The 54648-nt window shown below is 65.6% G+C and carries 62 protein-coding genes, 1 tRNA gene and 1 pseudogene (1 of these 64 only partly in view); 36 read left to right on the forward strand and 28 right to left on the reverse strand.

Annotated features, from left to right (window positions below; genetic code table 11):
* The coding region (locus C489_RS00825; protein WP_006429186.1) for an MBL fold metallo-hydrolase at window positions 1-963 on the forward strand (963 nt) is incomplete at its 5' end.
* Window positions 964-977: 14 nt separating this feature from the next.
* Here C489_RS00825 and C489_RS00830 read toward each other — a convergent pair.
* Window positions 978-1310, reverse strand: a complete 333-nt coding sequence (locus tag C489_RS00830) for a 2Fe-2S iron-sulfur cluster-binding protein (RefSeq protein ID WP_006429187.1) — start codon at window positions 1308-1310, stop codon at window positions 978-980.
* Between the two features lie 189 nt (window positions 1311-1499).
* Here C489_RS00830 and C489_RS00835 point away from each other — a divergent pair, with 189 nt between their 5' ends.
* Window positions 1500-2906, forward strand: coding sequence for a geranylgeranyl reductase family protein (locus C489_RS00835; RefSeq protein ID WP_006429188.1), 1407 nt, complete (start codon window positions 1500-1502; stop codon window positions 2904-2906).
* Window positions 2907-3177: 271 nt separating this feature from the next.
* Here C489_RS00835 and C489_RS00840 read toward each other — a convergent pair whose 3' ends face one another.
* Together C489_RS00840 and C489_RS00845 are read right to left on the reverse strand one after the other, a co-directional pair.
* Complete coding sequence (locus tag C489_RS00840; RefSeq protein WP_006429189.1) at window positions 3178-4461, reverse strand: amidohydrolase; 1284 nt, start codon at window positions 4459-4461, stop codon at window positions 3178-3180.
* Between the two features lie 95 nt (window positions 4462-4556).
* Window positions 4557-4892: an uS10/mL48 family ribosomal protein gene (locus C489_RS00845; RefSeq protein ID WP_006429190.1), complete on the reverse strand. Its 336-nt coding sequence runs from the start codon at window positions 4890-4892 to the stop codon at window positions 4557-4559.
* A gap of 187 nt (window positions 4893-5079) precedes the next feature.
* Here C489_RS00845 and C489_RS00850 point away from each other — a divergent pair, with 187 nt between their 5' ends.
* Together C489_RS00850 and C489_RS00855 are read left to right on the forward strand one after the other, a co-directional pair.
* Window positions 5080-5520 (forward strand): bis(5'-nucleosyl)-tetraphosphatase, encoded by a 441-nt coding sequence (locus C489_RS00850; RefSeq protein WP_006429191.1) that lies wholly within the window; start codon window positions 5080-5082, stop codon window positions 5518-5520.
* Between the two features lie 178 nt (window positions 5521-5698).
* Window positions 5699-6751 (forward strand): DUF5787 family protein, encoded by a 1053-nt coding sequence (locus C489_RS00855; RefSeq protein WP_049890477.1) that lies wholly within the window; start codon window positions 5699-5701, stop codon window positions 6749-6751.
* A 33-nt stretch (window positions 6752-6784) separates the two neighbouring features.
* On the opposite strand, the gene C489_RS00860 is transcribed toward C489_RS00855, so the two are convergent.
* The gene (locus C489_RS00860) at window positions 6785-7294 is read right to left on the reverse strand and encodes a DUF5797 family protein (protein WP_006429193.1); all 510 of its coding nucleotides are present in this window, start codon (window positions 7292-7294) and stop codon (window positions 6785-6787) included.
* Between the two features lie 159 nt (window positions 7295-7453).
* Window positions 7454-8743, reverse strand: coding sequence for an MFS transporter (locus C489_RS00865; protein WP_049890478.1), 1290 nt, complete (start codon window positions 8741-8743; stop codon window positions 7454-7456).
* A 115-nt stretch (window positions 8744-8858) separates the two neighbouring features.
* Between C489_RS00865 and C489_RS00870 the strand changes: the two genes are divergently transcribed.
* The 3 genes from C489_RS00870 to C489_RS00880 all read left to right on the forward strand — a co-directional run bounded on the left by C489_RS00870 (window position 8859) and on the right by C489_RS00880 (window position 9978).
* The gene (locus C489_RS00870; RefSeq protein ID WP_006429195.1) at window positions 8859-9113 is read left to right on the forward strand and encodes a DUF5789 family protein; all 255 of its coding nucleotides are present in this window, start codon (window positions 8859-8861) and stop codon (window positions 9111-9113) included.
* Window positions 9114-9197: 84 nt separating this feature from the next.
* The gene (locus tag C489_RS00875) at window positions 9198-9506 is read left to right on the forward strand and encodes a transcription factor S (protein ID WP_006429196.1); all 309 of its coding nucleotides are present in this window, start codon (window positions 9198-9200) and stop codon (window positions 9504-9506) included.
* Window positions 9507-9765: 259 nt separating this feature from the next.
* Window positions 9766-9978: a hypothetical protein gene (locus tag C489_RS00880; protein WP_006429197.1), complete on the forward strand. Its 213-nt coding sequence runs from the start codon at window positions 9766-9768 to the stop codon at window positions 9976-9978.
* A 322-nt stretch (window positions 9979-10300) separates the two neighbouring features.
* On the opposite strand, the gene C489_RS00890 is transcribed toward C489_RS00880, so the two are convergent.
* Window positions 10301-11092: a methyltransferase domain-containing protein gene (locus tag C489_RS00890; protein WP_006429199.1), complete on the reverse strand. Its 792-nt coding sequence runs from the start codon at window positions 11090-11092 to the stop codon at window positions 10301-10303.
* Window positions 11089-11484 carry a nascent polypeptide-associated complex protein gene (locus tag C489_RS00895; RefSeq protein WP_049890480.1) on the reverse strand — a complete coding sequence of 132 codons (396 nt, stop codon included), beginning with the start codon at window positions 11482-11484 and terminating at the stop codon, window positions 11089-11091. The genes C489_RS00890 and C489_RS00895 overlap by 4 nt, the downstream gene beginning before the upstream one ends.
* A gap of 132 nt (window positions 11485-11616) precedes the next feature.
* Here C489_RS00895 and C489_RS00900 point away from each other — a divergent pair, with 132 nt between their 5' ends.
* Window positions 11617-12255, forward strand: coding sequence for an HD domain-containing protein (locus C489_RS00900; protein WP_006429201.1), 639 nt, complete (start codon window positions 11617-11619; stop codon window positions 12253-12255).
* A 41-nt stretch (window positions 12256-12296) separates the two neighbouring features.
* On the opposite strand, the gene C489_RS00905 is transcribed toward C489_RS00900, so the two are convergent.
* Window positions 12297-12785, reverse strand: a complete 489-nt coding sequence (locus C489_RS00905) for a PUA domain-containing protein (protein ID WP_006429202.1) — start codon at window positions 12783-12785, stop codon at window positions 12297-12299.
* Window positions 12786-12975: 190 nt separating this feature from the next.
* Between C489_RS00905 and C489_RS22005 the strand changes: the two genes are divergently transcribed.
* On the forward strand, window positions 12976-13143 hold the full coding sequence (locus tag C489_RS22005; RefSeq protein WP_006429203.1) for a hypothetical protein: 168 nt from the start codon (window positions 12976-12978) through the stop codon (window positions 13141-13143).
* 68 nt (window positions 13144-13211) lie between these two features.
* Here the strand turns inward: C489_RS22005 and C489_RS00910 are convergent, their stop codons facing one another.
* Together C489_RS00910 and C489_RS00915 are read right to left on the reverse strand one after the other, a co-directional pair.
* Window positions 13212-13709 carry a LabA-like NYN domain-containing protein gene (locus C489_RS00910; RefSeq protein ID WP_006429204.1) on the reverse strand — a complete coding sequence of 166 codons (498 nt, stop codon included), beginning with the start codon at window positions 13707-13709 and terminating at the stop codon, window positions 13212-13214.
* A 69-nt stretch (window positions 13710-13778) separates the two neighbouring features.
* Window positions 13779-14603, reverse strand: a complete 825-nt coding sequence (locus C489_RS00915) for a M48 family metallopeptidase (protein WP_006429205.1) — start codon at window positions 14601-14603, stop codon at window positions 13779-13781.
* Between the two features lie 353 nt (window positions 14604-14956).
* Between C489_RS00915 and dapA the strand changes: the two genes are divergently transcribed.
* The 8 genes from dapA to C489_RS00955 all read left to right on the forward strand — a co-directional run bounded on the left by dapA (window position 14957) and on the right by C489_RS00955 (window position 21741).
* Entirely contained in the window at window positions 14957-15883 is a 927-nt protein-coding gene (dapA, locus tag C489_RS00920; RefSeq protein WP_049890481.1) for a 4-hydroxy-tetrahydrodipicolinate synthase, read from the forward strand.
* Window positions 15880-16647, forward strand: coding sequence for a 4-hydroxy-tetrahydrodipicolinate reductase (gene dapB, locus C489_RS00925; RefSeq protein ID WP_006429207.1), 768 nt, complete (start codon window positions 15880-15882; stop codon window positions 16645-16647). Before dapA ends, dapB begins: the two co-directional genes overlap by 4 nt.
* On the forward strand, window positions 16644-17480 hold the full coding sequence (locus C489_RS00930) for a 2,3,4,5-tetrahydropyridine-2,6-dicarboxylate N-succinyltransferase (RefSeq protein ID WP_006429208.1): 837 nt from the start codon (window positions 16644-16646) through the stop codon (window positions 17478-17480). Before dapB ends, C489_RS00930 begins: the two co-directional genes overlap by 4 nt.
* A 154-nt stretch (window positions 17481-17634) precedes the next feature.
* Window positions 17635-17886: an AbrB/MazE/SpoVT family DNA-binding domain-containing protein gene (locus C489_RS00935; protein WP_006429209.1), complete on the forward strand. Its 252-nt coding sequence runs from the start codon at window positions 17635-17637 to the stop codon at window positions 17884-17886.
* Between the two features lie 6 nt (window positions 17887-17892).
* Window positions 17893-18273: a type II toxin-antitoxin system VapC family toxin gene (locus C489_RS00940; protein ID WP_006429210.1), complete on the forward strand. Its 381-nt coding sequence runs from the start codon at window positions 17893-17895 to the stop codon at window positions 18271-18273.
* Between the two features lie 45 nt (window positions 18274-18318).
* Window positions 18319-19728: a diaminopimelate decarboxylase gene (gene lysA, locus C489_RS00945; RefSeq protein ID WP_006429211.1), complete on the forward strand. Its 1410-nt coding sequence runs from the start codon at window positions 18319-18321 to the stop codon at window positions 19726-19728.
* 4 nt (window positions 19729-19732) lie between these two features.
* Complete coding sequence (gene dapF / locus C489_RS00950) at window positions 19733-20563, forward strand: diaminopimelate epimerase (protein ID WP_006429212.1); 831 nt, start codon at window positions 19733-19735, stop codon at window positions 20561-20563.
* Window positions 20560-21741 carry a M20 family metallopeptidase gene (locus C489_RS00955; RefSeq protein WP_006429213.1) on the forward strand — a complete coding sequence of 394 codons (1182 nt, stop codon included), beginning with the start codon at window positions 20560-20562 and terminating at the stop codon, window positions 21739-21741. The genes dapF and C489_RS00955 overlap by 4 nt, the downstream gene beginning before the upstream one ends.
* 115 nt (window positions 21742-21856) lie before the next feature.
* Here C489_RS00955 and C489_RS00960 read toward each other — a convergent pair whose 3' ends face one another.
* The 3 genes from C489_RS00960 to purB all read right to left on the reverse strand — a co-directional run bounded on the left by C489_RS00960 (window position 21857) and on the right by purB (window position 24211).
* Complete coding sequence (locus C489_RS00960; RefSeq protein ID WP_006429214.1) at window positions 21857-22273, reverse strand: EamA family transporter; 417 nt, start codon at window positions 22271-22273, stop codon at window positions 21857-21859.
* On the reverse strand, window positions 22273-22695 hold the full coding sequence (locus tag C489_RS00965) for an EamA family transporter (protein ID WP_006429215.1): 423 nt from the start codon (window positions 22693-22695) through the stop codon (window positions 22273-22275). Before C489_RS00965 ends, C489_RS00960 begins: the two co-directional genes overlap by 1 nt.
* Window positions 22696-22825: 130 nt before the next feature.
* Window positions 22826-24211: an adenylosuccinate lyase gene (purB, locus tag C489_RS00970; protein ID WP_006429216.1), complete on the reverse strand. Its 1386-nt coding sequence runs from the start codon at window positions 24209-24211 to the stop codon at window positions 22826-22828.
* A 176-nt stretch (window positions 24212-24387) separates the two neighbouring features.
* Here purB and purH point away from each other — a divergent pair, with 176 nt between their 5' ends.
* Window positions 24388-26082, forward strand: a complete 1695-nt coding sequence (gene purH, locus C489_RS00975; RefSeq protein WP_006429217.1) for a bifunctional phosphoribosylaminoimidazolecarboxamide formyltransferase/IMP cyclohydrolase — start codon at window positions 24388-24390, stop codon at window positions 26080-26082.
* A 145-nt stretch (window positions 26083-26227) separates the two neighbouring features.
* Here purH and C489_RS00980 read toward each other — a convergent pair whose 3' ends face one another.
* Window positions 26228-27142 (reverse strand): hypothetical protein, encoded by a 915-nt coding sequence (locus C489_RS00980; protein WP_160163625.1) that lies wholly within the window; start codon window positions 27140-27142, stop codon window positions 26228-26230.
* Window positions 27143-27367: 225 nt separating this feature from the next.
* Between C489_RS00980 and C489_RS00985 the strand changes: the two genes are divergently transcribed.
* Window positions 27368-28711, forward strand: coding sequence for a glycerate kinase type-2 family protein (locus C489_RS00985; RefSeq protein WP_006429219.1), 1344 nt, complete (start codon window positions 27368-27370; stop codon window positions 28709-28711).
* Window positions 28712-28788: 77 nt separating this feature from the next.
* Here the strand turns inward: C489_RS00985 and C489_RS00990 are convergent, their stop codons facing one another.
* Together C489_RS00990 and C489_RS00995 are read right to left on the reverse strand one after the other, a co-directional pair.
* Window positions 28789-30150 carry a GntP family permease gene (locus C489_RS00990; protein WP_006429220.1) on the reverse strand — a complete coding sequence of 454 codons (1362 nt, stop codon included), beginning with the start codon at window positions 30148-30150 and terminating at the stop codon, window positions 28789-28791.
* A gap of 248 nt (window positions 30151-30398) precedes the next feature.
* Window positions 30399-31232 (reverse strand): amidohydrolase family protein, encoded by an 834-nt coding sequence (locus C489_RS00995; RefSeq protein ID WP_006429221.1) that lies wholly within the window; start codon window positions 31230-31232, stop codon window positions 30399-30401.
* A gap of 187 nt (window positions 31233-31419) precedes the next feature.
* Here C489_RS00995 and thsA point away from each other — a divergent pair, with 187 nt between their 5' ends.
* Together thsA and C489_RS01005 are read left to right on the forward strand one after the other, a co-directional pair.
* Window positions 31420-32964: a thermosome subunit alpha gene (gene thsA, locus C489_RS01000; protein WP_006429222.1), complete on the forward strand. Its 1545-nt coding sequence runs from the start codon at window positions 31420-31422 to the stop codon at window positions 32962-32964.
* Window positions 32965-33083: 119 nt separating this feature from the next.
* Window positions 33084-33460 (forward strand): annotated as a pseudogene (locus C489_RS01005) (HalOD1 output domain-containing protein).
* 37 nt (window positions 33461-33497) lie between these two features.
* On the opposite strand, the gene C489_RS01010 reads toward C489_RS01005, so the two are convergent.
* Window positions 33498-34349: an SAM hydrolase/SAM-dependent halogenase family protein gene (locus C489_RS01010; protein WP_006429224.1), complete on the reverse strand. Its 852-nt coding sequence runs from the start codon at window positions 34347-34349 to the stop codon at window positions 33498-33500.
* An 81-nt stretch (window positions 34350-34430) separates the two neighbouring features.
* A complete protein-coding gene (locus C489_RS01015) occupies window positions 34431-34949 on the reverse strand; it encodes a nicotinamide-nucleotide adenylyltransferase (RefSeq protein ID WP_006429225.1) in 519 nt (172 codons plus the stop codon).
* A 299-nt stretch (window positions 34950-35248) separates the two neighbouring features.
* Here C489_RS01015 and lonB point away from each other — a divergent pair, with 299 nt between their 5' ends.
* From lonB to C489_RS01030, 3 genes are read left to right on the forward strand one after another with little or no spacing between them, the layout of a single operon-like run.
* Window positions 35249-37411, forward strand: coding sequence for an ATP-dependent protease LonB (lonB, locus tag C489_RS01020; protein ID WP_006429226.1), 2163 nt, complete (start codon window positions 35249-35251; stop codon window positions 37409-37411).
* A complete protein-coding gene (locus C489_RS01025) occupies window positions 37412-38485 on the forward strand; it encodes a CPBP family intramembrane glutamic endopeptidase (protein WP_006429228.1) in 1074 nt (357 codons plus the stop codon).
* A gap of 24 nt (window positions 38486-38509) precedes the next feature.
* On the forward strand, window positions 38510-38857 hold the full coding sequence (locus C489_RS01030; protein WP_006429230.1) for a hypothetical protein: 348 nt from the start codon (window positions 38510-38512) through the stop codon (window positions 38855-38857).
* 8 nt (window positions 38858-38865) lie between these two features.
* Here C489_RS01030 and C489_RS01035 read toward each other — a convergent pair whose 3' ends face one another.
* From C489_RS01035 to C489_RS01045, 3 genes are all read right to left on the reverse strand, one after another.
* On the reverse strand, window positions 38866-39471 hold the full coding sequence (locus C489_RS01035) for a trimeric intracellular cation channel family protein (RefSeq protein ID WP_049890500.1): 606 nt from the start codon (window positions 39469-39471) through the stop codon (window positions 38866-38868).
* A gap of 104 nt (window positions 39472-39575) precedes the next feature.
* Window positions 39576-40247: a ribonuclease HII gene (rnhB, locus tag C489_RS01040; RefSeq protein WP_006429233.1), complete on the reverse strand. Its 672-nt coding sequence runs from the start codon at window positions 40245-40247 to the stop codon at window positions 39576-39578.
* A 51-nt stretch (window positions 40248-40298) separates the two neighbouring features.
* Complete coding sequence (locus C489_RS01045; protein WP_006429235.1) at window positions 40299-41678, reverse strand: tRNA pseudouridine(54/55) synthase Pus10; 1380 nt, start codon at window positions 41676-41678, stop codon at window positions 40299-40301.
* Between the two features lie 138 nt (window positions 41679-41816).
* On the opposite strand from C489_RS01045, the gene C489_RS01050 reads away from it, so the two are divergent.
* The 3 genes from C489_RS01050 to C489_RS01060 all read left to right on the forward strand — a co-directional run bounded on the left by C489_RS01050 (window position 41817) and on the right by C489_RS01060 (window position 43616).
* Window positions 41817-42926, forward strand: a complete 1110-nt coding sequence (locus C489_RS01050) for a S1C family serine protease (protein ID WP_006429236.1) — start codon at window positions 41817-41819, stop codon at window positions 42924-42926.
* 302 nt (window positions 42927-43228) lie between these two features.
* A complete protein-coding gene (locus C489_RS01055; protein WP_006429238.1) occupies window positions 43229-43420 on the forward strand; it encodes a DUF7511 domain-containing protein in 192 nt (63 codons plus the stop codon).
* 7 nt (window positions 43421-43427) lie between these two features.
* A complete protein-coding gene (locus C489_RS01060; protein WP_006429239.1) occupies window positions 43428-43616 on the forward strand; it encodes a hypothetical protein in 189 nt (62 codons plus the stop codon).
* A gap of 62 nt (window positions 43617-43678) precedes the next feature.
* Here the strand turns inward: C489_RS01060 and C489_RS01065 are convergent, their stop codons facing one another.
* Window positions 43679-43864, reverse strand: coding sequence for an HVO_A0556 family zinc finger protein (locus C489_RS01065; protein ID WP_006429240.1), 186 nt, complete (start codon window positions 43862-43864; stop codon window positions 43679-43681).
* Window positions 43865-43970: 106 nt separating this feature from the next.
* Between C489_RS01065 and C489_RS01070 the strand changes: the two genes are divergently transcribed.
* The 5 genes from C489_RS01070 to C489_RS01090 all read left to right on the forward strand — a co-directional run bounded on the left by C489_RS01070 (window position 43971) and on the right by C489_RS01090 (window position 46331).
* On the forward strand, window positions 43971-44528 hold the full coding sequence (locus tag C489_RS01070; protein WP_006429241.1) for a metal-dependent hydrolase: 558 nt from the start codon (window positions 43971-43973) through the stop codon (window positions 44526-44528).
* Between the two features lie 69 nt (window positions 44529-44597).
* On the forward strand, window positions 44598-45200 hold the full coding sequence (gene trmY / locus C489_RS01075; RefSeq protein ID WP_006429242.1) for a tRNA (pseudouridine(54)-N(1))-methyltransferase TrmY: 603 nt from the start codon (window positions 44598-44600) through the stop codon (window positions 45198-45200).
* Between the two features lie 102 nt (window positions 45201-45302).
* A tRNA-Pro gene (locus C489_RS01080) sits at window positions 45303-45375 on the forward strand.
* A gap of 195 nt (window positions 45376-45570) precedes the next feature.
* Window positions 45571-45798 carry a hypothetical protein gene (locus C489_RS01085; RefSeq protein WP_006429243.1) on the forward strand — a complete coding sequence of 76 codons (228 nt, stop codon included), beginning with the start codon at window positions 45571-45573 and terminating at the stop codon, window positions 45796-45798.
* A 50-nt stretch (window positions 45799-45848) separates the two neighbouring features.
* Complete coding sequence (locus C489_RS01090) at window positions 45849-46331, forward strand: hypothetical protein (protein ID WP_152423079.1); 483 nt, start codon at window positions 45849-45851, stop codon at window positions 46329-46331.
* Window positions 46332-46486: 155 nt separating this feature from the next.
* Here C489_RS01090 and C489_RS01095 read toward each other — a convergent pair whose 3' ends face one another.
* The 4 genes from C489_RS01095 to C489_RS01110 form a co-directional block, all read right to left on the reverse strand.
* Window positions 46487-46678: a hypothetical protein gene (locus C489_RS01095; RefSeq protein WP_006429245.1), complete on the reverse strand. Its 192-nt coding sequence runs from the start codon at window positions 46676-46678 to the stop codon at window positions 46487-46489.
* Window positions 46679-46810: 132 nt separating this feature from the next.
* Window positions 46811-48928: a hypothetical protein gene (locus tag C489_RS01100; protein ID WP_006429246.1), complete on the reverse strand. Its 2118-nt coding sequence runs from the start codon at window positions 48926-48928 to the stop codon at window positions 46811-46813.
* Between the two features lie 150 nt (window positions 48929-49078).
* Window positions 49079-50659, reverse strand: coding sequence for an acetolactate synthase large subunit (locus C489_RS01105; protein ID WP_049890483.1), 1581 nt, complete (start codon window positions 50657-50659; stop codon window positions 49079-49081).
* Between the two features lie 164 nt (window positions 50660-50823).
* On the reverse strand, window positions 50824-51213 hold the full coding sequence (locus C489_RS01110) for a PPOX class F420-dependent oxidoreductase (RefSeq protein WP_049890501.1): 390 nt from the start codon (window positions 51211-51213) through the stop codon (window positions 50824-50826).
* Window positions 51214-51393: 180 nt separating this feature from the next.
* Here C489_RS01110 and C489_RS01115 point away from each other — a divergent pair, with 180 nt between their 5' ends.
* The 3 genes from C489_RS01115 to C489_RS01125 all read left to right on the forward strand — a co-directional run bounded on the left by C489_RS01115 (window position 51394) and on the right by C489_RS01125 (window position 53093).
* Window positions 51394-51756, forward strand: coding sequence for a hypothetical protein (locus tag C489_RS01115; RefSeq protein ID WP_006429249.1), 363 nt, complete (start codon window positions 51394-51396; stop codon window positions 51754-51756).
* Window positions 51757-51829: 73 nt separating this feature from the next.
* On the forward strand, window positions 51830-52558 hold the full coding sequence (locus C489_RS01120; protein WP_006429250.1) for a hypothetical protein: 729 nt from the start codon (window positions 51830-51832) through the stop codon (window positions 52556-52558).
* Window positions 52559-52865: 307 nt separating this feature from the next.
* Window positions 52866-53093, forward strand: a complete 228-nt coding sequence (locus C489_RS01125; protein WP_006429251.1) for a DUF7511 domain-containing protein — start codon at window positions 52866-52868, stop codon at window positions 53091-53093.
* A gap of 94 nt (window positions 53094-53187) precedes the next feature.
* On the opposite strand, the gene C489_RS01130 is transcribed toward C489_RS01125, so the two are convergent.
* A complete protein-coding gene (locus C489_RS01130) occupies window positions 53188-53463 on the reverse strand; it encodes a PadR family transcriptional regulator (RefSeq protein WP_006429252.1) in 276 nt (91 codons plus the stop codon).
* Between the two features lie 196 nt (window positions 53464-53659).
* Between C489_RS01130 and C489_RS01135 the strand changes: the two genes are divergently transcribed.
* Complete coding sequence (locus tag C489_RS01135) at window positions 53660-54229, forward strand: NUDIX hydrolase (protein WP_006429253.1); 570 nt, start codon at window positions 53660-53662, stop codon at window positions 54227-54229.
* 184 nt (window positions 54230-54413) lie between these two features.
* On the opposite strand, the gene C489_RS01140 is transcribed toward C489_RS01135, so the two are convergent.
* Window positions 54414-54648, reverse strand: partial view of a hypothetical protein gene (locus C489_RS01140; RefSeq protein ID WP_006429254.1) — the 3' end only. The gene runs 896 nt beyond the window's last position; only the last 235 of its 1131 coding nucleotides appear in the window; the start codon falls outside the window, past its right edge; the stop codon is at window positions 54414-54416.

Below are 54648 nucleotides of genomic sequence, written 5' to 3' on the forward strand. Positions count from 1 at the left end.
CGCTCAGAGATGTGTATAAGAGACAGCCTCCGGGATGCGGGCATCGAGGCGCGCAACCTCGCCGGCGGCATGGACGCGTGGGCGGAGCTGTACACGGCCCGCGAACTCGAGCTCGACGCGCCCGCGACGGTCCTGCAGTACGACCGCCCCTCGAGCGGCTGTCTCGCCTCCCTGCTCGTCAGCGGCGGCGAGGCCGCGGTGATCGACCCACTGCGGGCGTTCGTAGACCGGTACGAAGCTGACGCTGCCGACCGGGATGCGACGATCGAGTACGCCATCGACACCCACGTCCACGCCGACCACGTCAGCGGCGTCCGCGACCTCGCGTCGCGGGCCGACGCCGAGGCGGTCGTCCCCGACGGTGCTCGCGAGCGCGGGCTCGCGTTCGACGCTACGACCGTCGGTGACGCCGCGGAACGCAGTTCCGCGAGCCCTGCTTCGCACGCTCAGCAGGACGGAGACGAAATCCGAATCGGCGACGCGACGCTGACCGTTCTGGCGACGCCGGGTCACACGACTGAATCCGTCTCGTTTCGCCTCGAGGGCGACGACGCCCAACTCCTGTTCACCGGCGACACACTGTTTCTCGAGGGCGTCGGCCGGCCGGACCTCGAGCGCGGTACCGAGGACGCGGCCGCAGCTGCGCGGCGACTGTACGAGACGCTTCAGCATCGAATTCTCGAGCAGTCGAGCGACACGATAATCGCGCCGGGCCACTACAGCGACGCCGCCGAGCCGCGAGCAGACGGGACCTATACCGCACGACTCGCGACCCTACGCGACCAGCTCGAAGCGCTCTCGATGGACGAAAAAGAGTTCGTCGAGTACGCCACGAGCGACCTCCCGCCGCGGCCGGCAAACGACGAGCGGATCGTGGCCGTCAACCTCGGACGCGAAGACATCGACGAGGAGACGGCCTTCGAACTCGAACTGGGACCGAACAACTGCGCGGTCGCTGACTGACAGCGGCGACCGTCTCAGTCGTCCGCGACCGCGCCGTCGTTCGTCCCGTCTGCGAGGTCGCCCTCGATGCTCGGCGGGTACTTGCCGCGGTCGAGTTTCAGATCGGATTGGGGTCGCGCCATACAGGTCAGCGCGTAGTTTTCGGCCTCCTGCTCGGTGAGTCCGCGCGCGGCGGGCTGGGTGACCTCGCCCTCGACGATCTCGGCGGAACACGCCAGACACATCCCGACTCGGCAGGAGTACTCCTGAGCGATTCCCTCCTCGAGACACCGACTCAGGATCGTCTCCTTGTCGGTACAGGTGATGGTCTCACCCGTCCCGACGAACTCGATGGTGTACGAAGTCATACGGCCCGATACGGACGACCTCACTAAAACTCTTTATCTAGCCGCGGGAAACCAGTTCGCTGGTTCCGCGAGACGGCGTCGCGGTTCGTCTGCCGACTTCTCGACCGGCCCCGGTATCTGATTTCACCCTTGACTGTCCGACGAATCGACTATAAAACGTTTTCTTACCGCGGTGTCCACAGTAGTGGTATGAGTACGCAGGAACAGTCGGCCGCCGCCACGACGACGGGAACGCAGTCGCCGGACGCAGTCGTCGTCGGAGCGGGCACCGCAGGGTGCTACGCCGCAGCGACCATCGCGCGGGAGGGGTATGACGTCGTCATCCTCGAGCGGAAAGACGAGGAGGAGGCGGGTCATATCGCCTGTGGCGACGCGCTGAAGGGTGCCGACGCCTTCCCCGAGGCGATCCCGAAGTCAAAACTCGAGCCGGCCTTTACCAACACGGGCGTCGACCACGGCCGTTTCGAGATCCCCCAGGAGGACACCGTCCTCGAGATTCCGGTCCCCGGCGAACTCGCCGTCATCGACCGCTGGGAGTACGGCCGGCGGATCATCGACGGCGCGGGCGACGCCGGCGTCGACTTCCACTACGATACCGTCGTGAAGAACGTCATCCAGAACGACGACGGCCGCGTCACGGGCGTCGAAGCCATCCGGAAGGGCGACCCCCTCGAGTACGAGGCCGATATCGTCATCGACGCGGCGGGCTCGCTGTCCGTGCTGCAGGACAACGTCGACTTCTCGGAGTCGACGTTCGACACCAACGTCGACTACAGCCACTTCTGTTCGGCATACCGCGAGATCGTCGAGGTCGAGGAGCCGGTCGAGTGGGACGACGCGCTCGTCTTCAAGCCGACCGAGCGCGCCGCGGGCTATCTGTGGTACTTCCCCCGGACCGACACCGAGATCAACGCCGGCTTGGGCTTCCAGATGACCGAGGAGCCGATGCAACTCGTCGACGACCTCAAACGCGACCTCGAGAACCGACCCGAGTTCGACGGTGCCGAGGTCGAGGACAAACTCGGCGCGGCACTGCCCACCCGGCGGCCCTACGATTCGGCCGTCCACCCGGGCTACATGGCCATCGGCGACGCCGCGGGCCACGTCAACCCCACCACCGGCGGCGGCATCGCCGGCGCTGCCTACGGCGGTAAGTACGCCGCCGAGCGAGCCATCGAGGCCCTCGAGACCGGCGACTTCAGCGAGGCCACCCTCTGGGAGTACAACGAGAAGGTGATGGACCACTTCGGCGCGCGCTACGCCGCCCTGGATGTCTACAACATCCTCTCCACGGCCGTCGACGTCGACGACCTGATGGGCCTGCTCGCCGCGATGCCCGGCGACAAACTCGCCGAAGCCCTCTACTCCGGCAGCGCCGACATCGGGCTCAAACTCAAACTCGAGTCCCTGATCAAGAGCCGCGGCCACTGGGGTACCATTTGGAACCTCTACCAGACCAAGCGCCGCGCCGACGAACTCCTCGCTCACTACGAGAACTACCCGACCAGCCCCGAGGGCCTCGCCGGCTGGCAGGCCCGCCGCGACGACCTCATGGAGAAGGTCTACGAGACGACTGGCGCGGACCCCAAATACTAGCAACGAAATTTTGCTCTGCGCTCTGGCGAGACGACGCCAGCATCGCTGGCGCACGTCTCGCCGACGCTCGGCAAAATTTCGATCAAAAGCACTCCTCATTCCTCTCTGCTCGTTTCACTCGCTTCGAGTCATTCGTCGGCCCGCTCGCTCTCTTCGGTCGCTCGCGGCGGATTTCGTGAACTGCCTGCCCTTCCCCGAGTCGCGGGCTCCTCGCGATGCTCGGAGCCCGCTCCCGGCCACTCCCGCTCGAGAGTAGCGTCGAAACTATCGATCAGGAGCGTTGACGGCTGATCTCCTCTATCGAGCCCGCGAGCACGTCGATTCCGTGGCCGATGCTGTCTTCGTCGACGTCGAACGTCGCGGTGTGGTGGCCGCCGGGGTGGTCGGTCCCGACGCCGACGTAGCAGGCGTGTCCGCCGTTTTCCTGCACCGCGCGCATGAGGAAGGTTGCATCCTCGCTACCCCCGAGTTCGTCGCGCTCGAGGACCCGCTCGACGCCCCCCGTGTTGCTTGCGATGTCGGCGACGATCGAGACGAGTGCCTCGTCGCTGGTCGCGCTCGGTGCCTCCGCGCCGGTTTCGATGTCGACCTCGCAATCGTGCATCCGCGCGGCGCTCCGGAGGACCTGCCGGGTTCGCCCCTTCATGTACTCCATGAGGTCGGTCGTCTCGCCGCGGACTTCGGCGACGATTCTGGCCTCGTCCGGAATGACGTTCGCGGCGCTGCCACCCTCGACGACGCCCGCGTTGACCCGTGTCTTGCCGTCGTTGTGCCGGGGAATGCCGTAGAGATTCTGGACAGCAGTCGCCATCGCTTGGACGGCGTTTCGCCCCTGTTCGGGGTGACCGCCCGCGTGTGCTGACTCGCCTGTGAACTCGGCCTCGAGGTGTGAGACTGCGAGAAAGCCGTCGATGCCGGCGACGATTTCCCCGGTCGGGTGATCGAGCCCGATGTGGACCGCGAGCAGGGCGTCGAGGTCCCGAACGTGCTCGCTTTCGGCCATCGACTTGCCGCCGCCGACGACCTCCTCGGCGGGTTGGAAGAATACCTTCAGCGTCCCAGAAAAGTCATCGCTGGCGGCGATCCGCTCCGCGACGCCGACGCCGATCGTCGCGTGGGCGTCGTGGCCGCAGGCGTGCATCGCGCCCTCGTGGTCGGAGCGAAAGCCCGCCGCGGCGGGCGTGTGGGTCGGGTCGTCGGACTCCCGTCGCGGGAGCGCGTCGATATCGACGCGCAGGCCGACGGTCGGCCCCTCGCCGCGCTCGAGGACGGCGACCGCACCCGTGTACCCGCCCTCGAGTCGCTCGAGCACGTCCGGGTCGACGCCGGCGTCCCGCGCCCGTTCGTACCAGTGGGTAAGCTGTGCGTCCTCGGGGACCGCCATCCGGTGGTCGCCCGCGATGGCCTCGGGGCCGACGTGGAGGGCGTCGAGGTTGTCGCCCAGTCGGGACTCGAGTTCGTCGACAATTCGCGCGGTGGTGTAGAATTCCCTCCACGCGGGCTCGGGCTTTCGGTGAAGATCTCGACGGAGTGAAACGAGGTCGTCCGCGGTCATATCCTGTCCTCGTCGGGAACGGTAAAAAGTGCTACCGACGCTCACACGTCGAGAGGAGAGGGACTCCGGCTGTGTCAGTAGGACTCGAGGCTCGTTTAGTTTCCGCGGCCCGCGCCGTGGATCTGTTCGACTTCGGCCTCGATGTGGACCGAATCCGGAAAGCTCTGTGAGGCGATGTTGCGCGCGAGGCTGTCGTGGCCGTGAATCTCGAGTTCGCGGGTGAAAACAGTGTACTCCCAGGTGGAGAACTGCCGATCGTCGTCGGCGTGGAGCCGACAGCGTTGCGGGACCGAGTGCTTCTCGGGCGGGTGGGAGTGGGGTCCTTTCAGCGCTGCGCCCTTCCGTTCCGCGTTGGCTTTGATGTCCTCGACGATACCATCGAGCGCGGCGCGATCGCCGCTCTGGAGGGTGAGACGGGTGACGAAGGTCATGGCTGGTACTGTCGCATACGTCGTCGGGCGGCGCGTAAAAACTTGCTGAGACGCACCGATCACCGGCGCGAACGGTGACCGACTGCAGTCGATCGGCCGCCGCCCGCGTGAAAATCGCGTCCGGAATCAGTGTCCGTTGGACGAACAGTCCGATATTCTCTTAACGTCCCACCTATTAGCTCACTTAATGGCAGTCGAAGCTACGAGCGCAGGCGCGATCCTCTTCCGCGATACGCGGGGCCGGCGCGAGTATCTTCTACTCAAGAGCCGCCCAGGCGATTGGGAGTTCCCCAAGGGCGGTGTCGAAGGAGATGAAGAGCTACAGCAGACGGCGATCCGCGAAGTAACGGAAGAGGCAGGTATCGAGCAGTTCCGACTACTCGACGGCTTTCGCAAGGACTACGACTACGTCTTCGAGGCGAACGGCAAGACGATCCACAAGACCGTCCACCTGTTCGTCGCGAAGTCCTTCGAAGCGAGTGCGGAACTATCAAACGAACATCGCGACCTCCAGTGGCGCGATTACGAACAGGCGATCAACACCGTCACGCAGGACGGCCCTCGAGAGATCCTCGAGGACGCCCACGAGTTTCTCGACGAACTCGAGGAGGAGGAGGACGAAGAGTAAGACACGCGACGGCCGTCGCCGCCGGTTGATTTCCACTGCGAGGAACCAACTACGTCTCGACAGACGGGACCGCGGTTCGTCCCGGACACCCGGCCAAGAGCGGTGCTGCCGTCGATCGCGAGCCGCGATCGCCGATCGATCGAGTAGCGCTTTTGCGCTCGTGGTTCAAACTCTCGGTGTGGCCTCTCACACTGCCGAGTTCGGGTTCGAGCTCCGGACCTGCCGCTGGGCCGAGCTCGCGTGGCCGCCGGGAGCGGAATCCGAAAGCGACGGCACCGCGATCGTCGTCGCCCGCCAACTCGGCACCAAGCGCCGACGCTGGGACACTATCGTCCTCGAGTGCGACCTCGAGGCCCTCCGGCAGCGAGCGAACTTCGGTCTCGACCGGCTCGATAGCGATTTACTCCACGTCGTCCGGAACGCCCCGGCGGAGTGGACGTACTATCGCGACGCGCTCCCCCATCCGGGCTACCCGTGGCGGTACGTCCGCGAGGCGATCCACCGCGCCGACGACCGCGGAATCCTCGAGACCAGAAAAAACGGCAACCGGATCGAGATCCGGCGCACGTGGGCCTATCCCGACTGGGTCGAGCGGATCGTCGCCATCGAGAACAAACCGGATCTCGACGCCAGCGCTGCCCGCGCGCTCGGCTCGCAACTCGAGTACGACGTCGCGATGGGGTTGGCCGACGAGGTCTGGGTCGCGACCGAGGAAACGGGCGAGCGCGTCGATCCCGCGCTCTTCGAGGATCTGCCGGTCGCTGCGGGGATCCTCGCGCTCGACCCAGAATCACTGACGGCCGACGTGTCGTGGTACCCGCGCTCGCTCGCGGTCGACGAGCCCGGCACCCGCATCCTCGAGCGGCCCGACGGCGGGCACCGAGACGACTCCGCCGCCCGGTTCGAGTACGTCGATCCGGCGACCAAAGCCGCAAAACGGCTCGCGATCGCCGAACGCGCCTACGAGCGCGGCTGGCGCTCGTTCGTCGACACGATGCGCCCCGACTGCCGGCACTTCGAACTGCGCGCTCGAGACCCACAGCAGGCGCTGCCGTACTGCGCCGCCAAGGGTCGCTGTCAGACGGCCGCCGAGTGTTCGGGTTCCTGTTCCGACTTCGAACCCGAGCCGCCGGTCTGGCGCACCCGCGGCTGGCCGATCGAGGGCGGGCCCGGAAAACGATCGCAGCGGATTCTCGAGGAGCGCCGCCGGCGACGGCGACCGGGGCTGTAGCTCGATCCTCGTGCTCGAGTCTCAGTGTCCGTCTCAGTCGGCGTCGGAGACGGAGACCTCGAGGTCGTCGCGCTCGACGGTCAGTCGGAACGTCGGCACGGTCCGGTACTCGACCTCAACGACGCCCTTGCGGCGCAGGCTCTGGAGGCCCGAGCGGACGTCCTCCGCCTCCGGATCGATATCGTATTCGTCCCGGAGACTGTGGAGCACCGACACCACGCTCTCGGAGCGCTCCTCGGGTCCGGCGAGCACCGCGACGATCCGGGCCTGTAACTCGGGGACGCGGATCTTCGACGGGACGCCGTCGTCCTCGGGGTCGCTTTCGATTCCCGGCTCGACGTCGACCAGATCGGCCGCCTCCGCGGTCGCTCGGATCAGGCTGTTGTCGTCCCGAAAGTAGTAGTCCCCGAGTTCGTTCTCGAGGTACTGGTGGACCTCGCTGCCGCTTTCCATCCCCCATCGGTCCTGCAGCTCGGAATTCTTCGTCGGCTGTAGCTCCACTACGTCCGCCAACCGGTCCGTGGCCTCCTCCGAGAGCGTCATCGTGGAACCGTATGCGTATCCGGTACTTTTGCGTTGCGTCCCGTCAGTTTCGTGGTCAGTCACGCCGAGCCGCCTGAACGCCTCCGATGAGCCGTCTCTCGCGGGACGACTCGGATGGCGAGCAAGGATCGAACGGACCGGCTGACCGATCAGTTCGAATCAATCGCTTCCGACGACCGGTACCGGGGCCGTCGCCTCGAGCGTCTCTTCGACCTGCGTATATACCAAAATCAGTCCGAGCGCCGCGAGCGCGCTCCCGAAGACGAAGGGTGCCTCGAAGCCGAATCTGATCAGCAGGCCCGAGGACAGCGGGCCGGCGGCGATCCCGTAGCCGAAGGCCATCGTGAGCACCGACAACTTCGAGCCGGATTCGCCCTCGCCGGCGAGGTCGCCCGCGAGCGCCAGCGACGGCGCGAACACCATCGCGGCCGCGACGCCCTGGAACAGCCGGGCGACGAACATCAGCACGGAGGAGAACAGAAAGCCCTGCGCGAGCGTCGTCGGGATCAGCAACACCATCCCGGTGACGATGAACGGCCGCCGGCCGTACCGGTCGCAGGCCCGCCCGATCGGCGTCTGGAGCACGACCTGCGCGATGATAAACGCCGCGAACTGCAGGCCGAACCAGGTCGCGCCCTGCTCGAGGCGGGCGTTGACCTGCGGCTGGATGGTCGAAAACAGCGCGATCGCGGTCGCCATGAAAAACGACGCGACACCGAGCGTGAAGATCGGATCGAGCAGGTTGGGCCCCGACCGATCGAGGATCGGAATCGAGAGGTCAGCGCCGGCGTTTGCGGCCGCCGAATCCGAATCGGAGACCAGGATGGTCACGAGCACGTAGCTGATCGTGGCAGTGATCGCCGCGGTGTAGAAGGCGGCATCGAATCCGGTGATCGTCACGCCGATCGGGAGCGCGTACGGGCCGAGACTGACGACCGCGCCGGCCAGCGCCGGGCCGGCACCGAAGCCGACCAGTCGGAACGTGTTGTAGACGCCCATGTTCCCGCCGCGATTGCCGGTCGTCGCGAGTTCGTTGACGAGCGCGATCGAGGCCGGAATGATGAAGGACACGCTGACGCCCTGTAGTCCGCGGATGACCAGCAGCGAGACGTACGTCTCCGCGAAGACGTACGCGAGGTTCGTCAGCGCGAGGCCGGCGAGGCCGACCAGAATGAACGGCTTTCGCCGACCCAACCGGTCGGACAGGCGGCCGGTGAACGGCTGAAAACTGCTGTTGAGAAAGCCAAAGAGCGAGAGGATCAGTCCGATGATCATCGACTCCCCGAGGCCGAACGCCGTTCCGCTCACCACGCCGCTGCTCACGTACAGCGGGATGACGATGATCAGAAACGAGTTCCCGATCCCGTCCGCCATCCGGGCCCCCGCCAGCGCGAGCACCCGTCGGTCCACGGCGAAGGGCGCGATAATCCGATCCACGAGTCTCCGCATCGACTTTTCCTGCGTGACCCCGTCCGATTATAGTTTCGAATCGAAATGTTACCATGCCTGAGCGTCCGCCTCAGCAGGGCGGAGCTACAAGCCCGTCGCCCGCGTTCGTTCGGCCATGGCCGATGTCAAACTCAGCCGGGTCGAGAACGTCTTCGCGAACCTCGAGTACCCCGTCACGAACGAGCAAGCTGCGACCGAATTCGAAGACACCACGCTCCTCCTCGCCGACGGCCAGCGTAACCTGGGCGCGCTCATCGAACAGAGCGGCAGCGACCGCTTCGAGTCGGCCGACGACCTCGAGTCGGAACTGCACAACGTCCTCCCGCGGGAGGCCGTCGGCGAGCCGTACCAGTCGGAGGGAGAGGGATAAGCGCCCCGCGACGGTCGGAGGGCGACCGATCAACGATCCTAAACGGGTCCCTTAAGTCGCTCGACCCCCGTAGCCCGGACAACGATGGAATTCTGCGACGAATGCGGTTCGATGATGAAAGCCGAGGACGGCATCTGGGAGTGCGGTAGCTGCGGGTACACGGAACCGAAAGGCGACGCCGACCAGTACGTCATCACCGACGACCAAGAAATCGGGGAGGTCATCGAGTCCTCCGGCGAAACGTCGCTGCCCGAAACCGACGCCCGCTGTCCCGAGTGCGGCAACGACCGCGCCCACTGGTACATGCAACAGATCCGCGCGGCCGACGAGTCCGAGACTCGCTTCTTCATCTGTACCGAATGCGAGCACAAGTGGCGCGAGGACGACAACTAACGAAATTTTGCTCTGCGGTCTATCGCGAGCGAGGCACTGAGCGCCTCGCTCGCGCTGTCCCTCGGCAAAATTTCGATCAAAAGCACTCCTCCTTCCCCGCCAGCCGCGCAACGCGCGGCTTCTGGGTCAGTCGTCGGCCCGCTCGCTCGGCCTCTGGCCTCGCTCGCGGTACACCGGGACGGACGTTCCACAGAGTGGGATCACAACAATGAGATGATAACCGTGGCAGTAATATAAACACTCTAATAATACTCATTCAATGGCGGACGACGGGCCAGTCGAGAACTGGACGGTAAGGGACAGAATAAGCCTCGTTACAAAGGTATTGACCGCTATCGGGGCCGTTCAGTACCTCGAAAACATCATTGGACAACTGCAGTTCTATCAACGTGCTACTCTCGTCGTCATCGCTGTCCTCGTTCTCGGGGAACTGCTGCAACGAACGCGACGAGTCATCGGTGCTGATGGTTGAGTCACACCGTCCCGGATACGGCGGCCGGAACGCACGGCGATATCTCGCTCGAGAATCGGATCGAACCCTACGGTGGGTGACTGACATGGGAACGACTGGTTACAGGGGCATCCGATGACGGCTGGAGAACCCCGGTTCGTTGACCGATTACGATCGCTGCTGGGTGCCCCGATCATCGCGCTGGTTCTCGTATATGTGGACTCGAGTCTCGTCGATCTCTCGTTGTTCCACATGGCCACGATTGCGCTCGTTCTCAGTGTCGGCATTCACGAGATCGCACCGCGGGTAGGAGAGATTTCGTAACCGAAACGACGCGTAGCCGCTACTCGTTGCGCGCGACCGTCAGATATCCCGTGTGACCAACGGGCGCAGTCGTCGGCCGCGAGCCCCGCTCGTCGAACTGCATCTCGCGCTGGATCGTCTCTCGAGTCGTCACGTCCGCCAAGCCCACTTCGCGGGCCGTCTCCGCGACTGCTCGAGTCGACTCGATGAACGGACTGTAGACCGCGACGAAGCCGCCGTCGACGAGCAGGTCGGGCGCGTGCTCGACCATCGCGGGCGCGTCGGCCGTATCGAGGGTGAGCACGTCGAACGACGAGGGCTCGAGGGCGTCGATCTCTTCGGTCACGTCGCCGGTTCGGATGTCGACGTTGTCCTCGACGCCGCCGAGCGCCATGTTCTCGCGGGCGACGTCGGCGAAGTCGGCGTCCTGCTCGTAGGTCACGACCGACGCGCCGGCCCGGGCCATCATCGCCGCGAGCACGCCCGTTCCGGTGCCGGCATCGAGCACGCGGTCGCCGCGGGCGATACCCGTCTCGCCGATCACGAGGCCGATATCGCGGGGCACCATCGGTGCGCCCGTCCGCTCGAAGTGATGAAAGAGGTCCGGGCCGCGCAGTCGGCGCACCTGAAACTCGTCGCCTAGATGCGTCTCGAGGGTGTCGCCCGACTCCACGTCTTCGGGGACCTCGAGGACGCCGAGGTCGGTCCCCTGTTCGCCGCCGGGTTGGACGAGGTACTCGCGGTCGCCGCGGACGAGCAGGACCGGCACGCCGTCGCTGTCGGCGTCGGCCGCGTCTTCGTCCGTGCCGTCTGAGCCGCTCACGCGGGTCACTCGAGGGTCTCGATCGCCGCGGCGAGGTCGCCGTCGTTGTCCTCGAGTGCCGCACGGGCATCGTCCTCGCTGACGCCGGCTCGCGTGGCGACGAGTTCGACATCGTCGTCGGGAATCGACGGGCCGGCATCGCTGCCGGCGTCGGCGTCGGAACCGCCGGCGCTTGCGCCGGCCGATCCCGATTCGACCTCTTCGGGCGAGCCGATGACCTGATAGGTCTCCTGCCCGCGGGCGTCCATCTTGGTGACCTCGGCGTCGTCGAACACGAGGTCGAACTCGTCGGTCCGAATGATGACTTCCTCGGCGTCGATGTCCTCGACGTCGATGCCCATCTGTTCCATCATCTGTTCCATCTTGCGCGGGTTGAGTCCGCCGCCGCCTCCTCCAAACATACTCGCCACGTCGCCACGGGCGACCTTTTACTTTGTTGTTCAGCCGAACCGGCGCGGGCTCCGGCACCCGAATTCGATCGCGGGAGCCGACGATCGACGTTTTCAATCGGCGCTGGCCCGTGGTGGTGCGTAATGACCGACGCAATCGACGCCCTGCTCGAGGCACTCGAGCTGAAAGACGAGCGCCGGACGGGGTGGGTGCTCCGCGGGATCGAGTCGCCGGAATCGGTCGCCGCCCACACGTGGGGGACGGCCACGCTGTGTCTGCTGTACGCCGACCGAGCCGAGGGGGACGTCGACCGCGACCGCGCGGTGTCGATGGCGCTCGTCCACGATCTCGGCGAAGCGCGCACGGGGGACATCGCGACGCGAGCGGACGACGACACACAACGGGTCTCCGGCGAGGAAAAGGTGGCCCTCGAGCGAGCGGCCGTCACCGACCTCTTTGCTCCGTTCGAAAGTGGGAACGGAGATCGGGACCGCGATCGCGACCTCGAGTCCCTCTGGGAGGAGTACGAGGCTCGCGAGACGCCAACCGCGCAGTTCGTCAAGGACATGGACCTGCTCGACAACTGCCTGCAGGCGCTCAAATACGAGCGCGGGGATCGGTACGACGAAACGGAACCGAACGACGCCTTCTCGCAGTACGAGAACCTCGACGAGTTCTTCGCGACGGCCGCACCGCGGGTCCGAACCGCGATCGGCGAAACCCTGTTCGCGGAAATCAAAGCGCGCTACGAACAGGAGATCGGCCGCGAGTGTCAGTTATAGCAGCCGCATTGGTCGCTTGCGACCGCCTTTGACGGTCTCTGTTAGTCGTCCGCGGGCGCGCCCTCGCGGACGCTCACCGCCATCCCCGTCTCGAAGTCCCGAATCGCGCCGGCGTCGAGCCGCGCCGTCCCGACCGCGAGCAACTCGCCGCGCTCGTGGACGACCAGCACCTCGTCGCCCGGCCGGATCTCGTCGCCCACCTCGAGGACGAACTTCGTGAAGACGTTCTTCTCGTCGCGGACGAACGGTTCGCTCTCGTCGTCGACGACGACGCGGTAGGCGGGCTCGGCGAGGGCCGCCTCGAGTCGGCGGCCGCCCTCGAGGCCGAGGGTGAACCGGCCGTCGACGCCGAAGGAGACGATGCGGCTCCCGTCGGCGTGGACCTGTTGGGGGCGTCCCGAGGAGGTGCGTTTGACCGTCAGCGACTCGTCGGACGGGAACAGCGCCGCGCCCGCGCCCGAACCGAACTGGTAGTCCGCGATCGTCCGGAGCTGGGGCAGGCCCGCGCTCCCGTCTGCTGGCTCGCTCATTGGCCGGGATTCGGCGGGGCGGGTCGAAAGCCCTTCGACCTGACCGCGTGTCGGTCGTCGCGGCTCTCCGCGACGCAAGGTGGTTCCGTCGGCGGGAAACGAACGTTGTGCTGCCCGCTCCCAACACTCAACAAACAGACCTGATCGAAATGGTGAACGTTATAATAATCGATTCGGTACTACCGCCAGCATGGACGTCACGCAAATCGGCCTCGGGGTCGCCCTGCTCGTCATCGGCACCCTGACGCTCGCCGGTCCGGCCGCGCTCGTTACGGGGCCGTTCGTCTATCTCTTGACCGGTTCAATCCTGCTCGTCTCGGGGTACGCGCTGTTGGTCGGACTCTGGCAGTGTCGCTAGTCGAACTACCGTCCCCCTCTCGTTTTCGCCCGCCGGACAGAACTTCCAGGGCTCCGAATCTCCCGCTCTCAGAGCAGGAACGTCTCGTGTCGATCGCCGAGATCGAGGAACGAGTCGGCCGCGGCGATCAACTCTTCGGCTGTCGAGGACTCGAAGGCCATCACTTCGACGCGAACTCCCTCGTGGCGCAGGTGAGAACAGAGCCGCGAGAAGTCGCCGTCGCCCGTACAGAGGACGACCGTGTCGACGTGGTTCGCCAGCGTCACCGCGTCGAGGCTCATCCCGACGTCCCAGTCGGCCTTTTTGGTGCCGTCGGAGAAGGTCTTGATATCCTTGATCTTCGGCTCGAAGCCGATGTCGATCAACGCCTCGAAGAAACTCTCCTCCTCGGGCGAATCCGCGCGGATGACGTACGCGATGGCGCGCGTGAGCTGGCGGTCTTGGACGGCCTTCTCGAGCAGCGCGGAATAGTCGATATTCCGGCTGTGAAGACTCTGTGCGGTATGGTACAGGTTCTGGGCGTCGACGAGAACGGCGACGCGCTGACCGGGATGAATCTCAGTCACGTGGTATACTGTCGCGGGCCAGCATAAAAATCGCGGCGTTCGGTCGTCGCGTCGACCCGTCGGTCGCTCTCAGTTTCGAAGCTTCTGAATGCGTTTTTCCGTCGGCGGGTGGGTCGCGAACAGCTTCGAGAGCAAACTCTTGTCGGCGTTGAAGATACACAGCGCGTTCACGCTGTCTTGGACCTGCGCCTCGCGTCCCTGCGAGCCCTGCGAGATCTTCTCGAGTGCGCGGGCGAGCGGGTCGCCGCTGCCGATGTACTGGCGGGCGTCCTCGTCGGCGACGTACTCGCGGTACCGCGAGATGGCCAGCACGAAGACCATGACGAGCATTTGTGCGATGTTCGAGATGATCATGCCGACGAAGATACTGCCGATGTTGCGCTCGCCGCCCATCATGTAGACCATGTAGGCGACCCAGCCGACCATCATCGAGATGGAACTCCCGAAGACCATCGCGAGGACGTCCCGGTTCTTGATGTGTGCGAGTTCGTGCGCGATCACGCCCTCGAGTTCGTCACGCTGGAGGAGTCGGATGAGTTCGGTCGAGACGACGACGACGCCCTTGCCCTTGCGACCGGTCGCGAAGGCGTTGGGGACGCCCATGTCCATGACCATCAGTTTGGGCTTTTTGATACCCATATCGCGGCACAGCGAGTCGGTCATGTGATGGATCTCCTGGTACTGCCCGTCTTCGGGCATCGGTTCGGCCTTTCTGGTCGCCGACCACGTCCCAATCTTGTACTGGATGGCCGGCAAGACGAGGAGCCCGACCAGAACGAGCGGCCACGCGCCCATCCCGAACATCGCCAGCCCGAAGGCTCCGACGAGCATGTAGAACGCGAACAGGATCGAGCCGACGATCGCCATTCGCACTTTCAGTCCGAAATCTGTCATAGATACCGGTAAGTAACGCTCGGGGATAAATTACGCGGAGTTGTATGTGAGATGCCGAACAGCACAGGGGTGCGGTCCGGTCAAAGACACAACGAATAAGTCGGATCAACCCCGTTGAGCGTATATGCGCCACGTCGCTCCATCGACCGACGGTCCCGTCGTGAGCGGCGTCTGCCCTCGTTTTATCAAACGTAAACGCGCGTGAGTGTGCTCGCGGCGGGCTGGCACCCCGTCCCGGGGACGTTTCGACCGCGCACGGACTTCCACCGACCACGACAGACAGCCGCCGATCGAAACCGATACACCCTACCGATCGGCGGCCGAGACACGACCCACGACACCACACCCAACACATGAGTTCACCTATCGACCTTTCGGGCGTCTTCCCGGCGATGTGTACGCCCTTCGACGAGGACGAACGGATCGATTTCGAAACGCTGCAGACCGACGCCCAGCGCCTCGAGGCCGCGGGCGTCGACGGGCTCGTCCCCGTCGGCTCGACCGGCGAATCGGCGACCCTGACCCACGACGAGCACGTCCGCGTCGTCGAGGCAGTCATCGAGGCCGTCGACGACGTGCCCGTCATCGCGGGCACCGGATCGAACAACACGCGCGAGGCGCTCGAGCTCTCCGAACGCGCCGCCGAAGCGGGCGCGGACGGCCTGTTGCTCATCTCGCCGTACTACAACAAGCCCGAACAGCGCGGGCTGATCGAACATTACCGGACGATCGCGGACGCCGTCGACCTCCCGCAAATCGTCTATAACGTCCCCTCGCGGACGGGTCGGAATATCGAACCCGACACCGTCGTCGAACTCGCGAGCCACGAGAACATTGCGGGGTTCAAGGCCGCAAGCGGCGACCTCGGACAGATCGGTGAGATCGCCGAGCGCACGACCGACGAGGACTTCGCCGTCCTCTCGGGCGATGACGCGCTCACCCTGCCGACCATCTCGGTCGGCGGCACCGGGACGATCAGCGTCGCCGCGAACATCGAACCCGAGCGGACCTGCGCGATGGTCGGCGCGGCACTCGACGGCGACTACGAGCGCGCACAGGACCTTCACCACGAACTCGGGCCACTGTTCCGCGGGCTCTTCGTCGAGACCAACCCGATTCCGGTCAAGGAAGCCATGCAGATCCGCGGCTATGGCCCCGCTCGCATGCGTTCGCCGCTCTCTCGGCTAGCCGACGAGTACCGCGACGACCTCGAGGCGGTGCTCGCCGACCTCGAGCGCGACACGACGGAAGTCGCCGACGCGGCGGAGGGCGATCGATGACGGTCCGGCTCGGCGTCACCGGCGCGACCGGCCGCATGGGCCGTGAGGTTCTGAGCGCCGCGACGGGCCGCGAGGACTGTGAGGTCGTCTTCGCCGTCAACCGCGAGCCCGACGGCGAGAGCGTCGAGGGCGTCGATGTCGAGTCCGCGGGCGAGTTCGAGTCGCTGGTCGCCGACCGCGAGCCGACCGCCGTGATCGACTTTACCGGCCCCGAGTCGGCCGCCGACTACGCGCGGGCCTGTGCCGCCGCCGGCGTCGCGTTCGTCACCGGGACGACCGGGTTCGACGACGACCAGTACGAGGCCCTCGAAGACGCCAGCGAGGACATCGCCGTCCTCCATGCACCGAACTTCGCGCGCGGCGTCCAGGCACTGGTCAACGTCGTCGGGGACGCAGTTCAGGACTTACCCGGCTACGACGTGGAACTCGTCGAGACCCACCACAACGGCAAGCGCGACGCCCCGAGCGGCACCGCGAATCGCCTGCTCGAGGAGATCGAAGCCAACGGCGAGTTCACCGAGCGCACGCACGGCCGCGAGGGCGAGGCCCCCCGCGAGGCGGGCGAGATCGGCGTTCACGCACTTCGGGCGGGCAACATCACCGGCGAACACGAAATCGTCCTCGCGGGTAACCACGAGGAAGTTCGACTCACCCACCGCGCGGAGGACCGCGGCGTGTTCGCCGCGGGCGCGGTCGACGCGGCGGTCTGGATCGCTGGACAAAAGGCAGGCTGGTACGACTTCGCAGACGTGATCAGCGAATGAGCGCACTCGAGAGCGAGATCGGCGAGCTGTGGGACCGCAAACAGAACGGCGACGTCAGCTCCGAGACCGCTGGCGAAGACGAATACGCGACCCTCGAGGCCTTTCTCGACGCGCTCGAGGACGGCGAGGTCCGCGCCGCCGAGAAACAGGGCGACGAGTGGGAGGCAAATGAGTGGGTCAAACAGGGCATCCTGCTCAACTTCGGGCTCCGCGAGATCCAGCAGTACGACCACGGCGGCACCACGTACAACGACGTGCTTCCGCTCGCGGACTCGAGCGCGTACGGCGACCGCGGGAGCCGCAACACGCCGGACGGCACGGTCGTCCGCCGCGGCGCGAACATCGGCTCGGACTGCATCCTGATGAGCCCCGCCTTCGTCAACATCGGCGCTCGGGTCGGCGACGGCACCCTCGTCGACTCCTGCGATACGGTGGGCTCCTGTGCACAGATCGGCGACAACGTCAAACTCGGCGCGAACACGCTCATCGGCGGCGTCTTAGAGCCCGTCGAGAACGCGCCAGTCATCGTCGAGGACAACGTCTCGCTGGGCGCTGGCTGCCGGGTCACCAGCGGCTTCGTCGTCGGCGAGAACAGCGTCGTCGGCGAGAATACGCTGCTGACGCCGCGCATTCCGGTTTACGACCTCGTCGAGGATGAAGTCCTCTACGGCGAACTGCCCGCTGACCGGCGCGCCTTTACCCGGTTCGTCGAGTCCTCGATCAGCGACCACGACCTCTTCGACGGCGGGGCCTACAAGCCCGCCGTCGTCGCGACGGATCTGGAGACGGAGACGCTCGAGGCGACCGAACGCGAAGACGCCCTTCGCGAATAGACGCTCTTTCGGACGACTTTCTTACGACGACAGTGGGACACACCACTCGACAGTGGCCGACACAGCCGCGGGTCCGTCTCCGAGCGATGTCCACTGGGGAAGAGAATACAGACCGTGGGAGGTTTTTTCACTGTTCCCCCGATAGAGAACTGTAATGAGCAAACGGGCAGAGGCCGACGACCGGGGTCGAATCGTTATTCCCCACGAGATCCGTGAGCGACACGGCGACCGGTACCGGGTCGTCGAACTCGACGATCGGGTCGAACTGATCCCGCTGAACGACGATCCGATCGAGGGGCTTCGTGATGCCGTCGGCGATGCCTTCGATGGCACGTCGATCGACGAGATCAAACGAGAGGCACGCGAGGGCGCTCGAGACGACGCGATGGACGACACGAGCACGTAGGTTCCGATGATCTACGCCGACACCGACTTCTTCATCGCATTAGTGAAAGACGACGACTGGCTGCAGGATCGGGCGGTCGAGATCGCACTCGAGAACGAGGGAGAGATCTACACGTCACGTGCCACGTTGCTTGAACTGCTCGTGATCTCCGATCGGTTCGAGTTCGATCGAATGGAAGCACTCACCTACGCGCTCGAGATCGCGTCGGTCCCCGAAGACGAAACCGTCCTGTTTCAGGCGGCGGACTACATGGAGCAGGCGGGACTCACTGCCTTCGATGCGTACCACGTCGCCTACGCCGACGAGGACCCGATCGTTTCGTCGGACAAATCGATCGGCGAGGTGACGGCCGATCGGATCGCGATCGAAGAACGGGAATCGGAGTAGCGGAGAACCCAAACCTTGAATTCTCACGGTCACGTGGACCTGACAATGACTGACGCTGCGGATTCGCTGCCCGTTCGCCGCCTCTCCGACTGGGACGCGGCCGAACTCCAGGGACTCGCTGAGGAGTACGGTTCGCCGCTGTACGTCCTCGATCTCGAGCGCGTCCGACAGAATTACCGGCGGCTCGAGGCCGCCTTTCCCGAGGCCGACATCCTCTATGCGGTGAAGGCGAACGCGCTGGGCGACGTGCTCTCGACGCTTCGCGAGGCGGGCGCGGGCCTCGAGTGTGCCTCCGCGGGGGAAGTACAGCGGGCGCTCGAGGCGGGCGCGTCCGGGTCCGAAATTCACTACACGGCGGTCAACCCGCCCGCTCGCGATCTCGACTGGATCGTCGACGCGTGGGCCGAGCACCCGGACCTGACGGTCACCGCCGGCTCCGAGGACACGATCGAGCGGCTGGCTGACCGCGGCTACGATGGGCGACTCTGTCTGCGCGTGAATCCGGGGATCGGTGCCGGCCACCACGAGAAGGTCAAGACCGGCGCAGCCGCGAAGTTCGGCGTCCCGGCCGAGCGCGCCGTCGACGTACTCACTGATGCCGCCGCCCGCGGTTTCGATGTCGTCGGGATCCACGCCCACGTCGGCTCCGGCGTCTCGAGCGACCAACTCGACGCCCACCGGGAGTTCGTCGCGCGGATGGGGGATCTTGCTCGAGAGGTGAGCGAGGCGCTCCGCGCCTCGGATGGCCAAACGGGGAGCGAAGCGACCCGTGCGGCGGCCGATGCCGTCGGCGGCCTCGAGTTCGTCGACGTCGGCGGCGGCTTCGGGGTACCGTACCGCGAGGACGAGGAGCCCCTTGACCTCGAGTCGGTCGCGGACGCCACGCGCGACGCGCTGGGCGAGATCGACGCCGAACTGACGATCGAACCCGGCCGCTACTTCGTCGCGGACGCGGGCGTGCTGCTGACCGAAGTGAACACCGTCAAGGACGCCCGCGAGACGACCGTCGCCGGCGTCGACGCGGGGATGACGACGCTGATCCGGCCCGCGATGTACGACGCCTCTCACCCGATTCGAAACCTGACCGCTGACGCGGCGGCAACGGTCTCGAGCGGCGGCGACGACGGCCGTGAGACGGTTCCCCAGACCGTCGCCGGCCCGATCTGCGAGAGCGGCGACGTTTTCTGTACCGACCGTGAACTACCAGTAAGCAAACGTGGGGATATCCTCGCGATCGGCAACGCGGGGGCCTACGGCTACGAGATGGCGAACCAGTACAACTCTCGACCCCGACCCGCGTCCGTCGTCCTCGCGGACGGCGACGTTCGGCTCGCCCGTCGCCGCGAGACTGTCGACGACGTGACGCGGCCGGAGCGCGAGGCGCGGCGGGCCTCAAACGTAGACCGAAAGAACGACCACGAGCGAGCGAGCGACACCGACAACGATCAACGATAGCACGATGACTGTCCCATTCCAGAAGTACCACGGCACCGGCAACGACTTTCTCATCATCCACGCGGACGAACACGTCCCCGATCGGGGGGCACTCGCCGAACGCGAGTGCGACCGGACCGACGGCGTCGGTGCCGACGGGGTCCTCTTTCTCGCCCTCGAGGACAAATTCGATCCGCCACGCGTCGTGATGACGCTGTTCCAGCCCGACGGCGCGACGGCACCCATGTGCGGCAACGGCGCTCGATGTGCCGCCGAGTGGGCGATGGCTCGGACCGGCACCGACAGCGTGATGATCGATACGCAGGCGGGCACCCTGCGCGCCGAACGCGACGGCGACGAGGTCGTCATCGAGATGACCGACCTGACGTTCGACCCCGACGAGGTCCCCGTCGACGCCGACGCACCCGTCCTGAACGAGGAGATCGAGGGCCTCGAGGTCTCGATGGTCAACACCGGCGTCCCCCACGCCGTGAGCTTCGTCGACGATGTCGATGATGTCGACCTCGAGGAAGTAGCCCCGCCAGTACGCTACGCCGACGCCTTCCCGAACGGGACGAACGTCTGCGTGGCCAGCCCCGACGGGAACGGCGGCTTCCGCCAGCGAACCTACGAGCGCGGCGTTGAGGGCGAAACCGACTCCTGTGGCACCGGCGCGGTCGCCATCGCCGTCGCGGCCCGCCGCCTCGGCCTCACCGACGCCGATCCGGTTGATGTCCACCCGCCGGGTGGCCATCTCCGGATCAGCTTTAACGAGCGCGGCCGCCCGACCCTCGCCGGCCCCGTCGAACACGAGTTTGACGGCGAGGTAGCCGTCAAGTCGCCGGTCGAGCCGTGACGGACACCGATTCCGCCGGCGGGGCCGCGAGCGACGCTTCGTTCGACCCGATCGCGTTCCTCGAGACCGCTGTCCAGCACCCGTCCCACGAGGACGTTGGTCCGATGCGGGAGTTCCTCTGTGAGACGCTCGAGGCCCGCGGCCTCGAGCCCCGGGTCGACGACGCCGGGAACGTGCTGGCGAGTCGCGGGCTTCCGGCGAGCGATGCCGAGACCCACGTCGTCTTGAACACGCACATCGACACCGTCTCGCCGCACGTCCCATACGAGCGCGACGACGGTTGTGGCGATGCGGCTGACGCCGTCGATTCCGACAGCGGCGTCATCCGCGGCCGCGGTTCCTGCGACGCCAAAGGACCGCTCGCGGCTCTGCTCTCGGCCTTTTTCGCGGTCGAACCGACCGACAGCCGGGTCACGCTCGCGATCACCCCCGACGAGGAGGTGCTCTCGACGGGTGCCTACGCGCTGGTCGAGGGCGACGACTCGCCCACGCGCGACGCGGACGCGGTGATCGTCGGCGAACCCACCGATCTGGACGTCTGTACGGCCGCGAAGGGGCGGTTTCAGGGAATGATCCACCTCTCCGGTGCCAACGCCCACGCCGCCGAGCCCGAGACCGGAACCAACGCGGTCGCCGCCCTCGAGTCCGCCCTCAAGGCGGTCCGGACCTTCGGCGAGCGTGCGGACACGCCGCCGACCCACCCGCAACTCGGCGCGGCGACGCTCACCCCGACCGTCGTCGAGGGCGGCGAGGCGACCAATCAGGTGCCGGCCGACTGTGCACTGACGGTCGACCGCCGCAGTGTCCCGCCGGAGACGGCCGACGAGTTCCACGAGGCGCTAACCGCCCATCTGCGGGCCGCACTCCCCGAGGACGTGGGCCTCGAGTTCCGCTTTACCGACCGGCCGACGCCGTTTCTCGAGGCGTGGGACACCGATCCCGATGCGGCAGTTGCCCAGACGCTCGCGACCGCCAGTGGCGGCGAGATCCGTCCCTTTACCGCGGCGACCGAGGCCTCTTACTTCGCGGCCGATTCCCCGACGGTCGTCTTCGGCCCCGGCGTGCTCGCCGACGACGAGGGGGCCGTCGCGCACGCGCCGCGGGAGTACGTGCGGGTCGACGCTGTCCGCGAGGCCGCTCGAGCGCTCGAGGCGACGCTCACAAAACTAGTCGGATAACGCTAACTCGGAAGGGTTTCGACGTGCTCGACTGCACGATCGTTCGAATTTGTTGATAGCTGACCGCTACGTCACGAGAGAGGTTCGAAGACTGAGAGCGACGAACGACGGCGGGTCAAATCGACATGAGGACGATCGCCAGCACGCTCAACAGGATCGCGGCGATCTTGCGAGGAGTGACGGTTTCGTCGAAGGCCACGATGCCGGCCAGCGAACTGATGACGATAAAGAGGCCGTAGATCGGCACGACGATACTGACCGGCCCGAGCTCGAGCGCCCGGTAGTAGGTCAGCAGGCCGATGGTCAACAGCACGCCCATCGCGCCGATGTAGGGGGTGCGGGGATGGCGGAGGTACGGCCGTACCGGGAGGTCGCGATAGGCGATCACGAGGCCGATCGTCACGAACATGACGGCGTTCGAGAGGAAGACTGCCAGCGTGCTGGGGAGATCGGTCATTGCGACCGAGATCAGCGGCGCGACCAGGCTGTAGGCCAGACAGGCGACCAGCGACAGGCCCAGATACCGCCGCATCACTGCTCACCCCCGGCGGCGAGGTAGATCGCGATCGCTGCGACGACGATGCCGGCACCGCGAGTCGCGGTCAACTCTTCGCCCAGAAAGAGGATTCCGATGATCGAACTCCCGACGATGAAAAGGCCGTAGATCGGCACGACGACGCTGACCGGCCCGCGCTCGAGCGCTTGGTAGTAGGCCAGAATGCCCGAGGAGAGAAACAGCCCGGCGATGTAGACGATGCCAGCAGACGGGGTCGTCACGTCGGCGAGGCTGCCGGCGTCGGTCACGACGAGGACGACCGTCGTCAGCGCGAGGAAGACCGTCGTCGAGAGGAAGAGCGCGACCGCGGGCGGCACGTCAGACGTTACGACGCTCGTCAGCGGAGCCATCAATCCGTAGGCCACGAGGGCGACGAGCACCCACACGAGATACTCCATACCGATTCTCGGCGCAGGCCGATTAATACTGTCACGGTCTCGGAATCAGGGACCGAGACTGGCTTCCGGAAATCGGATGCTGTCGGCCAGCCCAATCGACACGTGGACGGCGGATGCAGTCGGCCGTGAGTTACTCGAGTCCGCCCACTAGATCGCTTGCGACGCCGGTGTAGCCGGCCGGGGTCAGCGCGTGGAGTTCCTCGCGGATGTCCTCGTCGACGTCGAGGTCGTCGAACATCTCGCGGAAGTCCGCGAGCGTGACGTCTTTCCCGCGGGTGACGGCCTTGACCTGCTCGTAGGCGTCTGCCTGCCCCTCGCGGCGGAGGATCGTCTGGACGGCCTCGCCGATGATCTCGGGGGTGTCCGCGAGGTCGTCGCGCATGACCTGCTCGTTGGGGACGACCTTCGAGAGCCCCGCGGCGGTCTTGCCGTAGGCGATCAGACAGTGGGCGAAGGCCCCGCCGATGTTGCGCTTGACCGTCGAGTCCGAGAGGTCCCGCTGGAGGCGGGAGGTGGTGACGTAGTCCGCGAGGAAGGTCAGGTCCGAGTTCGCCTTCGAGAGGTTACCCTCGCTGTTCTCGAAGTCGATCGGGTTGACCTTGTGGGGCATCGTCGAGGAGCCGGTTTCGCCTTCGACGGCCTCCTGTCCGAGGTAGCGGTCGGAGACGTAGAGCCACATATCCAGATCGAGATCGAGCAAGACGGTGTTGGCCCCGCGGACGGCGTCGAACAGCGCCGCCAGATCGTCACAGGGGTTGACCTGCGTCGTGAGGGGCTCGAACTCGAGGCCCAGATCCGTGACGAAGTCCCGCGCGAACGCCGGCCAGTCGACGTCGGGATAGGCCGCGACGTGGGCCGCGTAAGTGCCTGACGCGCCGCCGAGCTTGCCGCTGAGTGCGTCAGTCGCTTGCCGGATACGGCCCGTGGCCCGGCCCAGCCGCGCGGCGTAGACGGCTATCTCCTTGCCGAAGGTCGTCGGCGTGGCGGGCTGGCCGTGGGTGCGCGCGAGCATCGGGAGGTCCCGGTACTCGCGGGCCATGTCGGCGAGGGCGTCCCGTACGCCGTACAGTTCGGGCAGCAGGACCTCGTCGACCGCGTCGCGGACGAGTAGCCGGTGGGCGAGGTTGTTCACGTCCTCGCTGGTCAGCCCGAAGTGGATCCACGGCGAGGCGTCGCTGTCCTCGTCCAGCCGGTGGCGCAGGAAGTACTCGACGGCTTTGACGTCGTGGTTCGTCGCCTCGAAACCGGCGTGGCCCTCGGTCTCGAGTGTCTTGATCAGCCGGGCGTCCTCCTCGGCGAAGTGTTCGTACAGCCCGCGGAGGTGGTTGCGCTCCTCGAGGTCCATCTCGAGCGGCGTCGCCTCGAGTTCGGCGAGCGCGATCAGGTACTCGACTTCGACGCGAACGCGGGCGCGCATGAGCGCGGCCTCGCTCGCGTACGGTGACAGCGGCGCGGTCCGGCCGTCGTACCGGCCGTCCAGCGGCGAGACGGCGTACAGGGCGTCGGTCTCGGTCATGGTGCGAGTCTGTCCAGCGCGGTGCAAAAGCGTATCGAAACCCGGAGCGCTCGAGGCCACGTGCGTGCATACCTCTCTGGACAGATGAGAAAATACCGTCGTAATTATACACGATAGTGCATACATACCCTTCCGAGACCGCAACCACTTTGCCGCTCGCGGGCGCGGGTTCGACCATGACGCGAATCGCCGGGATGGCCGGCAACCGAGGGCGCAACCTGTTGAACATCGCCGATCGCAACCCGGGCGGGGCCGAACTGGCCGTCGTCCTGACGACCGACGCGGACGCGCCGGTGCTCGAGAGCGCGGCCGAGCGCGGGATTCCGACCGAGGTCGTCCCGCTCGAGGACGAGATGAGCCGCAGCGAGCACGAGGAAGCGGTGCTCGAGGCGCTGTCCGACTACGAGTTCGACCTCGTCTGTCTGGACGGCTACATGCGGATCCTCTCGGACACGTTCCTCGACGAGGCACCCACCACGCTGAACGTCCACCCCGCCCTGCTGCCCGCGTTCCCCGGCATGGACGCGTGGGGCGACGCGATCGAGGCCGGCGTCTCGGTCACCGGCTGTACGGTCCACGTCGTGACTGACGCGACCGACGAGGACGGGAACGTCGTCGAGGACGATGTCGACGCTGGCCCGATCGTCACCCAGGAGCCGATCCCGGTCTACGAGGGCGACGACGAGGACGACCTCAAAGAGCGGGTCCTCTCCGAGTGCGAGTTTCGGGCGTATCCGCGCGCCGTGAAGTGGTTCGCCGAGGGCTCGGTCGACGTCGATCTCGAGGCGGGCGAGGCGCGAAGCGCCTCGGATAGTCGCGCGGGGAGCGAAGCGACCCGCAAGACCGGCGAGGTCGCCGTCGACGCCGATGTCGCGACCGCTGAGGGGGACGATCACGACGGTCTGCCCGCCCGCAGGCTCGTCTCGGACGACCGCGCGGACACGCTCCGCTACGGCGAGAATCCCCATCAGGACGCCGCGGTCTACACCGACTACACCACGGACGAGGCAAGCGTCGTCCACGCCGACCAGCTAAACGAGGGCGCGAAGGCGCTCAGCTACAACAACTACAACGACGCCGACGGCGCGCTCAACCTGATCAAGGAGTTCGACGAGCCCGCGGCGGCGGTCATCAAACACACCAACCCGGCCGGCTGTGCGACCGCCGATTCGCTCGCCGAGGCCTACGAGAACGCCCTCTCGACGGACGCGATGAGCGCCTTCGGTGGCATCGTCGCGCTCAACCGCGAGTGCGACGCCGCGACCGCCGAGCAGATCATCGACTCGTTCAAGGAAGTCGTCGTCGCGCCCGGCTACACCGACGACGCTCTCGAGGTGCTCTTCGAGAAGGACAACCTGCGTGTGCTCGACGTGGGCGAACTCGGCGACCGAACTGAACGCTTTACCGAGAAGCCGCTGGTCGGCGGCCGACTCGTCCAAGAGCGAGACCTCCAGTCGATTTCGGCCGACGACCTCGAGGTCGTCACCGAACGCGAGCCCACTGCGGACGAACTCGAGACGATGGTCTTCGCGTGGCAGACGCTCAAACACATCAAGTCGAACGGGATCCTCTTCGCGGACGGCACGGAGACGGTCGGCATCGGCATGGGGCAGGTCTCCCGCGTCGACGCCGTCCGGCTGGCGGCGATGAAGGCCGACGAGCACGCCGAAGGGAAAGACGCCGAGGGCGCGGTCATGGCCTCGGACGCGTTCTTCCCGTTCCCGGACGGTATCGAGGAGGCCGCGGAGGCGGGTATCGAGGCAGTCATCCAGCCCGGCGGTTCGGTCAACGACGAAGATGTGATCGAGGCCGCGGACGAGCACGGCATGGCGATGGCGTTTACGGGGCAGCGGTCTTTCAGACACGACTGAGAATCAGTGGGGAGTGCCGGAAGACCAACTCGCTTTAGCGCTTTCAGCATGCCTAACAGCTGTAATCAGGTGATGCGGCCGAAGTTTCGATCGGTTACTGTGGTCGTGGCGACACCGCGAGATCTCTGTGATCGCCGCCTCTGCATTATAATAAATCAATATACATGTCTTCCGGTGCTGCTTCGGCCCGGATCGTTACCAACCTCCCTTCCTGCGTAACGTCGGTGATATCCACGCCGTCGTTCACAGAGTCCTCGTAGTTTGATCTGATCTCGCCGACATCGATCCCCCCTTCGTCGGGGTATAGGTCAACAAGGACGTAATCGAGTTTCCCCTGGGATAGCTGTTGAGTTGTAACGTGTCCGACTCGCTCGTCGTCCGCGGCGGCGTCGACCTTCGTTTCGGTCGGTACCTCTCCCTCGATGACTAACGGAGAGCCAATCGAACCGAGCAGGTCGTCGAACGCGTCGCTTTCGTCGATAAACCGACTTTGGTCGCCCTCGAGGGTGTCGATCATGAGTTCGAGTTCCGTCCGCGTATCGCTGTCTGGCCCGTACGATCCGTAGGCCGCGAGCAGATACTCGTCGGACGCCGCGAATACGGACCCGCCCGAGGACTGCGTGTATATGTCGAAGTCGCCGTAACTGTTGGTGAACTCAAGTTCGCCGTCGGTACTCAGAATGTCACCTTCGAACGACCCTCTGAGGAGGTGGAAACTGTTAACGTCGAGTGCGTATTCGATCGAATCGACCGCGAGATTCTCGCCGAATCGCTCTCGGTACTGGTTACGTATCGAGTCCTCCTGTGTGAATTCGTCGCTCTCGAGCAATCCCGAGATATCGGTGTATCCGAACGGCCCTTCGCTAGCACCGATTTCGTCAGGGTCGTACAGCCACTTGGTGAAAGCCGTGGTCTCGCTTCCCCCATCACCGCTTTCCGGTTCGTCGGTTGTTGAGTCCTCACTCAATACGTCAGTACAACCAGCAAGCCCTGCAACACTGCCTACAACCCCCATCCGAAGCACGCTCCGTCTCGATTTCATACGAATCTGAAGCGTCACTATCCGTTTAAATATATGGGATCTGTCTTGTATTCTCATATATAGTATAATTTCGACAGTTAGGTAGCATGTCTCTACCGCTCCGTCCCGAACCCGTAAGTTTATCTGCTTCTGAATGACGGAACCCCCTATGATCGACACAGAACGCAACTCTCAACCGTCGGATTTGGGGCGAAGCACAACTGTTGACGTGACTGATCGGCCCGCAGTAACAGGTGACAACACGTGATCGAAGACCGCGATCGACTCGCCTCGAGCGAGGCCCGCGAGGCCGCACTCGCCTGTGTCGAAGCCGGGATCGAAGCGGGCCACCCCCGCACCGTCGTCCGCGACGCCGTCGCGCTCGAGGGCGACACCCTCCGGATCGCCGACGCGACGTACGATCTCACGGAATACGACGAGGTCGTCGTCCTCGGCGGCGGCAACGCCGCGGCACACGTCGCCGTCGCGCTCGAGACCGTGCTGGGCGATCGGATCGACCGCGGCGTCGTCGTCACGGACGACCCCGTCGAAACGGAGCGCGTGACGGTCCGCGAAGGTGATCATCCGGTGCCGAGCGAGCGCGGCGTCGACGGAACGAAAGCGGTGCTCGAGGCGGCGGACGCGGCCGACGAACGGACGCTCGTGCTGGCGGCGATCACCGGCGGCGGCAGCGCCGTCATGCCCGCCCCCGCGGGCGACGTGTCGCTCGCCGATCTGCAGTCGACGACCGACGCCTTGCTCGAGAGCGGGGCCGATATCGGCGAGATCAACGCGGTCCGCAAACACCTCTCGGCGCTGAAGGGTGGCCGACTGGCTCGCCGCGCGGCCCCCGCGACGGTCGTCTCGCTGATTCTCAGCGACGTCGTCGGAAACGATCTGAGCGTAATCGCCAGCGGTCCGGTCGCGCCCGACGCGTCGACGTTCGACGAGGCGCTCGCGGTCCTCGAGCGATACGAGATTGACCCGCCCGACGCCGTCACGGCACACCTCGAGCGCGGTGTGGCCGGCGAGATCAGCGAGACGCCGGGCCCCGCCGATTCGGCGTTCGAGACGGTCTCGAATCACGTCGTCGCCGACGGGATGACCGTGCTCGAGGCGGCCAGCGACGCGGCGGCAGAGCGGGGCTATGACCCACTCGTGCTCTCCTCGCGCGTCCGCGGTGAGGCCCGCGACGCGGCCACGACGCAGGTCGCGATCGCGGAAGAGATTCGGGCAACGGGGACACCGGTCGAGCCGCCGGCCGTCGTCCTCTCCGGCGGCGAGACGACGGTGACGGTCCGGGGTGACGGAACTGGCGGGCCGAATCAGGAGTTCGCGACGAACGCGGCGCTCGAACTCGAGGCCGGCGGTGAGGGGGGAGACGGTAATATCGCGGTCGCCGCGGTTGACACCGACGGCATCGACGGCGCGACCGACGCGGCCGGCGCGCTGGTCGACGGCGAGACCGTCGAGGACCCCGAAACGGCGCGTGCGGCCCTTGAAGAAAACAATGTCTATCCGTATCTCGAGGCCCGCGACGGCCTCGTTCTGACGGGGCCGACCGGAACGAACCTGAACGATCTGCGGGTGCTGGTCGTCCGGTCGTAGCGTCCGCTCTGCCCGAGACGAGACGGGAGTCGAGAACGGGTATCCGATTCCCGGGTCAGCCGCGAACGGGAGCGATCTCAGAAGATCAGTCCCGCGACGTTTCGAAGCACGACGATCCAGAGGATACTCGAGACGCCGAGGACCAGCGTCGCGAGCGTCCAGGCCTGATAGGCCGTCTCCGTTTCCATGTCGGAGAACTCCGTGATAATCCAGAAATAGGAGTCGTTGGCGTGGCTGACGGTCATGCTCCCCGCGCCGATCGCGAGGACGGTAAACACCTGGCCGATTTCGGTGTTCAGGCCCAGCGAGCCCAGCAGCGGCGCGACGAGGCTGGCGGTGGTCAGGATCGCGACCGTCGAGGAGCCGAGTGCGGTCTTCATCGCCGCGGCGACGACGAAGGCGGCGAAGAGGCCGATACCGAGCCCGCCCAGCGTGTCGGTGATGAATCCCTCGAGGGGAAGCGCGGAGAGGACTTCGCCGAACGCGCCGCCGGCACCGGTGACGGCGAGGATGACGGCGGCGTTCGTGATCCCGTCGGAGACCCAGTCGTCGGTCACGTCGCTGGTGAAATCGGGTACGATCGCGAAGGCGATGAACGCGCCGATGATCAGCGCGACGGCGGGGTCGCCGATAAAGAGTAGCCAGCGCTGGAGGGTGCCGGTGATCAGTTCTGGACTGTCGGCCTCGGGATAGGCGGCGATCGAGCCGAGCGCGATGAGCGCGATGGGGACGAGCAGCGGCGCGAACGATGCCGCGCGCGAGGGCATCGTGCCGTACTCGGCTTTGATCTCCTCGATCGTCATTTCCGGATCCGGATCGATGTGGTAGTTCGAGGCGACCCTGTCGGCCCACGTCGCAGCGACGAAGACGATCGGCGCGCTGACGATGAGGCCGGCGAGCATGACGAGGCCGATGTCGGCACCGATGATCCCTGCGGCGGCGATCGGGCCGGGCGTCGGCGGGACGAACACGTGGGTGACGTAGAGCCCGCCCGCGAGCGCTACGCTGAGGGTCGACAGCGAGAGTCCGGAGCGCTGGGCGAGCGATCGGTTCAGTCCGGAGAGGATGACGAATCCGGAGTCACAGAACACCGGAATGGAGACGATACTTCCCGTGATCGCCATCACTTGGGTCGTGTACTCCTCGCCGATGTAGCCGAGGATCGTCTCCGCGATGACGATCGCGGCACCCGACCGCTCGAGGCAAGTGCCGATGATCGTCCCGGCGATGATGACGATCCCGATGTAGCCGAGGATGCCGCCGAACCCGTCGGTCACGAGCGAGGCGACCTCCGCGGGGTCGATCCCCGCGACGAGGCCGGTCAGGTAGGCGGCGAGCAACAGTGCGAGAAACGCGTGCAGATCCAACTTCGCCGTGGCGACGATGATGAAGGCCACCGCCGCGGCGAGCAGCAGTATCAATGCGAATCCGTCGAGCATGCGGTCGATCCCCGTTCATGAACTATGATGAGTGTGTCGGTCCGCCAGCGATCGTGATATTCGAAGCAGGTGTAGAACGTAGATATAGCCCGATATCGGGCGAATAGAATATGTCGGTCGAAATTGCACAGAACCTGCTCGTCGATTCAATCGCGAGCCGCGGTGGATCACCGGTCGTCGTGAGCGGAACAGTTGCGTGAGAGCGTCGCGAGCGACCGGACCGATGACGGCACGGCGTCGATCGAACCCTAACTCCGCTGTGTCGCAGCCGGCGCGAGTTCCTCGATCACGCGACAGGCATTTTTCGAGAACGCGCGCCGGAGCAGGTCTTCAGACACGTCGAGGGTCAAAATCTCCATGACGGCGACGTTGGGGTGGCAAGCGGGCGCGCCGCTGCCGAAGAAGACGCGGTCGGGGTGTTCTAACAGCGCCCGCTCGAGTTGCTCGCGATACCGGACGAAACTCGTCTCGAGGTAGCAGTCGTCGTAGGCCTCGAGCAGGTCGATCATCTCGTCCATTAGCTCGCGGTTCAGGGGGTGGCCGCCAAAGCGGCCGACGACGACCGGAAACGAGCGCTCGAGGACGACCTCGGCAAGCGTCTCTGGCGGCGCGTCGACGCCGCCGCGGACGATTACCGGGAGGTCGACGTCCTCGAGCGCGGCGAGGACCTCCTCGTCGGGGTAGTCGTCGACGGTGGGGTCGAGGACGAAGCCGTGAAAGCGGTCGTCGTAGGCGTACTTCTCGATGTCGCTGGGGGAGGTGTGGTGGTCGTCGCGGCTGGCGACGGCGTTGCGAAGCCGCCCGGTGGCTTTCCGGCCGGGCGTCTGGGTGCCGTTAATCCGGGCGAAGGCGACGAAGGGCCGGTCGACGCTCCGTCTGGCGACGCCGTTGTTCGGCGCGAGGTAGCTCGTGTTGGGCTGTGACGGCGGGTAGACGACCGATTTGGTGATTCCCGCCTGGTGCATCTCCCGCTCGAGCCGATCCGGCCCGATCGCTCGGCTGGCCGGGTCCCCACCCCCGTCGGTTGGCGGCAGCCGCGTCGCGATATCGACGACGCGAAACTCGTGTTCCAACTCCAGCATCTACCGACCAGTTTCGTGTCGACCCATATTTTGCTACCGGCCCGTCGACCGGGTCGCCTGTGTCCGGTTCACACGCGCAATCGCAAGACGGAGCGGTGGTTGGAGAGAAAGACTTATATAGAAGTGCTAACGACATGGTTAGTGAGGAACAACGATGGCACAACAGCGACGCATGGGTGGGCAGCCCATGTTCATTATGAGCGAGGATAGTCAGCGAACGCAGGGCCGCGACGCCCAGTCGTCGAACATCATGGCCGGCAAGGCCGTCGCCGAGTCGGTACGGACGACACTCGGACCCCGCGGTATGGACAAGATGCTCGTCGACTCCGGCGGGGACGTCGTCATCACGAACGACGGCGCGACCATCCTCAACGAGATGGACATCGAGCACCCCGCGGCCCAGATGATCGTCGAAGTCTCCGACTCCCAAGAGGAGGAAGTCGGCGACGGGACGACCACGGCTGCGGTACTCGCTGGCAACCTGCTGGGCGAGGCCGAGGACCTCATCGAGCAGGACGTCCACGCGACGACGATCGTCGAGGGCTATCACGAGGCCAGCGAGATCGCCCTCGAGGCGATCGCCGAGCAGGTCAACGAGGCCGACGTCGACGACGAAATCCTGCGACAGGTCGCCGAGTCGTGCATGACCGGCAAGGGCACCGGCGGACTCACCGCCGAGTCTCTCGCCGAGACCGTCGTCGACGCGATCCGCCACGTCGATACCGACGCGGGCGTCGCACGCGACAACGTCACCGTTCACACGCAGATCGGAGCCTCCTCGAACGCGACCGAACTCGTCCCCGGGATCATCGTCGACGAGGAGCCCGCCCACGACGGCATGCCGAGCGAGGTCGAGGACGCGTCGATCGCCATTCTGGACGTCGAACTCGGCGTCCGAACCGGCGATGTCGACGCTGAGTACGCCATCGACTCGATCGACCAGCTCAACGCAGCCATCGACGCCGAGGAAGGCGAACTCGAGGGCTACGCCGAAACCGTCGCCGAGAGCGGTGCTGACGTCGTCTTCACGACCGAAGACGTCAACGACCGCGTCGCTAACGCGCTCGCAAACGAGGGCGTCCTCGTCTTCGAGGGCCTCGGCGACAGCGACGCCCGACAGGTCGCCTCCGCGACCGGCGCGCGCCGCGTCGGCGACCTCGACGACCTCGAGGAGTCCGACTTCGGCTCGGCCGACCGCATCCACACCGAGACCTACGGCGACGACGACCTCGCCTTCGTCGAAGGCGGCGCGGCCGCCGAGACGGTCACCGTCTTCGTCCGCGGCGGCACCGAACACATCGTCGACGAACTCGAGCGCGCCATCGGTGACGCCCTCGACGTCGTCGCGACGGCGCTGGAATCCGGCGAAGTCGTCCCCGGCGCGGGCGCGACCGAGATCGCGATCGCGGACAAGATCCGCCAAGAAGCCGCCGGTATCGAGGGCCGCAAACAGCTCGCCGTGACGGCCTTCGCCGACGCGGTCGACATCATCCCCCGGACGCTCGCGGCCAACACCGGCCGAGATCCCATCGACGTGCTCGTGGACCTCCGTGCCGCCCACGAGTCCGAGGGCCGAGCGGGACTGATCACCAGCGGCGACGAGGTCACGATCGACGATCCCTTCGAACACGGCGTCGTCGACCCCGCCGACGTCAAACGCGAAGCCGTCGAGAGCGCGACCGAAGCCGCCACGATGATCGCCCGCATCGACGACGTCATCGCCGCCGAATAACGTCGCTGTTCGCGGCAGCCGTTTCAGACACCCGTTTTTTGTTTGGGCGCACGATACGGCGACGACCGTCGCTGTCGGCCATCATTGTTAAGTGTTAACATTCATTAGTTAGATATGTTATGTCCGGACCCGCTCCGCGAGAGACCCTGACGCCGATCGGTGCCACTGACGGTCGCACGGTCTACTACGACGAGGGGGAGGGAACCTACCACACGTGGTGTGACGACGGCGCGTACGAGCCGGTGAGCACCGCCCTGCTCCTGTCTCTTATACACATCNGGTGCTCGGGGTCGAACCCGACGACCTCGAGGCGCTCTCGGAGTGTATCGAACCGGACGCCCTGAACGCCCTGTTCGTCCACTGGCGGGGCGACGAACCGCGAGTCGGCGACGGCTCGATCTCGTTTACGTTCTCGCGGTGTCACGTCACGGTCCGCGCCGACGGCGAGATCGTCATCGATCCGACGCGACGGAACATCGTGCTGGCCGACGGCTGACCGACCCGTGGCCACGACCCGCGTTCGCCCGCTCGAGTCAGTCGGGACCGTCTGAGACCGGCTCGAGGACGACCCGATCACCGGGCTCGAGACCGAAGGCGTCGTCGCCACGGCCCCGATTCACGTCGAGTTCGACGTAGCCGTGGCTGCCGACGGTCGCGAGTCGCTCCCCGACGGGGACGGCCGCGAACGTCTCGCCGACCGGGACGGGGTCGCCGTTCGCCGCCACCCGTTCCCGCCCGTCGAGGTACGAGCCGGGGACGTTCGTGATCGCGTTCCCGAAATCATCGACGACTAGCACCTCGCCCGCCGCTCGTTCGTCCTCGAGGACGGGGTCCGGAAACTCGAGGTCGGCGGCTATCGGGGTCGGCTCGAGCCACTCGAGCGAATCGAGCGCGCCGGTATCGGCCTCGTGGACCGCGGCTGCGGCGGGGGCGAAAACGTCCCGGCCGTGGAAGGTGTTGCTCCGTCGCTGGGACGATCGATCGGCGTTCCCACTCGAGTCGGCCATCGAACCCGTCGGCGTCGTCGGTTCGACGGGCTCGAGGGCGTCCTCGTCGATCGCGCCGGACTCGAGTCGGTCCGTGCTCCCTGCGAGTCGCCGCGCCGCGGGGAGCAAGACGCCGTTGTCGGGCCCGACGAGGGTGTGGTCGCCTGCGCGGAGAACGATCGCGTTCCGCTCGGTCCCGACGCCGGGATCGACGACGACGAGATGGGTCGCGGGCGGGAAGTACGGCAACACCTCTCGGAGCCAGAAGGCGGCTGTCCGAACGTCCTGTTGGGGGAAGTCGTGTGCGACGTCGACCAGTCGGGCGTCCGTTCGCTGCAACAACACTCCTTTCATGGCGGCCGGGTACGGCGTGCCGAAATCGGACGCGAGCGTGATCATGGGCTGTCGTAGGTCACCAACGGTGAAAATCGATCCGTCTCCGCCCGGCTGTGGGACGTGCTATCGGGGGTTCGAAACCCGTTACTCCCCGTTCGAGTCCGAGCCGCTGACCATCTGAATCCGCTCGATGCCGTTCATCTCCTCGACGACCCCGACGACGGGTTCGGGAACGAGCGACTCCCAGTCGCCGCCGGTGATCATCCGCTCGCGGACCTCCGAGCCCTCGAGGACCTCGCGGTTGAACATCGGCGACTGGCGGATCTCGATGCCGGCCTCCCGAAAGAGCTGGATGACCAGCGGGTTGTTCGAGTAGGCCACGTCGAAGTCGGGGCTCATGCTCTGGACGTGGCTGACCCAGACCGAATTGCGCTCTAAGTCCTCAATCGGGACGGCGTAGGTGACGAGGTCGTAATCGACGAGCGACTTCGTGATCATCATGATCCGTTCGCCCGCGGTAAACGGGTTGCGGACGGTATGAGAATCGTCGGCGCTCCCGATTCCGAGGACGAGTTCGTCGACATCCTCGGCGATCTGTTCGACCATGCTCTGGTGACCGTTGTGGAAGGGCTGAAAGCGACCGATATAGAACCCCCGAGTCATAGCGAGACCTGCTCGGGCACGGCGCTTAAGCGTGGCGAGTCGCCCACGGCTCGAGGCGGCACCAATCGATCGAACGAGTGCAACGGTAGTTTTCACCGCTCGTCTAGTGGCTTTGCTCGTGACCGGTCACGGAACCATATGTTCCATAAAAACAGAACGTGTATGAAAAGAGCGAGCGCTGTGACCTGATTTCCTCCGTCGACCGCTGTTCTCTCCGGTATCAGCGACTGACACCATCCTCCGCATGGAGAAAGTATATCAGTCGCAATCCCTTCGAATCAGGTACCGAACAGAGTTCTATGAGTAACGATACGAACGTTGACGACCCTCCCGAAGACGCTTCGGAACCCGCTCCTGACGGGGATGTCCCCGCCGAGCAGTCCGAGCGTCAGGGAGACCGGTCGCCGCCTGAGGAGGACGGCGACCGTCGCACCGACGTCGACGATCCGATCGACGAGTTCGAGCCGTCGCCCGATGAGGAGGACGGCGACGACATCGAGACCGTCGAAGACCTCGGGAGTACCGTCGAGGTCGACCCGGGCGTCGAGGTCGACGAGGATATCGCCGAGGATGACCTTCTCGGCGGCCTCAAGATCGACTCCACGGCGGACATCGAAGTCCCCGATCGGCTCGTCGATCAGGTCATTGGCCAAGACGAAGCACGAGATATTATCATCAAGGCAGCGAAGCAGCGCCGGCACGTTATGATGATCGGTTCGCCGGGGACCGGCAAGTCGATGCTGGCGAAGGCGATGAGTCAACTGCTTCCGAAGGAGGATCTTCAGGATGTCTTAGTCTACCACAACCCGGACGACGGCAACGAGCCGAAGGTCCGAACTGTTCCCGCTGGGAAGGGCGATCAGATCATCGACGCCCACAAGGAGGAAGCCCGCAAGCGCAACCAAATGCGGTCGATCCTGATGTGGATCATCATCGCGGTCGTCATCGGCTACGCGATCCTCAGCCCCGCCAGCATTCTGCTCGGCGTCCTCGCGGCCGGGATCATCTGGCTGATCTTCCGCTACACCTCTCGGGGCACCGACGCGATGGTGCCCAACATGATCGTCAACAACGGCGATCAGCGCGTCGCGCCCTTCGAGGACGCGACCGGTGCCCACGCCGGCGCACTGCTGGGCGACGTCCGTCACGACCCGTTCCAGTCCGGCGGCATGGAGACCCCGAGCCACGACCGCGTCGAACCGGGCTCGATCCACAAATCCAACAAGGGCGTGCTGTTCGTCGACGAGATCAACACGCTCGACATCCGGACCCAGCAGAAGCTGATGACGGCGATTCAGGAGGGCGAGTTCGCCATCACGGGCCAGTCCGAGCGCTCCTCGGGCGCGATGGTCCAGACCGAGCCCGTCCCCTGTGACTTCATCATGGTCGCCGCCGGGAACCTCGACGCCATGGAGAACATGCACCCCGCGCTCCGCAACCGGATCAAGGGGTACGGCTACGAGGTCTACATGGACGACACCATCGAGGACACCCCGGAGATGCGGCGCAAGTACGCCCGCTTCGTCGCCCAGGAGGTCGAACGCGACGGCCGCCTGCCCCACTTCACCGACGACGCCGTCGAGGAACTCATCCTCGAGGCGAAACGTCGCTCGGGCCGCAAAAACCACCTCACGCTGCTGTTCCGCAGTCTCGGTGGACTGGTCCGCGTCGCAGGCGACATCGCCCGCGCCGAGGACCGCGAGAACACCACCCGCGACGACGTGCTGCAGGCAAAGCGCCGCTCGCGCTCGATCGAGCAACAGCTCGCCGACGACTACATCGAACGCCGCAAGGACTACGAACTGCAGGTCAACGAAGGCGGCGTCGAAGGCCGCGTCAACGGCCTCGCCGTCATGGGCGAGGACTCGGGGATCATGCTCCCCGTCATGGCCGAGATCGCCCCCGCACAGGGCGGCGGTCAGGTGATCGCCACCGGCAAGCTCCAGGAGATGGCCGAGGAGTCGGTCCAGAACGTCTCCGCGATCATCAAGAAGTTCTCCGACGTGGACCTCTCGGAGAAGGACATCCACATCCAGTTCGTCCAGGCCGGCCAACAGGGCGTCGACGGCGACTCCGCCTCCATCACGGTGGCGACCGCCGTTATCAGTGCCCTCGAGAACATCCCGATCGACCAGTCGGTCGCCATGACCGGCTCGCTGTCGGTCCGCGGCGACGTGCTTCCGGTCGGTGGGGTCACCCACAAGATCGAAGCCGCCGCCAAGGCCGGCTGTAGCAAGATCATCATCCCCGAGGCGAACAAACAGGACGTGATGATCGAAGAGGAGTACGAGGAGATGGTCGAGATCATCCCCTGTTCGAACATCAGCGAAGTCCTCGATGTCGCCCTGATGGGCGAACCCAAGAAGGACTCGCTGGTCGACCGCCTCAAGTCGATCACGGGCACGGCGTTCGACCAAGGCTCCGTCAGCTCCGCTGGCGGCTCGAATCCCAGCCCGCAGTAAATGCCCCAGTGGGCGGCGTTCGTCGGCATAACGGGCGTCGTCCTCGTCTTGCTGCTCGTTTTATCGCGTCTGACCCAATCCTCGTTTAGCGACGGCGACCTCGGCTCCGACGAGGAGTCCGATCGTTCATCCGAACCGCCGGTCGACGGCGACGCCGACCGCGCCGATATCGCGGTCGACATTCCCACTGAAAACGCCGAGTCCAGCCGGTCCAAACGCGGCGAGACGAACTCGGATTCGGCCAATGTGCCGGCACGCGATCCCGCCGAAGGCACTCGAGTCGCTGACAACTCCTCGAGGCCGCGGTCGTCCTCGAGCGCCACAGAGACCATCGATAGCGACGACCGAAACGAACGGACTGCCGCTGATCAAACCGCACCACCCCGCGACTCGAGGCCTGAACGCGATCCGGCCGCTGCTGACGTCGATCGCCGCCGGCCGGCCGATCGTGGCGTCGATCCGGACTCGCTGTCGACCGGGATGGTCCTCGCGAACGTCGCCTTCTCACAGGGACTGTTCGCGCTCGTGTTGCTCGGCGCGGCGGTCTACACGGCGATTCCGGCGTCGGCACTCGGCATCGAGTTCTCCGTCTCGGCCCTCGAGACCGGCCTGCTCTGGGGGGCGGCCGCCGGGATCGTCTTCTACCTCGCGAACGAACTCGCCGCGGCGATCGCGACGCACCTCGGGTTCGATCACGAGGAGGACCTCCGCGAACTCCTGTCACCCGATTCGATCGGCGGTTGGCTGCTCCTCTTGGGCGGCGTCTTGCCGATCATCGCCGTCTTCGAGGAGTTCCTCTTCCGGGCGGCGATGATCGGCGTCCCCGCCGCCGGCTTCGGCGTCTCGCCGTGGCTGCTCGCGGTCGTCTCCTCGATCGCGTTCGCGCTCGGCCACGGCATGCAGGGCTCGATCGGCGTCGTCGTCACGGGCCTCCTCGGGTTCGTCCTCGCGGCCGTCTTCATCGTCACCGGAAGCTTCCTGGTCGTCGTCGTCGCTCACTACCTCGTCAACGCTCTCGAGTTCGTCGTCCACGAGGGGCTGGGTCTCGAGTGGGCCGAGACCCTCGAAGGCTAAGGGCCGGGAGCCGATTGAGACGGTATGAACGCGACTGCCGGGTCGACGGCTCGCTCTCGAGCGATCGTCGCCCTGATCCTCGGGTACTTCGTCGTAGTAGCCTACGCGACGGTGACGAACGATCCGCTGGCGCTCACCGTCGCGGCGTTCGGATTCGGCGGCATCGCGATCGCCGTGGGTGCGGTGTTGTACCAGCAAGCGGCGGATCCGGGTCCGGCGCTGCTCGCGGCCGCGGGCTCGCTCGTCGCCGGCGGCCTGTTGCAGTTCGTCGCCGTCCTCGCCGCGTCGCCGATCGCCGACGGACTCGCCTCGATGCTCGTCTTTCTCGGCGTCGGCTGTTACGTCGTCGCGGTCTGGTCGCGTTCCACGTAGTCCCGTCCTCACGGACTCGTCCGGAGGACCTGTGCTGTCGGGACGGTCCAACCACGGCTCACGGCTGCCATGCGCGTCCCGACCGTTACCGCCGCACAGATCGCCGCGGCGACGCTTCCGGAGCCGCCGAGTCCGACGGCGAGCCAGTAGGTGCTGCCGCCGAGGACCGCGCAACTGGCGTAGAAGTCCTCGAGCAGAATAAACGGCGATCGATCGAGCAAAATGTCCGCGAACGCTCCGCCGCCGACGGCGTTGATCGTCGCGATCGTGACGACGCCAAAGCCCGAGACGCCGGCCTCGGTCGCGACGATTGCCCCGGCCGTGGTGAAGGCGGCGAGTCCGACGGCGTCGGAACACAGCGCGATCGGATGGTCGTCCGCCGTTTCGAAGACGGCGCTTACCCCGATCGCCAGTGCCACGCCGAACAGTCCGAGCGCGATCTCGCTCGACGACTGGAGCGCTAACGGAATCCGGTTGACGAGCAGGTCCCGCGTCGCGCCGCCGGCAAACGCCGTGACGAGCCCGACGACGGCGACGCCGAACAGGTCGAACCCCTCACGGATCGCCTTGCTCGAGCCGACCAGCGCGAACGCGACGAGCCCGATCGCGTTCATGGCGGCGAACGGATCGACGACCAGCGCCGCAGTCAACGCTTCTGTCACTGGTTTCCTCGAGGCCGGCGACCGTCTTGAGCGCTACGCATCGACCCGAACGACCGCTAAAACTGCTCGAGGCCGGTCTGTTCAGCGTCGGCAAGGGCGTCCTCGCAGGTCGACCAGGATGCCCGCGCGAACGGCGGCAGTTCGCGGTGTTCGTCGACGTAGGACGCGAGGAACTCGCGGGTGGTCGAATCGCCCGGGTAGCCGCTGCCGACCGGGCCGTACTCGTCCGCGAAGGCGGCCATGTGGGCGTCTCGTTCGACCTTGGCGATAATGCTCGCCGCGCCGACGAGGAGCGAGTCATCGTCGGCACCGTGGCGCGCGTCGACGGCGAGGCGCTCGAGCGAGCAGGCGTCGGCGACCCGACGGGCGAAGCGGTCGGCGTCGGTATCACAGGCGTCACAGAGCCCCGAAATCGGCTCGGTTGCAGTACCGTCTCGCTCGAGATCGGCGACGGCTCCCTCGATCGCCTCGGCGTGGGCCGCGACCGCGAGCGAGTTCATGTCCGTTTCGGAGTCGTCGATCCGCGTCGGCGGGATCTCGGCGACGCCGACCGCGATCCGATCGTCAGCTCGCAGGGTCGCGGCCAGTTCTTCGCGTCGCTCGGGGCTGAGTCGCTTCGAGTCCCTGATGCCGTCCGGGAGAACCGCCGAGTCCTCGCAGTGGACGGCCGCGGCGAACATCGACCCCAGCGCGGGGCCCTTGCCGGCCTCGTCGACGCCGAATGGCATATCGTGGGGGTTAGGTGCAGAAAGGAAAGTCGTTGCGACTCGTCGCGGTCGTCAGTCGGCCGTCTCCGCGACCTCGTCTTCGGACTCCGCCCGCGGCTCGTCGAGGAAGTACTCCTCCAGTTCGAACGGCTCGCTCTCTCCCTCGACGCCGGTCACGTCCAGCGCGGTCACTTCGGCGTCGGTCTCGAGTAGGCCCGCTAGACTGGGCTCGGTTCGACCGTCGTCGCTGCTGATGAGTTCTTTGACGTAGAGACCGCCCTCGCCGTGGAGTCTGACCTCGGCCTTGGCCGACGACCGGAGGTCGCCGTCGATCCCGTAGACGGTTCGCTCGCGGGTCAGGCCCGCCCGCCGGTGGTCGACCCGCTCGGGGGTGTACTGGTCGACGGTCGTCCCCTCGAGTTCTGCCAGCGCCGCCTCGAAGTCAGCCTCGTCAACCGGGTCGGCGAACTCGACGTCGGCGCGGTAGTGCTTGCTCGCGTCGTGTTCCTTGACCCGCTCGACCATCTCGTAGGTCGCCAGCCGCAGTCCCTCAACCTCGACGGAGCCGTCAGCGGCCGCGTTGATCTCGGCCTCGAGTGCCGCTGGATCGGGGTCTCGTACGCGGGGTCGTTTCACCTCGAGGACGAACGGCCGCCCGCCCTCGAGCATGCGGGCGTCGACATCCTCTCGGCCCGCGCCGTGGAAGGTGCCCTCGTCGCCGTCCATGGCCTCGACGACGTGGGGCCGGACGACCTGTTCGACGCTCGTATCGTACATGTAACCCGAGCCCCCGCAGTAGTCACAGGGCTCCTCGCCGTCGTCGCCCAACTGAATCCCGCTGCCGCCACACTCCCGGCACGGCCACTCCGTCTGGGGAATATCGCGCTCGAGTTTGCGGTAGCGGCCGTAGACGAACGCGGGGTTGATCTGGACATCGACCGCGTGACCCGTGACGTTACCCGACTCGAGGGCCTCGAGCGGGTCGAACCCCTCGAGATCGACGACCGCGAGCACGTCCGGCCGGTCGAAGTCGACCTCGGTCTCGGTCAGCGCGCCGACGCGCCGCCCGACTTCGCGGTTCATCTCGCGTTTCATCGACTCGCCGGCGTCGGGCTCGAGGCCGGCGTCTTCTCGGAGTAGACGCTCGTTCTCCTCGACGAGCGGCGGAACGCGGGTACCGACCTGATAGGTGGCGAACTCGACCCCCTCGAGGGCGTCCACGATCGTTTCGGCGACGGCGTCGAAGGTCCCGCAGTACCCCTCGCAGACCCAGCAGTCTGCGGGCTCGGTGGATTCGAAGTCATCGTCGTCGGCCAGCGCGACCGTCGTCCGCAGCGCCCGGCCGCGTTTGGCGTTGGTCAGCCCGAAGCTTCGCTCGGCGAAGGGCCGTCCGAGACAGGAGTCACAGACGGCTCCGGTCGCCAGCAACGCGCGGGCGTCTTCCGTGATCATGTCTCGAGAGTCGGGGAGCCGCGGGTAACACGTTTTCCCTTCACGAGCGGCGACGATTCGTCGCCGGAGCCGTCCGCCGCTTGAAAGCCCCGGCTGTGAGTCCGGAGGTTCAAATGGGATCGGTCCAATCCTCCGATAATGAACGATTCCCGACTGGATCGGCGCTCGTTTCTCGCCGCCGCGAGCGCCGGCCTCGCCGGTGCCGTCGCGGGTTGTGCCGAGCCCCAGGCCGACAGCTCGATCGAGGGCGACTCCGCGTACACTATCGACAAGGGCGACCTCGCGGCGGGATCGGCCTTTACCGACCTCTATAATGCGATCATCGAATCGGTCACGCAGGTCCGCGTGTTCGGAATCACGAACCCGGACACCGGTGCCGAAGGTCGCGGTCAGGGGTCGGGCTTTCTCTACGACGACCGCCACGTCGTCACCAACGACCACGTCATCAGCAACGGCGAGGCGGCCGACCTCCAGTACATCACCGGCGACTGGACCGACACCAGACTCGTCGGTCGGGACTACTACAGCGATCTGGCCGTTCTCGAGGTCAATCACGTCCCTGAGTCGGCGACGCCACTGTCCCTGACCGACCAACAGCCCGTCGTCGGCCAGCAGGTGGCCGCGATGGGCAACCCCTTCGGGCTCGAGGGATCGATGTCGACGGGGATCGTCAGCGGCGTCGACCGCACCCTCTCCATCGACGAGCGGCCGTTCCCGTTCCCCAACGTCGTCCAGACCGACGCGGCCGTCAACCCCGGCAACAGCGGCGGCCCGCTCGTCGACCTCGACGGGAACGTCGTCGGGGTCGTCAACTCCGGCGGCGGCGACAACATCGCCTTCGCGATCTCGGCGGCGCTGGCCGAGCGCGTCATCCCGTCGCTCATCGAAACCGGGTCGTACGACCACTCCTACGTCGGTATCCAGCAGCGGACCGTCGACCGGATCGTCGCCGAGGCCAACGACCTCGAGACGGCGACCGGGACCCTTGTCGTCAGCGTTGCGGACGGCTCGGCCGCCGACGGCGTCCTCCGGCCGTCTACGCGGACGGTCAGTCGACGCGGCGAGCGGATCCCCGTCGGCGGCGACGTTATCCTCGAGCTAAACGGCGAGCCGATCCCCGATCGCCACGCCCTCTCGACGTATCTGGCGCTCGAGACCAGTCCCGGAGAGACGCTCTCGGTTGGGCTCCGACGGGACGGCCAAGAGATCACCAGAGAGCTCACGCTCGGCAGTCGGCCGTCGGTTTAGGCGGCCGGCCGACTTCAATCGGTCGTGGACTGCAGACAAAAACGTGTGAGTGAGAGACGAGACGGGCTGAACCGTTCGAAACGAGCTCTTTACCCCGGCGAGTACGCTGTCGATCGCGTCTCCGCGTTTCATAGCGGTCTCGTACACGTCAGGACTCGTCGAGTTCTTTTTCGAGCGATTGAATCGTCTGAATCGGGACGGAACCGGACGCTATCGCCCCTCCCCGTCGGATTAGCAACTCGATAACAATAGTATCGGATCCGGGAATATCGATCGGCGCGAGCACCCGTCGCCCGATACCCATGACCGACGCTGACTTTCACGCCCCAGACAGCGAGGAACCGACGACCGCACTCGATCACGTCACGATCGAAAACGACGACGCTCCCGACGAGTGCGCGATCTTCCCCTACGACGCCAGCGAAGACGAACTGATGACCGCGTGGATCTCCGCCTACGACGGTTCGTTCGTCGCCCTCGAGTCGATGCGCTAGCTCGCCGATGCACCTGAGCCGCTCCGTCACCGCTGCCGGCTTCTGGCTCGGCACCGCGTTCCCCGTCGTCTACCTTCCCGTCATCGTCACCGGGATCGACTCGGCGAGCCGACTCTCGCTGTTCGTCGCCCTGCTCGTGGTCCACGCGCTCGCCCTCGTCGTCGGCCACGACTATCCGGGGTCGCGATCACAGTAACGTCGGCTCCTCGTTTTCGGGTCGACGAGGACCGCTCTCTCCGTTACTCGAGACGGCGGAAATCAGTCGAGCGAGGCCGACCACACCTGCACTCGCGGCGTGCCACAGCTGTCACAGACGATCGCTCTGTTGTCCTTGTACGTGTCCCGGACGAGTTCGCCGTCGGGACAGTGCTGACAGGACCGTCCCTCGAGGGTCGTGAGCAACCGCCGTTTGCCGCTCGACTGCGAGGACTCTGATTTGGCCATATAGTCACTGCATACGGGAAACGGGGGAAACGGTTGGCCATGCCTATGCAATGCGACGGTGTCGAGTCGAAGCGCCTATGCCCGCCTCCGGTGTACGCCCGCAGGAATGTGGCCTTGGGGACACCTCGCCGTCGCCTATCTGTTGTACACCGTCGTTACACACCGCCGGTTCGGCCGGCCGCCGCGGACGATCCCCGCGATCGCGCTCGCGGTCGGCTCGCAGACGCCGGACCTGATCGATAAACCCCTCGCGTGGAATTTCGGGATCCTGCCCGGCGGACGAACTCTCGCCCACTCGCTGTTCGTTGTCGCCCTCCTCGTCCCGACCGTCGTCATCGTCGCCGATCGACTCGAGCACCGCGCTATCGGCGTCGCGTTCCTCGTCGGCTACTGCTCGCACCTCCTCGCGGACATCCCCCCGGCCGTCCTCTCGGGTGAGTTCGCACACGCCGCCTACCTGCTCTGGCCGGTCCTCGAGCAGCCGCCCGAAGAGCCCGTCGCCGGCATCATCGACGCCATTCTCCACTACTACGCGCTGGGGCCCTACGAGTGGGTCCAGTTCGGCCTCTTCGCCGTTGCCGTCCTCGTCTGGTACCGCGACGGCACGCCCGGCCTCGAACTCGTGTCCGACCCGCTCGCGCGGCGGTTCGGGGCGCAATCCTGATCGTCCGTCGCGACGGCACCGGGATCGCCGAATCGTGGCGGCTATCCCGTCGGCCCGCCACCCTCCGGTATGCGCCAGTTCGTACTCATCGGTCACGACGTTCCCACGGAGCCGGATTTCTCGCTCGACGACCTCGCGGGCGGGGCCGGTCGTCTCGACGCCCTCTGCCGGTCGATCACCGCCGCCTTCGTCACCTCTCACGGCATCCGCGAGGACGTCCGCGTCCACCTGATCGTCCAGGACGAACTCACGATCACCTTCGACGGGCGCGACCTCCAGCGGCTCAACCCCGACGAGCGAAGCACCGCCGCGCTAGTCCGCACGGCCCTCGAGCACCGCGACGAGGCCATCGGCGCGCTGCCCGCCGAACCAAGCCCCGGCATCGAACTGTACCGGCGCGGCTTCGAGGCCACGCTCGAGGAAATCGCCGACGACGGTCCGATCGTCCAGCTCCACGAGGACGGTGAGGCAGTCGTCGACGTGGGCGCGGCCGCGCTCGCGGACTCGATTTTCGTGCTCTCCGACCATCACGACTTCACCGACGACGAGGCGGCGTTGCTCGAGGACTACGCGGACCAGCGGCTCCGACTCGGCCCCGAACTGCTGCACGCGGATCAGGCGATCACTGTCGCACACCACTTTCTGGACACGGACGGTTACGAGCGGTTTTGAGGTCGAATTTCGGGGGCTTCGGTCGAGATACCGGGGTTCCGTCGGGCGGTTCGACGCCCGATCCGGAAGCGTTAAACGACCGGACGCGTACACTCAGAATGCGGGCCGGTGGGGTAGCTTGGTATCCTTCGGCCTTCGGGTGGCCGTAACCGCGATTCGAATTCGCGCCGGCCCACTTTTCCCCACTTTCATTCCTTCAGCGACGGCCGTCGAGTGGCAGTAACCGCGTTCTCGTGAGCGAGGCGATGTGTGGTTTTGAAACGGTTGACGCTGCTGATCGAGAGTAACCCCGCAGTATCCAACATGAAGGTTACTTTCGATTGGATAGTCGTAGCAGAAGCTATACCGGAGGAGAAGAAAGTTCGGTAATATGATTCGAGAGGACACCCGGGAGATGTACGAGCTTATTGAGGAGCGGAAATGGAACGGAGATTCTGATTGGGTCTCTAAAGAAGCACTACACGATATTCTTGAAGACCGCGGGTGGGGAGAGTATCGCATCATGGATGCGGAGAACCAGATGTTTGAGGAGATGTTAGTGGAAGAAAGCCCTGAGTCAACCCATCTACGTACAATCGGCAGCCTACCTGAAGAATGACTTTGTTGGCCCGAGAGAAGCTTGATGAGGCACAGTATTTCTTGGATCTGATGACAGAGACAAAGGCGAAGCCAGAGTTCCGTTTCAATCTAAGTGCATTCCTCTCCGCCGCTCGGTCAGTTACCATTTATCTCCAGAAGCAGTATACCGGCCAACCAGAGTTCGACGAGTGGTATGAAGAAAAGCAACAGGAGATGCGTGACTCGTCGCTATTTGAGGCAATGAAAGAAGCACGCAACCATACTCTGAAAGAAAGCTATCCAAGAATTCAGGAACTCTATGTTGAGACAACATCGATTGATGAAATAAGTGAGATTTCAATTAGAGCGTCAGGTATTAACTCGGGAGACATCCTCAGAGAGTCTGCACCCCACATAGACATTCCTGGAGATGACGTAGAGATTCAAAAAGTGGGTGTGTTGTCAAACATTCTCGATGAAGAGTATAACCGTAAGCCATTATGTGAAATTTGTAGGGAATATCTTGAAGAGCTTGATATTCTACTTTCAGAGTGGGAAGTTCAATCAGATTAGTCAGAACAGGTGATCAGTGCCGCAGGAAATGTTGGTGGAAAGAGGCTGTGAGATCTGAGGAATGGGTGTCGTAGGCGACAGTATGACGAACCTTGACCCGAGTGCTTGAGTGGAAACGATGACAGAGCGCGAGTGGGTTCGCGCCGTTGTTGAACTTATATGAGGTCACGACCGTCGAAGACCTCGGCCTCGTCGACGACCCGATACGACGGGTCGTCGCACGAACAGGCGTTGTGGGGACTGACCGGTCGAACCGTTCCGTCTCGGCACGCCCACACGGTAAAGAGTTCACCGCAGTTGGCACAGATACCGGCCGCTTTCTCCCTGTCTCCGTCGGATTGTGTCACTGAAATGGATCCACTCGCAGTACACTGTTAACGGCCCCCAAACGGAAAGTACCCGGGGTCACGTGGACCGACTATCGGTCGGCGTCGGTCTCGAGGCGACGCGCTTCTCGCTCTCGAGGCGACAATGCGCCGTTAGAGTTTCTCAGCCTGCTGGGCCTGCTCGGAGCGGCGATTGGCCTGCTCGAGTCGCTTTTCGGTCGCCTTCGAGAGCGAGGACGGAACGTCGCCCCGCGCCTCGGCGAGTCGCTCCTCCGCCCGCTGGAGGCGCTCGAGGACGTTCCGCAGTTGCTTGTCGGTATTCCCATGCTCTTTCGCGCGCGCCCGCTCCGCTGCTCGCCGAGCGGCGTCGACGACGGCCGCGAGGGTGCGCTCGAGTCCGGTGACGGCGTTCGACGAGCCGCGGTCCTCGCGCTCCGTCTCGTCATCGTCGTCAGCATCGCTATCGCCGTCGTCGTCACCGTCGCCGAGCGCCGCGATTTCCGCTCTGGTCTCCTCGGCGACCGCGGCCACGTACTCCGCGAGCGACGCTTTGCCGGTCTCCGGGCGCTCGATGCGGACCGCCGAGTCGGATTCCGGGTCCGGATTGACCCGATAGGCACCGACGGCGTCGTCCCCGTCTCGCACCTCGGTCGTATAGGCCCCGCCGCGGTCGACGTAGACGGCGTCGTTCCCGTCGACCGACGACTCGTAGAGCCGTCCGGCGAAGTCGTCCTCGACGGCCATCCTCGAGAGGTTGCTCTCCCCCGTTTCGTCGCCGACTGCCAGTTTCGTCGCCCGATCGCGGGCGACCAGCGGAATCTCGCCGTCGACGCCCGCCACCGTCGGAGCTCCCTCGTCCGAAACCGCGACACGCTCGCTGTGGGGCGCTCGCCCCGCGCCGTTGACCGTCAGCCGATGGTCCCCGGCCGGGACGTCCTGCGCGACGGCAATCCCCCCGAACGTCGGGACCGCTTCGGGCTGGCTCTCGAGCAGGACGACCGCCTCGAGGTCGATCTCGGTCGTGGTCAGCCCCTCGTCCGCCGGCGCGTCGTCGCTCTCGATCACCTCCGTGACGCGGCTGACGACGGTGTTGATCGGTGCCGCCTCGCCGATCGCGTCATAGCGCTCGGCCAGCGCCGTCCGATGGTTCGGCACGGAGATGTCCGCGGCCGGGTTGTCATAGCGGGGCTGGCTCCACGGGGTCCCCGTCGCCGTGAGATGGCCGGCGACGGCGTCCTCGACCGCCTTCGGCACGGAAAACTCGAAGCTCAGCTGCGGCCCGGTGAACTCCGCGATGTGCTCGAGGTCGCTACTCGGGACGAGGTCGTACTCGATGTCCGCGTCGACGCCGTCCGTCCGCTCGCGGTGGCCGAAGACGAGTCCCGTTTCGCGCGACGGAAGGTCCGTCGGCGGCGATGTCAGTGCGTCGAACGACTGAACGGTTAGCTCGTCGTCGATCAGCGACTCTCGCGTGACGGCGGGCAGTCGTTCGTGCTCGTATATCGGCTCGCCCTCGTATTCCGGGACGAGGTAGGGAAGCCGCGAGCCCTCGTCGCGGGGCAAGCCGTACGCCAATGGCATGTCTGCGAGGTCCTCGATGCCTTCGATGGCCGTGTTCGTGATGTCTGCAAGCAGGTCCTCTGCGGCGACGCGCTGAAAGCGATCGGCGGCCTCGTTGACCGAGAGGGCACTCGAGTGCGAGCCCAGTTCCGAGAGGATGCGGGGGATCATCTCGGGGTCCGGATCCAGAAACTCGTTGTTGGGAACCGTCCGCGAGTGCGAGCTGGCGACGTACAACTGGGGTTCGTCGGTCTCCGTGTCGACGAAGACGTGCAGCACTTCCCAGTCGTGCCAGTGGAAGTTCGTCGTGAACTGATCGAACGCCGAGTAACACCAGAACTGGACGGCGGCGAGCGGCGATTCCTCGTACTCGACGGCGTGATAGAAGACCGTCGGATTCGGCGGGTCCCCCTTGCCGTCCCGTTCGTGGTAGCCGTTGACGGCGTCGAAGCCGGTGACGACCGTCTCGCCGTCCCGATCGCTGGTGTACGGCCGCGGATCCGTCGGAAACCACGGTTCGCGGCTATCGAAGTACAGCGTCGGCGCGAACCGCGTCGCCAGCGCTCGAGCCGTCTCGTCGTCGAGCTGACTCGTCTGACCGTCGGCCTCCCGTTCGAACGCCGAACAGCCGGCGAGGGCAGCGCCGCCGACGCCAGCGAGCGCGCCGAGGACCGTTCGTCGGTCCACGTCGGTCGCCGTCTCGTCGGTCACGGGGGATCACGATCCGTCGCCGAATCGACGCCTGTCACCCGCGCGACCGCTCCTGTCACGGACATACCTCCCCATGAGCGTATCCGCTCAAGAATCCTTCCGTCCGTAGCCGCACCGCTTCGTCCCATCCTCGCCCGGCCGCGGGCCGCCTCACTCGAGGGGAATTTCGATCAGTGCCAACTCATTCGACGGGACGGCTTCCGCAAATGCCGCCTCGATTTCGTCCCATCCCTCGGGCCGATAGGCCTTGATCCCGAAGCTCTCGGCGAACGTCACGAGGTCGGGGTTCGATAGCTCCGTACCGGTGTGTTCACCGCGGTGTTCGTCCTGTTTCTCCGAGATCAGACCGTAGTCATCGTCGTTGAAGACGACGGTCGTGAACCCGCAGTCGAGCCGACTCGCGGTCTCGAGTTCGGCCGCGTTCATCATGAACCCGCCGTCGCCGGTGCCCGCGACGACGTTCGCGTCGACGGCCAGATCCGCCGCGAGCGCGCCCGGCACCGCGATGCCCATGCTCGCCAGCCCGTTCGAGATAACGCAGGTGTTGGGCTCGTAGGTCGGAAACGCCTGGGCGATGGCCATCTTGTGGCTGCCCACGTCCGAGACGAGCACGTCCGAATCGGCCATCGCCTCGCGGAGCAGGGGCAGGGCGTTTCGCACCGTGATCGGGTCGTCCGCGGCCGGTGGCTCCGTCGCGGCCTCGAGCAGCTGATCGTGCAGATCGCCACACCACAGCGAACACGCCTCGTCGGCCAGGCGCTCGTCGATGGCCTCGAGGGCCGCACCCACGTCGGCGACGATCTCCACGTCGGGATTGTAGTGGCGGTAGACCTCCGCGGGCTCGTAATCGACGTGGACGATCGTCTTCTCGAGGTCGGGATTCCAGCCGGCCGGGTCGTGCTCGGCGATGTCGTAGCCGACCGCGACGACGCAGTCCGCTCGCTCGATCGCCCGCGCGGCCTCGTCGGCGGGCCCCGAATCGAGGGTCATCAGCGAGGCCGGTTCGCGGTCGGAGATCGCGCCCTTGCCCATGTACGTCTCGACGATCGGGATCCCGACGCGGTCGACGATGGCGCGGATGTGCTCCGATGCGCGGGTCCGGACCGCGCCGTTGCCCGCCAGCAGGATCGGCCGCTCGGCTTCGGCGAGCAGCCGCGCCGCGCGCTCGGCCGATTCGTCGTCCGGGTCCGGCCGCCGAACCGGATCACGGGTCGAGATCGGCTCGCCGTCGATCTCCGCCGCGGCGACGTCCTCGGGGAACTCGAGGTGGGTCGCGCCCGGCTTCTCGTACTCGGCCAGTTTGAACGCCTTGCGCACCGATTCGGGGACGATCTCGGGCTCGGCGATCTGGGAGTTCCACGCGACGATCGGCTCGAAGATGTCGACCACGTCCAGCGCCTGATGGCTCTCCTTGTGCAGTCGCTCGCGGCCGCCCTGTCCGGTGATCGCGACGACCGGGCTCTTGTCGAGTTGGGCGTCGGCGACGCCGGTCATCAGGTTCGTCGCGCCCGGGCCGAGCGTCGAGCAACAGACGCCCGCCTCGCCGGTCAGGCGGCCGTGTACGTCGGCCATGAACGCCGCGCCCTGTTCGTGGCGCGTCGGGACGAACCGGATCGAGGAGTCCCGCAACGAGAACAGCAGGTCTTCGATCTCCTCGCCCGGAACCCCGAAGACGCGGTCGACGCCTTCGGACTCGAGACAGGTGACGAGCAGGTCGGCTGCCGTTTGCATGGTCCTCCCGTCCACGTCGCCGTCCATTAATTGCCCACCATCTCAACAATATGACTAGTCCACTAATTCCGTATCTCGATTATTGATTCATCACTGCTGAACGCCGCCGTCCCTAGCCGGAACGGCCCGAGTCGGGCGGAGACTACCGGCCGCCCAGGATCCGGTTACAGGACCTGATCCGCTCGAATTCGTAGAATTACGCGCTCGGTTTCGATCGTCGGCTGGTACTCGTCGACATCCTGATACCGCCGGGCGAGTTCGTCGATGTGTTCGCGAGCGCCCTCGGTGGTGAGTTCCTCGACTTCGCCGATCACCGAGAGGAACCGGTAGGGGTCGTCGGGGTCGGTCATGCTGACGCCGACGCTGGGATCGCTCCGGACGTTGCGTTCCTTCTGACGGCCGCGTTCGGTGTTGACCAGGAGGCGGTCGTCGGCTTCGTCATAGTCGATCCACACCGGCGTGACGTGCGGGAGCCCGTCTTCGGTGAGCGTCGCGACGTGTGCGAACGTCTCCTTCTCGAACAGGTCGTGGAAGTCGTCGGGTATCGAGGCCATGTCCATCGCGTCGTTCGCCGGCCCCGTTCTTGGGTGTGATGCCTACAGCCGCTGTGGCCGACCGATCTCGAGGCGTCCGGACCCGATCGCCCGCAGACGAGCGGATTCGGGACTGTGAGCGCCAGAGACCACGCAAGTGTCGGCTGACGGCTTATGCACCTCGATGGCGACTCCCTCCGTATGAGTGATCGACAGCCGTCGACCCGTCGACGAGTGCTGACACTGACAGGCGCAGCGGCCTCGACCGCACTCGTCGCCGGCTGTGGCGGCCCGGGCGGCGGAAACGAGACCGAGGGGGACAACGAGACCGAAGCCGAGGAGGGAACGGGTAACGGACAAGACATAGAGGACGAGCCGGCTGGGGAGAACGAAACGGACGAGACCGGGTTGACCGAGTCCAACGAAACCGAGATGAACGAAACCAACGAAACCGGGATGAACGAGTCTAACGAGACCGGGATGAACGAAACCAACGAGACTGCAATGAACGAGTCTAACGAGACCGGGATGAACGAAAGTAACGCAAGCAACGAGAGCGAATAGCGTCCGCGCTTGTCCCCGGCCTACCGAGCCGCGAGGCGTAACCGTTACCGGCTCCCGACACCTGTCTCGAGTAATGACCGAGGGACTCGAGACCGATGTCGAAGGGACGGACGAGATCGCCGAGCGGCGCAACGAGCTGGCGGCTCGCGTTCGGACCCATGCCGGCGAGATCGCGCGGGAACTCGCCGTCTTGCAGGGCGGCGACTACGGCCAGGAGACGTTCAACACCGACGGCGGAAGTTGGACGCTCAAGTACGAGGCCGGCGACGTGCAGTACCTGCGCTTCGATCCGCAATCGGGTTCGGAAATCTACGTCGTCTCGAGCAAGCAGCCGCCCGAACCGGAGCCCCTCGAGCGGGCGATGGCCGACTACGGGGCGTTCGTCGAGGCCTACAACGAGTACGTCCGCTCGTTCGAGGGCCTGTTCGCGGACGTCTCCGGCGAGTTCCCCGAGGTCGAGTCCACGGCGGAACTCGTCGCCGAACGGGACCGAATCGTCGACCGAATCCGTGACGTGTGCAACGCGATGGCGAGCCAACTCCACCGGTACGACGGCGACTACGGCAGCTACGCGGCGACGGTTTCGGGCACCCGCTGGGTGCTGAAGTGGGAGGGCGACGTCGCCTCCTATCTGCGGGTCGGCGGCTCCGACGGCGTCTATCTGCTCTCTCAATACGGCCCGGCGGCGGCCCCCGAAGTCCGCCGGCTGGCCGACGACGTTCCGGCCTTCGTCGACGCGTTCAACGACCACGTCGAAGACCTCGAGGCGGACCTCGAGACGATCCGGTTCGACGACGTCTAACGGGGAGCCGAGCGGGGAGAGAAGCGGTGACCGGTGGGAGTCCGCGGCAGGTGTTTTCGCTTTCGAGGCGGCCGTATGCGGACATTTCCGTTGTTCGGCGCTCCGTACCGCGAAGAGGGGGAGGGGAGGGGGCGGGCTCGAGGTCGGTCGCGGCCCATCACGCGGTCGATCGCCGCGGGTGCGGGCCGGTTCTCGCGACGACTGTGGAGCGATATACAGCGGTCCTGACCGCTCTATACCCGAACTAGTAGCCGTTTTGTACCGTCTGTCCCTACCGGACGGTGGCGAGGACTTCGCCTGACCGATCATGGATGGCTCTACTGACGGGGACGGGGGCATCGCCCACGAGTACACGGCCGAGACCGACGAGATCGATCCCGCGGGATCGGTTCTGTTCGACGCCATCGTCGTCCGCTACCAGTCCGGCAGCGACCGCTGTACGCTCGTTCCCTGTAACGGGACCACCGAGGAGAAACTAAACGCGTGGCTGACCGCCGATATGGAGACGGTCGTCGACCTCGACGACGCTCGGTGATCGCGCCCGCCTGCCCGCCCGCGACGATACACGAACCCTGCGCGAAGCGAGCGCTCTTCGGCGGCTGTCCTCGAGAGAGAACACGGCCAGAAGTTCAGACGTCGACGTACTGGTCGACCCACTCCTGGCGGCGCTGCAGCGCGCGTCGGCCCTTCGGCGTCAGCGCGTAGTAGTTCGTCCGTCGGTCGAGCTCTCCTTTCTCGACGAGCTCTTTCTCGACGAGCGTGTCGAGATTCGGATACAGACGGCCGTGCGTGACCGGCTGCTCGATGTAGTTATTGATGTCGTCGAGAATCTCCTGCCCCGACGGCCGGTCTTTCCCTGCGATCACGTACAATAGGTCTCGCTGGAAGCCAGTTAGCTGGTCCATGGATCACCCTCTGAATGACGACGTTCACGGTGTTGTGGCTTTGTTATAGAGCTGGTACGTCGCCGCCAAGACCGAGAACGCACCGCGTAGGACCACTACCCGGCAACGCGCTCGAGCGAACGCAGGGGCTTCTCACCGAGACTGACAGTCGTCGCGTGACGCGGTATTTTTGAGCCACACCGCCGTACCGGCCGCTATGCCAACCGATCCACTCGCTTGGGAGACGCGCGAGCGCCGGGTAGCCTACTCCTGTCCGGGTTTCGATGTCGTTAACGAGTCCGTTCGACTGCCCGACGGGACCGAAACCGACTTCGACTACCTCTCGGAACCGGAAAGCGTCTGCATCCTGCCGTTTACGCCCGACGGCGACGTCGTCTGTATCGACGAGTGGCGACAGGCCGTCTCACGGATCAGCCACGGCCTCCCCGTCGGCGGCGTCGAGCCCGCGGACGACGACCTCGAGGCGGCGGCCCGACGGGAACTCGCCGAGGAGACCGGCCACGAGGCCGAGCACTTCGAGCCGCTGACGACCGTCGAGCCGGCCAACGGAATCGCGGACGCTGTCTTGCACTTCTTCGTCGCTCGCGGCTGCCGGCCGACCGCCGAACAGCGACTCGATCACAACGAGAGCATTCGCGTGGAAGAGCGCTCGCTCGCGGCCCTGACCGACGCGGTGGCCGACGGCGAGATCCGCGACGGGCGGACAGTGCTCGCCCTCTCGTACTACCGGCTGTTCGACGAGGGGGACGACTCGGACGAAGCGTAAGGTCGACTCCCTCCCGAATCGCGACGCGATCCGCGTGCCAGTTCCCGGTTCCCGGCACCGATACCGAGCGCTGACGGGGACTCGGGCGGCGTGGAAAAACGGACCCGATGTTCGACGGTCATGTCGAACATCGGGTGTCTCGCGGGTCGTCTCGGTTCGATTAACCGAGTGCGCTACTCGACGGTCAGCCGCCGCTCTCGTTACCGGTTTCGTTCCCGGTCTCGTTCATGCTCTCGTTTGTCGACTCGTTGCCCTGCTGTCCGAGCGTCTCGGTGAGTCCCTCGGCTTCGCCGAGCGTAACGGTATCCGCGTTGCCGTTTTCGACGGTCATCGTGCCGCCGGAGAGCGACGAGATCGTCTCGCCGTCAGCGGCAGTTTCGTTCATCGCACCGTCCATGGCGGTCTCGTTGCCGCCGTCG

The sequence above is a fragment of the Natrinema versiforme JCM 10478 genome (assembly GCF_000337195.1).
Taxonomy (GTDB): Archaea; Halobacteriota; Halobacteria; order Halobacteriales; family Natrialbaceae; genus Natrinema; species Natrinema versiforme.

Bases quoted from the DNA above. Each gene is read 5' to 3' on its own strand.
- C489_RS00830 (WP_006429187.1), bottom strand. From the start codon at position 1,310: ATGACTTCGTACACCATCGAGTTCGTCGGGACGGGTGAGACCATCACC.
- C489_RS00835 (WP_006429188.1), top strand. From the start codon at position 1,500: ATGAGTACGCAGGAACAGTCGGCCGCCGCCACGACGACGGGAACGCAG.
- C489_RS00840 (WP_006429189.1), bottom strand. From the start codon at position 4,461: ATGACCGCGGACGACCTCGTTTCACTCCGTCGAGATCTTCACCGAAAG.
- C489_RS00845 (WP_006429190.1), bottom strand. From the start codon at position 4,892: ATGACCTTCGTCACCCGTCTCACCCTCCAGAGCGGCGATCGCGCCGCG.
- C489_RS00850 (WP_006429191.1), top strand. From the start codon at position 5,080: ATGGCAGTCGAAGCTACGAGCGCAGGCGCGATCCTCTTCCGCGATACG.
- C489_RS00860 (WP_006429193.1), bottom strand. From the start codon at position 7,294: ATGACGCTCTCGGAGGAGGCCACGGACCGGTTGGCGGACGTAGTGGAG.
- C489_RS00865 (WP_049890478.1), bottom strand. From the start codon at position 8,743: ATGCGGAGACTCGTGGATCGGATTATCGCGCCCTTCGCCGTGGACCGA.
- C489_RS00870 (WP_006429195.1), top strand. From the start codon at position 8,859: ATGGCCGATGTCAAACTCAGCCGGGTCGAGAACGTCTTCGCGAACCTC.
- C489_RS00875 (WP_006429196.1), top strand. From the start codon at position 9,198: ATGGAATTCTGCGACGAATGCGGTTCGATGATGAAAGCCGAGGACGGC.
- C489_RS00880 (WP_006429197.1), top strand. From the start codon at position 9,766: ATGGCGGACGACGGGCCAGTCGAGAACTGGACGGTAAGGGACAGAATA.
- C489_RS00895 (WP_049890480.1), bottom strand. From the start codon at position 11,484: ATGTTTGGAGGAGGCGGCGGCGGACTCAACCCGCGCAAGATGGAACAG.
- C489_RS00900 (WP_006429201.1), top strand. From the start codon at position 11,617: ATGACCGACGCAATCGACGCCCTGCTCGAGGCACTCGAGCTGAAAGAC.
- C489_RS00905 (WP_006429202.1), bottom strand. From the start codon at position 12,785: ATGAGCGAGCCAGCAGACGGGAGCGCGGGCCTGCCCCAGCTCCGGACG.
- C489_RS22005 (WP_006429203.1), top strand. From the start codon at position 12,976: ATGGACGTCACGCAAATCGGCCTCGGGGTCGCCCTGCTCGTCATCGGC.
- C489_RS00915 (WP_006429205.1), bottom strand. From the start codon at position 14,603: ATGACAGATTTCGGACTGAAAGTGCGAATGGCGATCGTCGGCTCGATC.
- dapA (WP_049890481.1), top strand. From the start codon at position 14,957: ATGAGTTCACCTATCGACCTTTCGGGCGTCTTCCCGGCGATGTGTACG.
- dapB (WP_006429207.1), top strand. From the start codon at position 15,880: ATGACGGTCCGGCTCGGCGTCACCGGCGCGACCGGCCGCATGGGCCGT.
- C489_RS00930 (WP_006429208.1), top strand. From the start codon at position 16,644: ATGAGCGCACTCGAGAGCGAGATCGGCGAGCTGTGGGACCGCAAACAG.
- C489_RS00935 (WP_006429209.1), top strand. From the start codon at position 17,635: ATGAGCAAACGGGCAGAGGCCGACGACCGGGGTCGAATCGTTATTCCC.
- C489_RS00940 (WP_006429210.1), top strand. From the start codon at position 17,893: ATGATCTACGCCGACACCGACTTCTTCATCGCATTAGTGAAAGACGAC.
- lysA (WP_006429211.1), top strand. From the start codon at position 18,319: ATGACTGACGCTGCGGATTCGCTGCCCGTTCGCCGCCTCTCCGACTGG.
- dapF (WP_006429212.1), top strand. From the start codon at position 19,733: ATGACTGTCCCATTCCAGAAGTACCACGGCACCGGCAACGACTTTCTC.
- C489_RS00960 (WP_006429214.1), bottom strand. From the start codon at position 22,273: ATGCGGCGGTATCTGGGCCTGTCGCTGGTCGCCTGTCTGGCCTACAGC.
- C489_RS00965 (WP_006429215.1), bottom strand. From the start codon at position 22,695: ATGGAGTATCTCGTGTGGGTGCTCGTCGCCCTCGTGGCCTACGGATTG.
- purB (WP_006429216.1), bottom strand. From the start codon at position 24,211: ATGACCGAGACCGACGCCCTGTACGCCGTCTCGCCGCTGGACGGCCGG.
- purH (WP_006429217.1), top strand. From the start codon at position 24,388: ATGACGCGAATCGCCGGGATGGCCGGCAACCGAGGGCGCAACCTGTTG.
- C489_RS00990 (WP_006429220.1), bottom strand. From the start codon at position 30,150: ATGCTCGACGGATTCGCATTGATACTGCTGCTCGCCGCGGCGGTGGCC.
- C489_RS00995 (WP_006429221.1), bottom strand. From the start codon at position 31,232: ATGCTGGAGTTGGAACACGAGTTTCGCGTCGTCGATATCGCGACGCGG.
- thsA (WP_006429222.1), top strand. From the start codon at position 31,420: ATGTTCATTATGAGCGAGGATAGTCAGCGAACGCAGGGCCGCGACGCC.
- C489_RS01010 (WP_006429224.1), bottom strand. From the start codon at position 34,349: ATGATCACGCTCGCGTCCGATTTCGGCACGCCGTACCCGGCCGCCATG.
- C489_RS01015 (WP_006429225.1), bottom strand. From the start codon at position 34,949: ATGACTCGGGGGTTCTATATCGGTCGCTTTCAGCCCTTCCACAACGGT.
- lonB (WP_006429226.1), top strand. From the start codon at position 35,249: ATGAGTAACGATACGAACGTTGACGACCCTCCCGAAGACGCTTCGGAA.
- C489_RS01025 (WP_006429228.1), top strand. From the start codon at position 37,412: ATGCCCCAGTGGGCGGCGTTCGTCGGCATAACGGGCGTCGTCCTCGTC.
- C489_RS01030 (WP_006429230.1), top strand. From the start codon at position 38,510: ATGAACGCGACTGCCGGGTCGACGGCTCGCTCTCGAGCGATCGTCGCC.
- C489_RS01035 (WP_049890500.1), bottom strand. From the start codon at position 39,471: ATGAACGCGATCGGGCTCGTCGCGTTCGCGCTGGTCGGCTCGAGCAAG.
- rnhB (WP_006429233.1), bottom strand. From the start codon at position 40,247: ATGCCATTCGGCGTCGACGAGGCCGGCAAGGGCCCCGCGCTGGGGTCG.
- C489_RS01045 (WP_006429235.1), bottom strand. From the start codon at position 41,678: ATGATCACGGAAGACGCCCGCGCGTTGCTGGCGACCGGAGCCGTCTGT.
- C489_RS01050 (WP_006429236.1), top strand. From the start codon at position 41,817: ATGAACGATTCCCGACTGGATCGGCGCTCGTTTCTCGCCGCCGCGAGC.
- C489_RS01055 (WP_006429238.1), top strand. From the start codon at position 43,229: ATGACCGACGCTGACTTTCACGCCCCAGACAGCGAGGAACCGACGACC.
- C489_RS01060 (WP_006429239.1), top strand. From the start codon at position 43,428: ATGCACCTGAGCCGCTCCGTCACCGCTGCCGGCTTCTGGCTCGGCACC.
- C489_RS01065 (WP_006429240.1), bottom strand. From the start codon at position 43,864: ATGGCCAAATCAGAGTCCTCGCAGTCGAGCGGCAAACGGCGGTTGCTC.
- C489_RS01070 (WP_006429241.1), top strand. From the start codon at position 43,971: ATGTGGCCTTGGGGACACCTCGCCGTCGCCTATCTGTTGTACACCGTC.
- trmY (WP_006429242.1), top strand. From the start codon at position 44,598: ATGCGCCAGTTCGTACTCATCGGTCACGACGTTCCCACGGAGCCGGAT.
- C489_RS01085 (WP_006429243.1), top strand. From the start codon at position 45,571: ATGATTCGAGAGGACACCCGGGAGATGTACGAGCTTATTGAGGAGCGG.
- C489_RS01090 (WP_152423079.1), top strand. From the start codon at position 45,849: ATGACAGAGACAAAGGCGAAGCCAGAGTTCCGTTTCAATCTAAGTGCA.
- C489_RS01105 (WP_049890483.1), bottom strand. From the start codon at position 50,659: ATGCAAACGGCAGCCGACCTGCTCGTCACCTGTCTCGAGTCCGAAGGC.
- C489_RS01110 (WP_049890501.1), bottom strand. From the start codon at position 51,213: ATGGCCTCGATACCCGACGACTTCCACGACCTGTTCGAGAAGGAGACG.
- C489_RS01115 (WP_006429249.1), top strand. From the start codon at position 51,394: ATGAGTGATCGACAGCCGTCGACCCGTCGACGAGTGCTGACACTGACA.
- C489_RS01120 (WP_006429250.1), top strand. From the start codon at position 51,830: ATGACCGAGGGACTCGAGACCGATGTCGAAGGGACGGACGAGATCGCC.
- C489_RS01125 (WP_006429251.1), top strand. From the start codon at position 52,866: ATGGATGGCTCTACTGACGGGGACGGGGGCATCGCCCACGAGTACACG.
- C489_RS01130 (WP_006429252.1), bottom strand. From the start codon at position 53,463: ATGGACCAGCTAACTGGCTTCCAGCGAGACCTATTGTACGTGATCGCA.
- C489_RS01135 (WP_006429253.1), top strand. From the start codon at position 53,660: ATGCCAACCGATCCACTCGCTTGGGAGACGCGCGAGCGCCGGGTAGCC.